The 57671-nt window shown below is 37.8% G+C and carries 53 protein-coding genes and 1 pseudogene (2 of these 54 only partly in view); 27 read left to right on the forward strand and 27 right to left on the reverse strand.

The genetic code is table 11. The features are described 5' to 3' along the window. Together Q360_RS0117850 and Q360_RS0117855 are read left to right on the forward strand one after the other, a co-directional pair. Positions 1 to 670, forward strand: partial view of an AsmA-like C-terminal region-containing protein gene (locus tag Q360_RS0117850; RefSeq protein ID WP_027078288.1) — the 3' portion only. The gene continues 2069 nt to the left of window position 1, outside the view; the window shows 670 of its 2739 coding nt (coding positions 2070-2739); its start codon lies off the left edge, out of view; it ends in the stop codon at positions 668 to 670. 149 nt (positions 671 to 819) lie between these two features. After that, positions 820 to 1197 (forward strand): hypothetical protein, encoded by a 378-nt coding sequence (locus tag Q360_RS0117855; RefSeq protein WP_027078289.1) that lies wholly within the window; start codon positions 820 to 822, stop codon positions 1195 to 1197. Here Q360_RS0117855 and Q360_RS0117860 read toward each other — a convergent pair. After that, positions 1190 to 1984, reverse strand: a complete 795-nt coding sequence (locus tag Q360_RS0117860; protein WP_027078290.1) for a DUF2797 domain-containing protein — start codon at positions 1982 to 1984, stop codon at positions 1190 to 1192. The two genes, Q360_RS0117855 and Q360_RS0117860, sit on opposite strands and share 8 nt — an antisense overlap. A 76-nt stretch (positions 1985 to 2060) precedes the next feature. On the opposite strand from Q360_RS0117860, the gene Q360_RS0117865 reads away from it, so the two are divergent. Together Q360_RS0117865 and Q360_RS0117870 are read left to right on the forward strand one after the other, a co-directional pair. Further along, positions 2061 to 3575 carry a GH3 auxin-responsive promoter family protein gene (locus tag Q360_RS0117865; RefSeq protein ID WP_027078291.1) on the forward strand — a complete coding sequence of 505 codons (1515 nt, stop codon included), beginning with the start codon at positions 2061 to 2063 and terminating at the stop codon, positions 3573 to 3575. A gap of 321 nt (positions 3576 to 3896) precedes the next feature. Next, positions 3897 to 4454 (forward strand): dienelactone hydrolase family protein, encoded by a 558-nt coding sequence (locus tag Q360_RS0117870; protein ID WP_036196281.1) that lies wholly within the window; start codon positions 3897 to 3899, stop codon positions 4452 to 4454. A gap of 157 nt (positions 4455 to 4611) precedes the next feature. Here the strand turns inward: Q360_RS0117870 and clpX are convergent, their stop codons facing one another. From clpX to Q360_RS0117900, 6 genes are all read right to left on the reverse strand, one after another. Then, the gene (gene clpX / locus Q360_RS0117875) at positions 4612 to 5847 is read right to left on the reverse strand and encodes an ATP-dependent Clp protease ATP-binding subunit ClpX (protein ID WP_027078293.1); all 1236 of its coding nucleotides are present in this window, start codon (positions 5845 to 5847) and stop codon (positions 4612 to 4614) included. An 88-nt stretch (positions 5848 to 5935) separates the two neighbouring features. After that, a complete protein-coding gene (gene clpP, locus Q360_RS0117880) occupies positions 5936 to 6616 on the reverse strand; it encodes an ATP-dependent Clp endopeptidase proteolytic subunit ClpP (RefSeq protein ID WP_027078294.1) in 681 nt (226 codons plus the stop codon). Positions 6617 to 6782: 166 nt separating this feature from the next. Next, positions 6783 to 8105, reverse strand: a complete 1323-nt coding sequence (gene tig, locus Q360_RS0117885; protein ID WP_027078295.1) for a trigger factor — start codon at positions 8103 to 8105, stop codon at positions 6783 to 6785. A gap of 97 nt (positions 8106 to 8202) precedes the next feature. Then, complete coding sequence (locus Q360_RS0117890; RefSeq protein WP_027078296.1) at positions 8203 to 8553, reverse strand: phage holin family protein; 351 nt, start codon at positions 8551 to 8553, stop codon at positions 8203 to 8205. A gap of 127 nt (positions 8554 to 8680) precedes the next feature. Then, on the reverse strand, positions 8681 to 9451 hold the full coding sequence (locus tag Q360_RS0117895) for an alpha/beta fold hydrolase (protein ID WP_027078297.1): 771 nt from the start codon (positions 9449 to 9451) through the stop codon (positions 8681 to 8683). Next, positions 9448 to 10161: a pyridoxine 5'-phosphate synthase gene (locus Q360_RS0117900; protein WP_027078298.1), complete on the reverse strand. Its 714-nt coding sequence runs from the start codon at positions 10159 to 10161 to the stop codon at positions 9448 to 9450. Before Q360_RS0117900 ends, Q360_RS0117895 begins: the two co-directional genes overlap by 4 nt. 91 nt (positions 10162 to 10252) lie before the next feature. Between Q360_RS0117900 and Q360_RS0117905 the strand changes: the two genes are divergently transcribed. From Q360_RS0117905 to Q360_RS0117935, 7 genes are all read left to right on the forward strand, one after another. Further along, positions 10253 to 10909 carry a CBS domain-containing protein gene (locus Q360_RS0117905; protein WP_027078299.1) on the forward strand — a complete coding sequence of 219 codons (657 nt, stop codon included), beginning with the start codon at positions 10253 to 10255 and terminating at the stop codon, positions 10907 to 10909. A gap of 1 nt (position 10910) precedes the next feature. After that, positions 10911 to 11792, forward strand: a complete 882-nt coding sequence (locus Q360_RS0117910; protein ID WP_027078300.1) for an NAD kinase — start codon at positions 10911 to 10913, stop codon at positions 11790 to 11792. A 116-nt stretch (positions 11793 to 11908) separates the two neighbouring features. Next, positions 11909 to 12595 carry a type IX secretion system protein PorG gene (gene porG, locus Q360_RS0117915; RefSeq protein WP_027078301.1) on the forward strand — a complete coding sequence of 229 codons (687 nt, stop codon included), beginning with the start codon at positions 11909 to 11911 and terminating at the stop codon, positions 12593 to 12595. An 8-nt stretch (positions 12596 to 12603) separates the two neighbouring features. Beyond that, positions 12604 to 13344: an isoprenyl transferase gene (locus Q360_RS0117920; protein ID WP_027078302.1), complete on the forward strand. Its 741-nt coding sequence runs from the start codon at positions 12604 to 12606 to the stop codon at positions 13342 to 13344. 4 nt (positions 13345 to 13348) lie between these two features. After that, positions 13349 to 15955, forward strand: coding sequence for an outer membrane protein assembly factor BamA (bamA, locus tag Q360_RS0117925; protein WP_036196284.1), 2607 nt, complete (start codon positions 13349 to 13351; stop codon positions 15953 to 15955). A gap of 93 nt (positions 15956 to 16048) precedes the next feature. Continuing rightward, entirely contained in the window at positions 16049 to 16870 is an 822-nt protein-coding gene (locus Q360_RS0117930; RefSeq protein WP_027078304.1) for an OmpH family outer membrane protein, read from the forward strand. A gap of 72 nt (positions 16871 to 16942) precedes the next feature. Beyond that, complete coding sequence (locus Q360_RS0117935; RefSeq protein WP_027078305.1) at positions 16943 to 17452, forward strand: OmpH family outer membrane protein; 510 nt, start codon at positions 16943 to 16945, stop codon at positions 17450 to 17452. A 47-nt stretch (positions 17453 to 17499) separates the two neighbouring features. Here Q360_RS0117935 and Q360_RS0117940 read toward each other — a convergent pair whose 3' ends face one another. The 4 genes from Q360_RS0117940 to gcvP all read right to left on the reverse strand — a co-directional run bounded on the left by Q360_RS0117940 (position 17500) and on the right by gcvP (position 23086). Continuing rightward, positions 17500 to 18354, reverse strand: a complete 855-nt coding sequence (locus Q360_RS0117940; protein ID WP_027078306.1) for a glycosyltransferase family 2 protein — start codon at positions 18352 to 18354, stop codon at positions 17500 to 17502. Between the two features lie 72 nt (positions 18355 to 18426). Further along, complete coding sequence (locus Q360_RS0117945; RefSeq protein WP_027078307.1) at positions 18427 to 18960, reverse strand: methyltransferase; 534 nt, start codon at positions 18958 to 18960, stop codon at positions 18427 to 18429. Between the two features lie 53 nt (positions 18961 to 19013). Continuing rightward, a complete protein-coding gene (locus tag Q360_RS0117950) occupies positions 19014 to 20069 on the reverse strand; it encodes a 3-oxoacyl-ACP synthase III family protein (RefSeq protein ID WP_027078308.1) in 1056 nt (351 codons plus the stop codon). Positions 20070 to 20236: 167 nt separating this feature from the next. Next, positions 20237 to 23086, reverse strand: a complete 2850-nt coding sequence (gene gcvP / locus Q360_RS0117955; protein ID WP_027078309.1) for an aminomethyl-transferring glycine dehydrogenase — start codon at positions 23084 to 23086, stop codon at positions 20237 to 20239. A 128-nt stretch (positions 23087 to 23214) separates the two neighbouring features. Between gcvP and Q360_RS0117960 the strand changes: the two genes are divergently transcribed. Beyond that, positions 23215 to 24036, forward strand: coding sequence for a UbiA prenyltransferase family protein (locus tag Q360_RS0117960; protein WP_027078310.1), 822 nt, complete (start codon positions 23215 to 23217; stop codon positions 24034 to 24036). A 220-nt stretch (positions 24037 to 24256) separates the two neighbouring features. On the opposite strand, the gene Q360_RS0117970 is transcribed toward Q360_RS0117960, so the two are convergent. Next, complete coding sequence (locus Q360_RS0117970) at positions 24257 to 24817, reverse strand: sigma-70 family RNA polymerase sigma factor (protein WP_027078312.1); 561 nt, start codon at positions 24815 to 24817, stop codon at positions 24257 to 24259. Positions 24818 to 24936: 119 nt separating this feature from the next. Here Q360_RS0117970 and Q360_RS0117975 point away from each other — a divergent pair, with 119 nt between their 5' ends. Then, the gene (locus tag Q360_RS0117975; RefSeq protein WP_027078313.1) at positions 24937 to 25296 is read left to right on the forward strand and encodes a rhodanese-like domain-containing protein; all 360 of its coding nucleotides are present in this window, start codon (positions 24937 to 24939) and stop codon (positions 25294 to 25296) included. 1465 nt (positions 25297 to 26761) lie between these two features. On the opposite strand, the gene Q360_RS0117990 is transcribed toward Q360_RS0117975, so the two are convergent. The 3 genes from Q360_RS0117990 to Q360_RS0118000 form a co-directional block, all read right to left on the reverse strand. After that, on the reverse strand, positions 26762 to 28786 hold the full coding sequence (locus tag Q360_RS0117990) for a M3 family metallopeptidase (RefSeq protein ID WP_027078314.1): 2025 nt from the start codon (positions 28784 to 28786) through the stop codon (positions 26762 to 26764). Positions 28787 to 28904: 118 nt separating this feature from the next. Beyond that, positions 28905 to 29396: a 5-(carboxyamino)imidazole ribonucleotide mutase gene (gene purE / locus Q360_RS0117995; RefSeq protein ID WP_027078315.1), complete on the reverse strand. Its 492-nt coding sequence runs from the start codon at positions 29394 to 29396 to the stop codon at positions 28905 to 28907. 2 nt (positions 29397 to 29398) lie between these two features. Beyond that, complete coding sequence (locus Q360_RS0118000) at positions 29399 to 30553, reverse strand: 5-(carboxyamino)imidazole ribonucleotide synthase (protein ID WP_027078316.1); 1155 nt, start codon at positions 30551 to 30553, stop codon at positions 29399 to 29401. 136 nt (positions 30554 to 30689) lie between these two features. Between Q360_RS0118000 and Q360_RS25440 the strand changes: the two genes are divergently transcribed. From Q360_RS25440 to Q360_RS0118030, 6 genes are all read left to right on the forward strand, one after another. Beyond that, a complete protein-coding gene (locus tag Q360_RS25440; RefSeq protein ID WP_084273500.1) occupies positions 30690 to 31796 on the forward strand; it encodes an adenylate kinase in 1107 nt (368 codons plus the stop codon). Between the two features lie 158 nt (positions 31797 to 31954). Then, positions 31955 to 32101: a hypothetical protein gene (locus Q360_RS25945; protein ID WP_156950165.1), complete on the forward strand. Its 147-nt coding sequence runs from the start codon at positions 31955 to 31957 to the stop codon at positions 32099 to 32101. 97 nt (positions 32102 to 32198) lie between these two features. Next, positions 32199 to 33200 carry a GTPase ObgE gene (gene obgE / locus Q360_RS0118015; RefSeq protein ID WP_027078318.1) on the forward strand — a complete coding sequence of 334 codons (1002 nt, stop codon included), beginning with the start codon at positions 32199 to 32201 and terminating at the stop codon, positions 33198 to 33200. Positions 33201 to 33221: 21 nt separating this feature from the next. Then, the gene (locus Q360_RS0118020) at positions 33222 to 33932 is read left to right on the forward strand and encodes an ion transporter (protein WP_027078319.1); all 711 of its coding nucleotides are present in this window, start codon (positions 33222 to 33224) and stop codon (positions 33930 to 33932) included. Positions 33933 to 33963: 31 nt separating this feature from the next. Next, the gene (locus Q360_RS0118025) at positions 33964 to 34470 is read left to right on the forward strand and encodes a DUF4136 domain-containing protein (RefSeq protein ID WP_027078320.1); all 507 of its coding nucleotides are present in this window, start codon (positions 33964 to 33966) and stop codon (positions 34468 to 34470) included. A gap of 420 nt (positions 34471 to 34890) precedes the next feature. After that, on the forward strand, positions 34891 to 36939 hold the full coding sequence (locus Q360_RS0118030; RefSeq protein WP_027078321.1) for a M13 family metallopeptidase: 2049 nt from the start codon (positions 34891 to 34893) through the stop codon (positions 36937 to 36939). A 72-nt stretch (positions 36940 to 37011) separates the two neighbouring features. Here the strand turns inward: Q360_RS0118030 and Q360_RS0118035 are convergent, their stop codons facing one another. The 8 genes and pseudogenes from Q360_RS0118035 to Q360_RS0118070 form a co-directional block, all read right to left on the reverse strand. Continuing rightward, entirely contained in the window at positions 37012 to 37386 is a 375-nt protein-coding gene (locus Q360_RS0118035) for a DoxX family membrane protein (protein ID WP_027078322.1), read from the reverse strand. A gap of 88 nt (positions 37387 to 37474) precedes the next feature. After that, positions 37475 to 37726, reverse strand: a complete 252-nt coding sequence (locus Q360_RS0118040; RefSeq protein ID WP_027078323.1) for a hypothetical protein — start codon at positions 37724 to 37726, stop codon at positions 37475 to 37477. Between the two features lie 18 nt (positions 37727 to 37744). Continuing rightward, positions 37745 to 38365 carry a transglutaminase domain-containing protein gene (locus tag Q360_RS0118045; protein ID WP_027078324.1) on the reverse strand — a complete coding sequence of 207 codons (621 nt, stop codon included), beginning with the start codon at positions 38363 to 38365 and terminating at the stop codon, positions 37745 to 37747. A 119-nt stretch (positions 38366 to 38484) separates the two neighbouring features. Continuing rightward, positions 38485 to 38727: pseudogene (locus Q360_RS0118050) on the reverse strand (carboxypeptidase-like regulatory domain-containing protein); the annotation flags it as partial. Between the two features lie 18 nt (positions 38728 to 38745). Continuing rightward, positions 38746 to 39222 (reverse strand): hypothetical protein, encoded by a 477-nt coding sequence (locus tag Q360_RS0118055; RefSeq protein WP_027078326.1) that lies wholly within the window; start codon positions 39220 to 39222, stop codon positions 38746 to 38748. Positions 39223 to 39477: 255 nt separating this feature from the next. After that, entirely contained in the window at positions 39478 to 45561 is a 6084-nt protein-coding gene (locus Q360_RS0118060; RefSeq protein ID WP_027078327.1) for an alpha-2-macroglobulin family protein, read from the reverse strand. A 225-nt stretch (positions 45562 to 45786) separates the two neighbouring features. Beyond that, the gene (locus tag Q360_RS0118065; RefSeq protein WP_027078328.1) at positions 45787 to 46572 is read right to left on the reverse strand and encodes an SDR family oxidoreductase; all 786 of its coding nucleotides are present in this window, start codon (positions 46570 to 46572) and stop codon (positions 45787 to 45789) included. 31 nt (positions 46573 to 46603) lie between these two features. Then, positions 46604 to 46915 carry a cupin domain-containing protein gene (locus Q360_RS0118070; protein ID WP_394331965.1) on the reverse strand — a complete coding sequence of 104 codons (312 nt, stop codon included), beginning with the start codon at positions 46913 to 46915 and terminating at the stop codon, positions 46604 to 46606. Positions 46916 to 47009: 94 nt separating this feature from the next. Here Q360_RS0118070 and Q360_RS0118075 point away from each other — a divergent pair, with 94 nt between their 5' ends. Next, positions 47010 to 48365, forward strand: a complete 1356-nt coding sequence (locus Q360_RS0118075) for a UDP-N-acetylmuramate--L-alanine ligase (protein ID WP_027078330.1) — start codon at positions 47010 to 47012, stop codon at positions 48363 to 48365. 3 nt (positions 48366 to 48368) lie between these two features. On the opposite strand, the gene Q360_RS0118080 is transcribed toward Q360_RS0118075, so the two are convergent. Next, positions 48369 to 48812: a DUF1569 domain-containing protein gene (locus Q360_RS0118080; protein WP_027078331.1), complete on the reverse strand. Its 444-nt coding sequence runs from the start codon at positions 48810 to 48812 to the stop codon at positions 48369 to 48371. 62 nt (positions 48813 to 48874) lie between these two features. Here Q360_RS0118080 and radC point away from each other — a divergent pair, with 62 nt between their 5' ends. The 6 genes from radC to Q360_RS0118110 all read left to right on the forward strand — a co-directional run bounded on the left by radC (position 48875) and on the right by Q360_RS0118110 (position 54552). Beyond that, positions 48875 to 49573 (forward strand): RadC family protein, encoded by a 699-nt coding sequence (gene radC / locus Q360_RS0118085; RefSeq protein ID WP_027078332.1) that lies wholly within the window; start codon positions 48875 to 48877, stop codon positions 49571 to 49573. Between the two features lie 48 nt (positions 49574 to 49621). Next, positions 49622 to 50869: a polysaccharide deacetylase family protein gene (locus Q360_RS0118090; RefSeq protein WP_245603292.1), complete on the forward strand. Its 1248-nt coding sequence runs from the start codon at positions 49622 to 49624 to the stop codon at positions 50867 to 50869. Then, the gene (locus Q360_RS0118095; RefSeq protein ID WP_027078334.1) at positions 50862 to 51551 is read left to right on the forward strand and encodes a YjjG family noncanonical pyrimidine nucleotidase; all 690 of its coding nucleotides are present in this window, start codon (positions 50862 to 50864) and stop codon (positions 51549 to 51551) included. Before Q360_RS0118090 ends, Q360_RS0118095 begins: the two co-directional genes overlap by 8 nt. A 58-nt stretch (positions 51552 to 51609) precedes the next feature. Further along, positions 51610 to 52155: a hypothetical protein gene (locus Q360_RS0118100; RefSeq protein WP_027078335.1), complete on the forward strand. Its 546-nt coding sequence runs from the start codon at positions 51610 to 51612 to the stop codon at positions 52153 to 52155. Next, positions 52152 to 53582, forward strand: a complete 1431-nt coding sequence (locus Q360_RS0118105; RefSeq protein WP_027078336.1) for a DUF5723 family protein — start codon at positions 52152 to 52154, stop codon at positions 53580 to 53582. Before Q360_RS0118100 ends, Q360_RS0118105 begins: the two co-directional genes overlap by 4 nt. A gap of 76 nt (positions 53583 to 53658) precedes the next feature. Then, a complete protein-coding gene (locus tag Q360_RS0118110) occupies positions 53659 to 54552 on the forward strand; it encodes a hypothetical protein (protein WP_027078337.1) in 894 nt (297 codons plus the stop codon). On the opposite strand, the gene Q360_RS0118115 is transcribed toward Q360_RS0118110, so the two are convergent. Then, complete coding sequence (locus tag Q360_RS0118115; RefSeq protein WP_027078338.1) at positions 54549 to 55826, reverse strand: replication-associated recombination protein A; 1278 nt, start codon at positions 55824 to 55826, stop codon at positions 54549 to 54551. The two genes, Q360_RS0118110 and Q360_RS0118115, sit on opposite strands and share 4 nt — an antisense overlap. A 145-nt stretch (positions 55827 to 55971) precedes the next feature. On the opposite strand from Q360_RS0118115, the gene Q360_RS0118120 reads away from it, so the two are divergent. Continuing rightward, on the forward strand, positions 55972 to 56718 hold the full coding sequence (locus tag Q360_RS0118120; protein WP_027078339.1) for a rhomboid family intramembrane serine protease: 747 nt from the start codon (positions 55972 to 55974) through the stop codon (positions 56716 to 56718). On the opposite strand, the gene rlmB is transcribed toward Q360_RS0118120, so the two are convergent. After that, positions 56715 to 57455, reverse strand: coding sequence for a 23S rRNA (guanosine(2251)-2'-O)-methyltransferase RlmB (gene rlmB / locus Q360_RS0118125; protein ID WP_027078340.1), 741 nt, complete (start codon positions 57453 to 57455; stop codon positions 56715 to 56717). The genes Q360_RS0118120 and rlmB overlap by 4 nt on opposite strands. 66 nt (positions 57456 to 57521) lie before the next feature. Continuing rightward, positions 57522 to 57671: the 3' end of a hypothetical protein gene (locus Q360_RS0118130; RefSeq protein WP_027078341.1), read on the reverse strand. It continues 594 nt past the right edge of the window; 150 of the gene's 744 nt are visible here — the last part of the coding sequence; its start codon lies beyond the right edge, outside the window — the gene reads right to left on this strand; it ends in the stop codon at positions 57522 to 57524.

Here is a 57671-nt window from a genome sequence, read left to right on the forward strand (position 1 = left end):
CGCATTGGACAGTAAATTGAGTTTCATAAATCTAGACGATTTGGATTTGAAAGAGTTAAAAACCAACCTATCGTTCAAGGATGGTTTGGTTGCTGTTAAGCCTTTTACGATAAACTACAAGGACATGGCCATTACTGTAGATGGCAACCATACTTTTGATCAAAAGATGAGCTATAAAGCTTCAATTCAGGTGCCTGCAAAATATCTTGGTAAGGAAATAAACGCCTTGTTAGCAAAAATCGGTGATTCTTCCCTAGAAGGATTAACCATTCCAGTGACGGCAAACATATCAGGGATGTACAACAGTCCACAGGTAAGTACCGATTTATCCTCAGGAGTTAAGAATCTAACCTATCAATTGATTGAAATCGAAAAACAAAAATTGATTGGTAAAGGAAAGGATAAAGCGAAGGATTTGTTAGTTGGTATTTTGTCTGGCAACAAAACTGGAGCTGATTCTGTAGTAGCCGAGGACCCGCTTAAAAAAGGTACAAAAGAGGTGTTAGTTGGTTTTCTTGGTGGCAATAAAAAAACGGATACCACAACAGTAAAGAAAGATACTGAGCCGGCTAAAAAAGAGGATGCCGTAAAAGATGCTGCCAAGGATATCTTGGGCGGTTTGTTTGGTAAAAAGAAAAAGACATCGGTTAAAAAGGATTCTGTCAACTAATTAAAAAACAGTATAATGAAAGGAATTGTTGTAATGTTTTTTCTATCATTTAACTTTACAAGTTCTTATGAGATATGCAGGGTAGGTAGGATAAAACCGAATAAAATAATTAAAAAAAAGATAATCTTATTTTTTTGAAAGGTTACTTTATGACTAATGATGGAAGTCGTCTAGCAAAATTCAAAGTACAAACAGGAAATAGTGGTGTATATGAGCAAAACGAATCTTATCCAGTATATTCATATGGTCCTTTTGGTAGCGCGTGCCAAAAGTATGAAATGGGTTCTTCGCCTATAAGTGATGAGCGTTCCGGTGCTAGGAATATTAGATATTTAATTGCATACAAAGTTAGGAGTGATGGGACTAAAATAGTTACCCCGATTTTTCATAACTATGGTTTGATGGTGGATTTAGCTAAAAATCGCGTTCTAGATATTTCTGAGGAGTACGCATCCTTAAATTCCTTTGAAAATTATGTTGGTAGTCCCGGTACGATGACTTTGAAATGGAAAGTGGTTGCTAACTAATTGTCAGTCCCACATAACACCCTTCATTACTCCGAACATTAAAAACGGTGTTGTCTTCAAAGATGAGATATTGTCCTTTTATGCCTTTTAGGACACCTTGGTAGTTTGGTGTTTTGCTTAAATTAAGGCTTTTTACTTTTTCAGGATATTGCAGTACAGGAAAGTCTAAATGTGTCTCCGTATTGTTTTCTACAAAATATTGGCTAGCCTCTTCTGGTATGTACTGCTTTAATTTGTTACGCCATTCTACAAGACTTTCATCAGCTACAGTATTGGTAAGCATCTTGCGCCAATTGGTTTTGTCGCCCACATAGTTTTTTAGGGCTACCTCTGTAATGCCTGCAAGGTATCTATTGGGTGCTTCAACGATTTCAAGAGCTTCGTGTGCACCTTGGTCTATCCATCGCGTGGGGACTTGGGTCTTTCGTGTAACACCTACTTTTACATTGCTGGAGTTCGCCAAGTATACAATATGTGGTTGTAGTTGTACTCGCTTTTCATAATCAAGATCTCTGTCGGCTTGGTTCAAATGTGCCGTACTTAGTTCTGGTCGCATAATCCAATCACCTGCTGACGGAATTTCAAAAAAACAGGATTTACAAAAGCCTTGTCTAAAAATAGGACGGTCGTTGCCGCAATTTAAACACTGGTGTTTGATGAAGTTTACCGTAAGTTCTTTGTTAAGTATTTGGTTGAGGTTCAGGAAATCAGACTCAAAAACCAAGTAATACTGAATAGGCTTTCCTATTTCGGTCTGCATTTTTTTTAAAACACCTTCGTACTGCATATATGAAATGTTATTGATACTTGAATTTGAAATGATGGGGATATACCCTATTTTAGGCGGATAAAGATACCTAAAAATGCCCATTCCGCTGTTTAATTCTATTGCATCTTGGTTGCTTAAAAAGCGTTATCATCAAATAGAGCTATTTTTAAAATACCCGGAAGAGGTTCAAGAAGAAGTGTTGTTACAACTTTTGGAACTAGCGGATGATACCGAAATCGGACGAAAATATGATTTTGAGAGTATACATAATTACGAAACTTTTAGGAATCGTGTACCTATAGTTTCCTATGAGGAGATGGAACCCATCATAGAAAGAACCCGTAAAGGTGAGCAAAATCTTTTCTGGCCCACATCGGTAAAGTTATTTGCTAAAAGTAGCGGTACTACTAATGCCAAAAGTAAGTTTATACCGGTGAGCACGGAGGCCTTAGAGGATTGCCATTTTAAATCTGGAAAGGATTTGTTGTGTTTGTACTTGAACAATAACGAAAACTCGCAATTATTTACAGGGAAAAGTTTAAGGCTGGGAGGAAGCAAGGAATTGTATGAGAATAATGGTTCCTTTTTTGGCGATCTTTCTGCAATCCTAATAGATAATATGCCACTTTGGGCGGAGTATAGCAGCACGCCAAGTAATAAGGTGTCCTTAATGAGCGAATGGGAAACGAAGCTACAGGCTATAATCAAGGAGAGTGTACAAGAAAATGTAACGAGTTTAGCGGGAGTGCCTTCTTGGATGTTGGTACTGTTGAATAATATGTTAGAGGAGACAGGTAAGGAGCACTTATTTCAGGTCTGGGAGAATTTGGAAGTGTACTTCCATGGTGGGGTAAGTTTTAGTCCGTACAAGGAACAATACAAAAGGCTATTCCCTAGAAAGAATTTTAGATACTACGAAATCTATAATGCTTCGGAAGGGTTTTTTGCCATTCAGGATAGGAACAACGCCGATGATCTTCTGTTGATGCTAGATTATGGTATTTTTTATGAATTTGTTCCGATGGATGAGTATGATACCCCAGACCCAAAAGCGCTTCCGTTATGGGAAGTAGAAATAGGGAAGAACTATGCTATCATTATAACCACCAACTCTGGACTATGGCGTTACAAGATTGGGGATACGGTGCGGTTTACCTCTAAAAGTCCCTATCGTATACGAGTAACTGGGCGTACCAAACATCATATTAATGTATTTGGAGAGGAATTGATTATAGAAAATGCTGAAGAAGCGCTAAAGATTGTTTGTATAAAGGCGGAGGCTGAAATTAAGGATTACACGGCTGGACCTATTTTTATGGCTGGAAAAGAAAAAGGAGCACACGAGTGGGTTATTGAATTTAGAAAACCTCCTAAGGACCTAGCTTATTTTACCGCGTTGTTGGATAAAGCTTTAAAGTCTTTAAATTCAGATTATGAAGCAAAACGATATAATAACACGACTTTAAAAATGCCAACCGTACACGTTGCCCGAGAAAATCTTTTTTATGATTGGCTAAAGGTAAACGATAAGCTGGGTGGACAGCATAAGATACCTAGGCTTTCCAATAGGCGAGATTATATAGAAGAGTTACTCAAGATGAACGGCTAAGCACTACATGGTTCGCGATTTACTGTAATGGGAATAGAGCCCCATATTTATCGTTTTATAGGTTGGCTATTTGCGGTCGCAGCCAAGCTTAGTTTCAAATATCAAATATTTTTCTGTTATTGGTAGTTAGAAAAACGCTATATATCGTTTTATAATGGTCATTCGTTTAGATATAGAGCGGATTTTAAAGCTATATTTCTACTCATTAAGTTTTATACCGATGTTTTTGTCCTACTAAACAAATAAATACTAGTTTTTGCCGTTTATGAAAGACTTTAGACAAATGATACGTAACCGTAAAACTAATATACAACAATCATTATGGCAGAAAAATTAGTAATTGTTTCAGACATGTGGGGTGCGAGAAAGGGACTTTGGATAACTTCTTATCTAGGATACCTACAACAGTATTTTGATATCACATTTTATGATAGTCAGCAATTGGCGAATTTGGATTTGACCGTTAATTCCGAGGAAAATATTCATAATTCATTTGTTCATGGTGGCATCGATACGGCTGTAGCGCATTTGTTAAAGAAAGAGAAAGCACCTTGTCATTACCTTGCATTTAGTACTGGCGGTACTATTGTATGGAATGCAGCAAAAAAAGGTCTTCCAGTAAAATCTTTGTACAATGTCTCTTCTACAAGAATACGAATGGAAAATGATAAGCCAGCTGTGCCTGTAACTTTGTTATATGGTGCAAACGATACCTTTAAGCCTGAAGAGACTTGGGCAGATATGTTGGGATTGGAAATGCAAGTAATGCCAAATTATGGTCATACGTTATATTCAGATGAAAAAGTAATTAAAAAGGTTTGCTTGGATTTATTGCAACAGGTAACCAAGGTAGCACCTACAACCAAAAAGGCTGTCTAAAAGACGGTCATTTTTCTAAACCCTTGTAAATACTTGTTTTACTAAATATAATTTCAAAAAAAAAAGAGTTAAAAACATAATTCATTTATGAATTATGTTTTTAACTCTTTTAGGTTATTTTAAGTATTGTTGCTAAAACGAACTTATTGTATTGTATTTAAGAAACTGCTTTTAGTTTTTTCACTGTTTCATAAGACAGTTTTTGCTCTGCATATGGTTTTGTTACTTTAAACTCCGTTTCATCATTACTTGGCATTTCAAACATTGCATCGGTGAAAATAGCCTCGCACAAAGACCTTAATCCTCTTGCTCCTAGTTTGTATTCTATTGCTCTATCTACAATGTAGTCCAAGGCTTGTTCCGTAATATTAAACGAAATATCGTCCATCGCAAAAAGTTTTTCATACTGCTTTATGATGGCATTTTTCGGTTCCGTTAATATGGCTCGCAACGTTTTCTTGTCCAATGGATTCATGTGAGTCAACACAGGTAGGCGACCAATAATCTCAGGTATCAGTCCAAACTCTTTTAAATCTTTGGGAATAATATATTGCAACATATTATCATCGTCTAATTTGTCGTCTACCTTGGAGGCGTTGTAGCCTACCGCTTGCATATTAAGCCTTTTGGCAATGGCACGTTCTATACCGTCAAATGCACCGCCAGCAATAAATAAGATATTCTCGGTATTAACTTCTATAAATTTTTGATCTGGGTGCTTGCGACCTCCTTTTGGTGGCACGTTTACTACGGTACCTTCTAGTAACTTAAGTAGTCCTTGTTGTACGCCTTCTCCAGAAACGTCCCTAGTTATAGATGGGTTGTCGCTTTTGCGAGCTATTTTATCTATTTCATCAATAAAAACAATTCCGCGCTCTGCTTTTTCTAAATTGTAGTCGGCAGCTTGTAGTAAGCGGGTTAAGATACTCTCAACATCTTCGCCAACGTAACCTGCTTCTGTTAAAACGGTTGCATCAACAATAGCTAATGGCACGTTCAACATTTTTGCAATGGTTTTGGCCATTAGGGTTTTTCCTGTCCCTGTTTGCCCTACCATGATAATATTACTCTTCTGGATTTCTATGTCATCTTCCTTAGAAGAAGGTTGCAATAACCTTTTGTAATGATTATAAACTGCTACTGACAATACTTTTTTGGTACGTTCTTGTCCAATAATAAAGGTATCCAAGAAATCCTTTATTTCCAGTGGCTTTTTTAGTACCAGTTCTGAAGATAAATCGTTGGTCTTTGTCTGTTTTGATTCTTCTGCAACAATACCGTGGGCTTGCTCTATACATCTATCGCAGATGTGAGCATCTAAACCTGCAATCAATAAATTGGTTTCCGGTTTTTTTCTTCCGCAGAATGAACACTCTAAATTTTCTTTTGCCATATAATTATTACTCAGACCCCAAAGCATAACGGAAGTTATCCGGTTTTGGTTTATTACAACTACATCTATTTATAAAACTTGGTCAAAATTATTTCTTTTCCCTTACTAAAATTTCGTCAATCATACCATACGTAAGAGCTGCATCAGCTTTCATCCAATAATCCCTGTCGCTGTCATCATGAACTTTTTTAACAGTTTGTCCTGAATGATTTGCAATTATCTCGTATAATTCATCCTTTAAGGTCAGGATTTCTCTTGCCGTAATTTCAATATCACTAGCTTGGCCTTGCGCACCGCCCATTGGTTGGTGTATCATCACTCTGGAATGTTGCAGTCCGCTACGTTTTCCTTTTTCTCCCGCGCAAAGAAGTACTGCCCCCATAGAGGCTGCCATACCTGTACAGATGGTAGCTACATCTGGATTAATAAACTGCATGGTGTCATAAATACCAAGACCTGCATATACGCTTCCTCCTGGAGAGTTTATATATATCTGAATATCTTTTGTTGCATCGACACTAGCTAAAAATAACAATTGAGCCTGTACTATGTTTGCAACTTGGTCATTAATACCGGTGCCTAGGAATATAATACGATCCATCATTAGCCTTGAATAGACATCCATGGCAATCACGTTCATTTGTCTTTCCTCGATAATATTCGGTGTCATATTAACAGGATACATACTACTCATGATACCATCATAATATGTGCTGCTGATGCCTTGGTGTTTTATGGCGTAATCTTTGAACTCTTTTCCGTAATCCATTTTTTAATTCGATTTATCTGAATAATTACCTCTGTTCGTTTCCATGCTTCAAATTCAACCTCGTATTGGTTAAGCACTGCATTTCCTTGATTCTGTAAGTGGTAAAAAAAGGTGCCAAAAAAATAATTTTCGACCCCGTAAAGGTACTTAATTTATCATTCGAATACTATCCGTAAACCTCTTTGACAAAGTTTTCGTAAGTGATTTCTTTTGCTTTAAGGTTCGCTTTTTCCTTATAAACATTTAATAATTTTTGGCTCATTAATTGCTCCGAAAGTCTTTTGACCTCATCTTGGTTACCCAAAACTCGGGCTGCAATATTATCCAGCTCTTCTTCTTGCGGGTCTAATTGTCCAAATTGTGCCATTTGGGTTTTAATGAAGCCTTTAGCGAATTCCTTCAATTCTTCAAACTCTACTTGAAGTTTGTTTTCACTAATAATTTTCCCTTCTATAAGTTGATAGCGCAACCCCTTCTCGGATTTTTTGTATTCTTCGTTAGCTTCCTCTTCTGAAAGTTCTTTTTCTCCAGTAACTTGAATCCATTTTGTTAAAAATCCGGCAGGAAGCTTAAATTTTATATTTTCAATGAAATACTCGGTTACGTCGTTCAATAATTTTTGATCTGCTTGTTGTTCAAATTGCTTTTCAGAATCTTCACCAATGCGAACTCTAAATTCTTTTTCTGTTTTTATATCCTCTTTACCGAATAATTTATCAAATAGCTCTTGATCCAAAGCTGCAGGTTCACGTTCGTTTATTTCACTGATGGTAAAAACGACCTCTATATTTAACTTTGTAGCTTTTTCGGCTGTAATGCCCAAGGTGCTGGCAAGTAAGTTGTCCTCTTTTAAAAGGCCTTTGGTTTTTAAGGTGACACTATCTCCGACTTTTTTGCCAACAAGGCCTTCAATGGCTTTTTTGCTTTTGAGTTTATCCAATTCTAGCAACGTTTGGTTGTCTATTTCTTCGCTTTCGTTGCGGAATGCACCTGAAACTTCATCGTTTTTACCAACAACATCCTTGTTTGTCAATTTTCCGTATTGCTTCTGTATGCGCTCTACTTGCTCAGAAATCATTTTCTTGTCGGCAACAATCTTATAATGGGTAATGGCTTTTTTGGTCTTTAAAGAAACCTCAAAATCTGGAGCAAGTCCTAGCTCAAATTCAAATGCTAATTCTTCCTTATCCCAATCAAAGTGGTCTTGTTGTTTTGGTAATGGATTTCCAAGTACATCTAACTTTTCCTCGGTAAGGTATTTGTTCAAGTTATCTTGTAATAATTTGTTTACCTCATCTACCAATACGGCTTTGCCATATTGTTTTTTGATAAGTCCCATAGGGACCTGTCCTTTTCTAAAACCAGGAATATTTGCTTGTTTCCTGTAATCTTTAAGTATGGTGTCCACTTTGTCTTGGTAATCTTCTTTTGTGATAGCTACCTTAACAACAGCGTTTAAATCGTCTATCTGCTCTTTTGTAATATTCATTCCTTAGTATCTTTTTCTTAAATAAAATGGGGTGCAAAATTACGCTATTTTAGGATATTTGCCAAGTTTTAAACCTGTTGAATTCCAATTCCTAACTTCATTTTTTCTTATCCTCTTTTAATAAGGAAAATAAAATGGATTGTAAAAAGGAGAGCAGAAGGCTAAAAATTAGAGCCCACCATATACTTCCTACGCTAAAGCCATCTATTAAATTATCTGCTAAAAGTATAATCACAGCATTTATAATCAGAAGGAAAAGCCCCAGAGTTAAAACGGTTACTGGCAATGTTAGAATAACAAGAATGGGTTTCACTAAAAAATTTAAGAGACTTAGTACAATGGCCACGATAATGGCAGTAATGTAAGAATCTACGGATACATTAGGCAGAATGTTGGCTAAAAGAATTACGGCAAATGCGCTTAAGAGTGTTCTTAGGACAAGTTTCATGGGGTTTCGTAGTTTAGGTTCGTCTGGTTTTTTGCGAATAGCAAAATACATTTAAATATAATCAATTTTCACACTAAAGAAAGGTTTTAGGTTGTTGGTAAATGCTTGATTATGTTAGTTTTAAAGTTTAAGATAAAAACGCTAATGATTTTTCCAAAAATTCTTTAGGGTTTTCAGCATGTAACCAATGGCCTGCATTTGAAACAGTATCCAAAGTGCCGTTAGAAAAGTGCTTTTGAATGTCATCGATATCGTTTTCCGTTACATATTCCGATTTGCTGCCCCTCAAAAAGAGCGTTGGACCTGTAAAATTATCGGTACTCCTGATGTTTTCTCCTACTTCTTCCATTTTCTTGCTCAGCACCGGAAGATTAAAACGAAAGGCAAGATTCTTTTCTTTGGTCCAATACAGATTTTTAAGAAGAAACTGTCGAATACCTATGTTGCTAAGCTGTTTTTTTAGCACCACATCTGCTTCCGTCCTGGAGCTAATAATGGCTAGATTTACAGACCGCAAAGCATCGATAATCTCGTGATGATGTGGCGGATAGAATTTTGGAGCGATGTCTGCAACGAGCAATTTCTCTGTCATTTCAGGAAAATTACATGCGAATTGCATGGCTGTTTTGCCTCCCATGGAATGTCCAATAATTGAAGTTTTGGTAATATTTAGAGCATCGAGATATATCTTGAGGTCATTGGCTAAAAAATCATAATTAAAATCTTCACTATGGAAGCTCTTGCCATGGTTTCGCTGGTCGATTAGATGTACGTTGAATCCTTTGTTTGCATAGGCAGCGCCCAGTGTTTTCCAATTGTCTGACATGCCTAGGAAACCATGCAGAATACATATGGGTCTTCCTTTGCCTAGGACTTTAGAATTTAGAATCGGATTCATTTTAACTTGTTTAAATACATGGCTACTACGTTTTCCAGTCCTAGGTAAAGCGATTCGCAAATGAGTGCATGGCCAATAGAGACCTCTAAAAGCTCGGGAATGTTGGCTTTAAAGAACGCTATGTTTTCTAGGCTAAGGTCATGGCCTGCATTTATTCCAATGCCAAGTTCGTTTGCACGAAGGGCTGCTAAAATAAATGGAGCTATTGCTTTTTCTTTGTCTTTTGTATATCCTTCTGCATAGCTTTCTGTATATAACTCTATACGATCGGCTCCAATTGCTTTTGCCCCCTCTATCATAGCAATTATAGGGTCAACAAAAATGGAAGTGCGTATTCCGGCTTTTTTAAAAGTAGTTACAACATCGGTTAAGAAATCCGCATGTTTAACCGTGTCCCATCCAGCGTTCGAAGTAAGGGCGTCGATAGTGTCGGGAACCAGAGTTACTTGAGTCGGTTTTGTCTGTAATACCAGCGTAATAAACTTAGGGTTTGGATTTCCCTCCACATTAAACTCCGTTGTTACGATTTTTGCGAGGTCCCTAGTGTCTTGGTACCTAATATGTCGTTCGTCCGGTCTGGGGTGCACGGTAATTCCTTCCGCACCAAAACGTTCTATATCTTCAGCTACTTTTACCACATTGGGTACATTTCCACCGCGTGAATTGCGTAAAGTGGCTATTTTGTTAACGTTTACACTTAGCTTTGTCATAATGTCGGGTTTCTTTTACGTGTTTGCAAAAATACAAATTAGGCATGCCTTTTGATATTAAATATTACTATTTTGCATTATAATCAAGCTTATGTACATACAAAAACATTTATTAACTAATATTCCAGTGTTTACGGTCAATGATTCCTTTGAGAAGATTCTCGAATTTTTCAAAGGAAGTACCTATTCTCATATCGCTATTACAGAACAGGGAAGGTTTTTGGGAGTTTTTTCTGAAAATGATATTGATACTATAAATCCTACCTCAAAGATGGATGCTTTTAGGTATGATTTGGAAACTTTTTTTGCCCGAAAGGAAACGAATTGGATGGATGTCCTTGAGGCTTTTGCGCGTAACGATGCTAATCTTTTGCCGGTGCTTGGACAAGAAGAAGAGGTATTGGGGTATTACGACCTAACGGATATTGTAACTGTGTTTATAGATATTCCGTTTTTTACTGATCCAGGCAGTATATTGGTTGTAGCCACGGGTATAAACGACTATTCATTTAGCGAAATCGCACAAATCGTGGAGAGTAATAATGCCAGACTGATAGGTGCCTTTATTACGGATGTCCAGAATGATGTCGTTCAGATTACTATAAAAATTAGTACACTAAATTTTAACGAAGTGGTACAGACCTTTAGACGTTATAATTACCATATTCTTTTTGGGACTAGCGATGATCAATTCTTAGAGGGATTAAAGCAACGGTCGGATTATTTAGATAAATACCTAAATGTCTAGTATGAAGGTTGCTATATACGGTCAAACTTATCAGGATAATGCTATTGAATTTTTAGTAGAGTTGTTGGATGAACTTCAGAAAGAATCAGCTACAGTTTTTATAGAAGCCGATTTTTACAGTCTTTATTTGGATTCTGGAGCGGAGGGTGAGTACCCTACGTTTACTGCAAGTAATGGATTGGATGGTTCTTTTGACATGTTTGTGAGTTTTGGAGGTGATGGTACTATACTAAGGGCTACTACTTTCGTGAAAGATTTGGGCATACCTATTATTGGAGTCAATACAGGCCGGTTAGGTTTTTTATCAACCTTTAAAAAAGAGGATGTAAGGAACGTGGTGCGCGAGTTTGTGCGAGGAGACTATACCATAGTAGAACGTAGTCTTGTTCAATTGAATACAAAGGCTTTGGATGCTGAATTTGGAGACCTGAATTTTGCCTTGAACGAGATTACCGTTAGCAGAAAGGATACCACCTCTATGATTACAATAGAAACACATCTTAATAACGAATATTTAACTTCTTACTGGGCAGATGGACTCATTATTTCCACACCAACAGGTTCAACCGGGTATTCTCTTAGTTGCGGTGGGCCGGTAATCGTGCCTACAGCAAAGTCTTTAGTGCTAACGCCAATTGCGCCACATAACTTAAATGCAAGACCTTTGGTTATTACAGATGACACCGTTATTAGATTAAAGGTGTCCGGTAGAGAGGAAAACCATTTGGTTTCGCTAGACTCTAGGATTGCATCTTTGGAGAATGGGCAGGAAATAACCATAAAGAAAGCACCGTTTACCATAAAGATGATAGAATATACTTCTGAAAGCTTTTTGAAAACCCTAAGAAATAAATTGCTTTGGGGCGAGGATAAACGTAACTGACCACTTCCTTTGAACAATAAATACGTCCAAATACTGTTTATCTTTGGAGAACCTGAGCAGGAAAAAACGATATGATTTATGGTAGGATGCTGCTAGATAATAAATAATATAATCGCATGAGACAGATACTTCTTGTATTCTTTCTTTCCACATCTTTTATGATTACTGCCCAGACCTATGAAGTAGGTATTTTTGCGGGAGGCGCCAATACTATTGGTGATGTAGGTAGAACTAACTATATTCTACCCTCTGATATTGCATTTGGGGGTATTTTCAAATGGAATAAGAGCAAACGCTACGCTTGGCGAGGCACCTTGCTATATGGTAAGTTCACGGCAGACGATAATAAATCCAGTACAACGGCACGGCAACAACGAGGTTATGTAGTAGATAATTCCGTTCTAGAAGGCTCTGTAGGTTTGGAGGTGAATTTTGTGGACTATAATCTTCATAAGTTGGGAACCGCTTTTACGCCATATTTATATACTGGAATCACTTATTTTAGGTATGATTACAACTATTTTAATGGAGGGGTTTTACAGGATATCTCTCAAAAAGATGGCGCATTCGCGATACCAATGACCGTAGGTTTTAAGTATCGTATCAATCAGTTTCTTATTTTTGGGGCAGAAGTTGGAGCCAGATATACCTTTACGGATAATTTAGATGCTAGTAATCCAGCAGGTTCTAATTTTGAGGAGTTCCGTTTTGGAAATATTTTTAGCGATGATTGGTACGTTTTTTCAGGGGTTACCTTAACTTATACCTTTGGCAGAAAATTGTGTACCGATTGTTTTGAGTAAAACAATACATGAGCAAAATAGAGGATATTGAAGTAAGCAATCTGCCAAGCCATTTGGCCATTATTATGGATGGTAATGGTAGATGGGCCAAAGAGCAGGGTAAGCACAGGGTTTTTGGACATGAAAATGGGGTGAAAACCGTAAAAAATACCGTTGAGAATTGTGCAAAAGTTGGAATAAAATACTTAACCCTCTACACATTTTCTACAGAAAATTGGAACAGGCCTAAGATAGAAATCGAAACCTTGATGCGTTTGCTGGTTTCTTCACTTAGGAAAGAACTAAAAAATTTTAACAAGAACAACATACGCTTAAATACCATTGGTAATATTTCCGCCCTACCCTCCAAAGCGAATAGGGAGTTGAAAGAGGTCATGGATAAAACTAGGTCAAATACAGGGATGACCCTGACTTTGGCTCTGAGTTATGGTTCTCGTGAGGAGCTTCAATCTGCGGTAAAGGCAATCGCTATCAAAGTTAAAAATAATATAATTTCACCTGAAAATATTGATGAAACCATTATAAATAACCATCTTTACACGCACAATTTGCCTGATGTAGACTTGCTTATCCGTACTAGTGGAGAACACCGGATTAGCAATTTTTTGTTATGGCAAATTGCTTATGCGGAGTTATATTTTATCAATGTATTTTGGCCCGATTTTAGTGAGCATCATTTGGTTGAGGCCATAAAAAATTACCAGAATAGAGAACGAAGATTTGGAAAAACTAGCGAACAACTCACTTAAAGACATGACCAGGTTCATGTCTTTGAACCATTTAATCACCACCTTTTTACTTCTTATTACAGTTCACGCAACCTCACAGGAAGTATCCTATGAGGATGGTAAGAGCTATATTCTGGGAGGAATAGAAGTAACAGGACTACAAAGTTATAACGAGCAAACAGTAAAAACCTATACGGGTTTACGCGTAGGACAGCCTATCATTGTTCCTGGAGAACAGATTAGTGCAGTCATCAATAAATTATGGGGACTGGAGCTTTTTAGTGCTATAGATTTTTTTATCACCAACATAGAGGATGAAAAAGTTTTTTTAGAGCTAAATATCATAGAAAGACCAACGCTCACCAAGGTTAAGTTTACAGGGGTAAAGGAACGTAAGGTAGGGGAGCTCGTAAAGGATACAGACCTGAAAAAAGGAAAGAAAATTACGGAAAGCCTCATATCCAATACTAAAAACTATCTAGCCAACAAATATAAGAAGCAAGGGTATTTGAATACCAAAGTGGCTATTGTTACCAAGGTTGATACGTCTCAAATCAACGCTCGAAGTATGTTGGTGAGCATAGATAAAGGTGATAAGGTGAAAATCAGTGATATTATTTTTGAAGGCAATAAACAATTGTCGGATAAAAAGCTGAGAAAAGCTTTGAAGAGCACCAAACAGAAAAAGTTAGGACGCTTTTGGAAAAAGTCGAAATACATTAAAAAGGACTACGAAGAAGATTTAGGACTTTTAATAGATAAATATGCCGAAAACGGTTTTAGGGATGCAAGGGTAATATCAGATACACTAACGAAAATTGATGAGAATAATATTCAATTGAATATTAGGATTGAAGAAGGTAACAAGTACTATTTTGGTGACATAGATTTTGTTGGGAATACCGTTTACACCGATCGTTCTTTAGCTCAAGTTCTCGGTATAAAGAAAGGTGCTACCTACAATGGTGTATTGCTTCGGGAGCGTATTGCAGATAACTCTAAACCTGACCCAAATGATGTAACAAGTTTATATCAAAATAACGGTTATTTATTTTCCAGCATAAACCCTGTCGAGGTTTCCGCGGCAAATGATACTATTAACTTTGAGATACGTATTATAGAAGGTAAAGAGACTTTTTTAGACCACGTAACGGTTAACGGGAACGACAGAACAAACGATCACGTTATTTTTAGGGAGCTAAGAACTAGGCCAGGTCAGAAGTATGACAAATCTGATATTATAAGAAGTATTCGCGAACTGGGCCAACTTGGGTTTTTTGATGCAGAGCAAATTACACCAGATGTCTTGAATGCGAATCCTAATGCAGGTACAGTAGATTTAGATTGGAGTTTGGTAGAATCCGGTTCCAGTCAGATAGAGTTGCAGGGTGGTTACGGCGGAGGTGGTTTCATTGGAACCCTAGGGCTTTCTTTTAGTAATTTTTCGGTAAAGAATTTATTTAAAGGTGAGGAGTATAAACCAGTGCCCATGGGCGATGGTCAAACTTTTGCACTGCGTTTGCAAGCTAGTAGGACATTTAGGGTGTACAGCTTAAACTTTGTAGAGCCTTGGTTGGGTGGTAAAAAGCCTGTACAATTTAACATGAGCTTTTCTAGGACCCAACAGTTTTTGGCATCTTTTGGGGGTAGGAACGGTATAGAGGTAGATAAAAATCGTCAGTTTTCTATAACAGGAATTACCGTAGGTTTAGCCAAGCGGGTTCAATGGCCAGATGATTACTTCACTATTTCCCATTCCTTGAGTTATCAGTTGTACGATTTTAGAAATTATAATACTGGTTTGTTCAATTTTGGAAACGGTCAGTCTAATTCCATCGCCTATACATTTGGGGTGTCTAGGAATGCGATACTAGGAGGGCGTATTTTTCCAAGAGGCGGTTCCAATTTTGAGGTCACAGCTAAATTTACCCCACCCTATTCCCTTTTGAGTAACAAGGATTTTAGAGCTTTAAAAGAACGAAGTGAGGAACTTGCACCTATAGTGCAAGCCCAAGGCGGAGCGATAACACCAGAAAGTAAGGAGTTGGAGCAAATAGATCAAGAGCGTTTCAGGTTACTGGAATATTATAAAGTAAAGTTTAAAGGGGATTGGTATACTACGCTTATGGGTAAGTTGGTGCTTAGGACGAATGCAGAATTTGGATTCTTGGGTAGTTATAACAGCGGGGTAGGGAATGTGCCTTTTGAACGATTCTTCGTCGGAGGTGACGGTCTTAATAACTTTACCTTAGATGGTAGGGATATTGTGCAATTAAGGGGGTACGAGAACCAATCGTTAACCGCCATTGATGCTTTGACTGGGCAGCAAGAAGGAGCCTTGATTTATAATAAATTTTCTATGGAACTTAGGTATCCACTTACTTTAAAACCATCCGCATCTATATTTGGTCTTGCGTTTTTAGAGGCTGGTAATTCGTTCAACAATTTTCAGGAGTTTAATCCGTTTCAATTAAAACGATCGGCCGGTGTGGGGCTGCGAATTTTTATGCCAGCATTTGGATTATTGGGTATAGACTTTGGTTATGGATTCGATGAGGATCTTAGGCCTCAATCATTAGGCAATGGTCCTAGTGGATGGCAAACGCACTTTATTATCGGTCAGCAATTTTAAATTTTTAGAATTGTGCTATATGCTAAAAGCTTCATTTTAAAAGTTTTAGTAAATTTGGCACGATATTTTCTATTGGATTAAACGATATCAATAATGAAGTCAAAAACAAAAGTTCTTTTATTCCTTGGTTTGCTGGTTACCAGTTTGTATGCGAATGCCCAAAGAGGCGTCCGAATCGGTTATGTAGACATGGAGTACATTTTGGAGAATGTGGAGGAATATAGGGACGCTACCGAGCAGTTGAACACTAAGGCGCAGAAATGGAAGGTTCAGATAGAGCAGAAGCAAAGTGTTGTGGAGCAAATGAAAAAGGACTTGATGGCAGAGAAGGTGTTGCTTACCCCGGAGCTGATTTCTGAAAGGGAGGAAGATATCCAGATCCTTGAAAAAGAGATGATAGAGTACCAGCAAGATAGATTTGGACCGCAGGGGGATTTAATTTTACAAAAACGCAGGCTTATACAGCCAATACAGGACCAAGTGTTTAACGAAGTCCAAAAATTGGGAGCCAATAAAAGGTACGATTTTATTTTTGATAGATCGGCGGATGTTGTAATGTTGTATGCACAAAAAAGGCACGATATTAGCGACCTTGTTTTAAGAGGTATTGCTAGGACGCGAAAGATTAGTAAGCCTGCTAAAAAAGCTAGTAATAGAAACAGTATTGCAGACTTTGAGGATAAAGAATCAGAAGATGAAGAAGTTGTAAATGATGCGTTGCAAGAGCGTTTGGATAAAGCGAAAGAGGCGACCGAGGCAAGAGCCAAAACGGCTGATGAGAAGCGTACTCAGCAACTCAAACTAAGAGAGGAGCGAAAAAAGGCCTACGAGGAACGTAGAAAAAAATTGTTGGAAGAACGAGAAGCAAAGAAAAAAGACAAGGAAAAAGAGACTATAAAAGACACTGAAAATTAGTAACATATCGGAATTAGATTATTAGATTAGGAACCATTAATTAACACTCAAAGAAGAATTAAATTTTAACTCATGAAACACTTAAACAAAGTAGTAGTAGCATTAATGTTGTTTGTAGCAACGACTAGTTTTGTAAATGCTCAAAGTAAAGTTGCGCACATAGATGTGACACAATTATTAGGAGCTATGCCAGAAATGAAAACAGCCGAGGCAGAGCTTATGAAGCTTCAGGAAACATACAATGCCGACATACAGGCATCCATGACGGAATTACGTAATAAAGTTACACAGTATCAAAACGAGGCTCCAAGTAAGACAAAAGAGGAGAACGAGAAGAGAGCAATTGAGCTTCAAGGTTTTGAAAAGAATATTGGTGAAGCACAACAAGCTGCTCAGCAAGAATTCCAGAAAAAACAAGGTGAGTTGTTCGCACCAATTTCCGAAAAAGCTAAAGCTGCTATTGAGAAGGTCGCAACTGCTCAAGGATATGATTATGTTATAGACGCACAGCAAGGTGCTGGATTAATTGTAGCGCGAGGTAAAGATCTTTTAGCCGATGTTAAAAAGGAATTAGGCTTCTAGCAAATGTTTATCTTAAAAAATTGAAAACCGCCTTACTGGCGGTTTTTTTATGTACTTATTTTTCTCCTCATATTGGTCCAACGTAACTTACGTATAAATACCCCTTCGTTCTGAGATACTAAAAATGGTACCTTATTCTTTTTAGCTTCAAAAAAGCCTTTCATATTATCTGTAAATGCGGTCCAGTTCTTTTGCTTTAGTGTCATCTTGATTGATGCAATTAAACAAATCCAAAACCCATAGCGCATAGCGAACATGGCCTGTCCTTGCAGGCCTCGCGCTTTTTTGTTGTAGGCTGTTCCCGTGGGCCTCAGGTGCTTTACTTTTAGCGCATCATCTGTATGTATATTAAATCCGTGGTATTGCGCTAAAAGTTCATCTACCGTGTCCCATCCCATAGCACTTTTAAGTCCGCCTATGGCTTTAAAGCATGATTTGGAGTAGGCTTTGAATGCTCCACGTACATGTTGTTTGTTCATAGGGTGATTTAACTGCCATTCCCAATGTTGATTCTGCTCATAAATAAACCCGCCTGCAATACCTGTTTTCGGATTTATTTTAAACGTCTTGGCAATTTGTTCAAAGTAGTTTAATGGAAGGATGACATCCGCATCTAACTTAACAATAAAATCGTAGGTATCGTCTACCAGTTCAAGTCCGCAATTGAAAGCTTGAATAACCTTGCTTCCTGGCATGTGTTCCGCTGAGGAGCTAATAGGACGTGTGTGAAATATATCGTCTTTAGCTATGTAGCTTGCTATAATTTCACCAGTAGTATCTTCAGAATTATCATTGACCACCACTACTTTTTTTGGTCGTAAGCTTTGGTTTGCTAATGAATCTAAAGTGGTTGTTAGGTATTCAGCTTCGTTGTGCGCGGGTATGATGACATAGTAGTCCATATTAAAAGTACCAAATTGTATATACTGATTTCCAATACTTGGTCATAATAAAATATATTGGAATGTGTGATTTTAGGTTTTTGCTTTTTTGCGTTCAGCATAAACAATGTAGTACCTGGGTGTAAGTAGACGCAATATCGGGCGGATACCTAACTTGTTTACTGGGTGTGTCCATTTTAATCGGTCCTTTATCACCCAACCGGCTTTTTCAAGAAGCCAATCAAACTGCCAGTCCTCAAACTCGTGGTAATGACGGTCCCAAGGGTCTGTTTTGCTGCGATATGCAGTGGAAAACCAAAGCCGTAATGGAATACTTGTCACTAATTTTTCGGCTCTTATTTCTGAAAGTACATTTAATGGGGCTAATAGATGCTCAAAAATTTCAAAAGCCGTCACTACATTGCCTTTAAAATCGGTAGTAGTGGTAAGTTCGCTATCCAAATCTTCACCGTTTGTATTCGTAACGTTGTAGCCACGTTCTATCATTATTTCGGAAAGCGGATTGGAAACCCCTAAGTCCAAAATAGCCTCGTCTTTTGGGATATGTTTTTCCAGAAATCCCATCGTTTGTTTAAAACGTTTGTTCGGAAAAGTCTTTTCGTACATTTTTTAGTTTTCAGGTGTCAGGGTTTTATCATGCCCAACCTTGAACTTGAAGCTTAAACCCTATAAACAATGGCGTTGATGTTCATTCCAGCACCAACACTGGCAAAGATAATAACATCTCCTTTGGTAAGTTGGTGATTTGGCATTTTTCCTTTCAGTAGCATATCCAATAAGGTAGGAATTGTAGCAACCGAACTATTGCCTAATTTGCCGATGCTCATGGGCATAATACCCTTGGGTACAGGTATGCCATAACTTTTGTAAAACCGTTTTACAATGGCTTCATCCATTTTTTCATTGGCTTGATGAATGACTATTTTTTTAACTTCGCTTATGGGTATTCCACTTTCGTCCAAACAATCTCTCATAGCGCTAGGTACATGGCTTACGGCAAATTCATAGATTTTTCGGCCGTGCATTTTAATGTACTTGGTTTCCGAAGCCGCAGGATTATATGATTTCCCATAGAAAAGAAAATAGGCTTCTTCGTATGTGTATGTTGCACTGGTATGCGCTAGAATGCCACCTTTATTTTCGTTTTGCTCGATTACGGTTGCGCCAGCACCGTCGGAGTAAATCATAGAATCACGATCAAAAGGGTCAACGATTCGAGATAGGGTTTCTGCACCTATGACCAAACACTTTCTGGCCATCCCACTTTTAATAAACGCATTAGCCTGTATCACGCCTTCTATCCATCCAGGACAGCCAAAAAGCATGTCGTAGGCAACGCATTTTGGATTTTTTATGCGCAATAAATGCTTTACTCTGGAGGCCAAGCTTGGTAGCATATCGCTTTGAGATTGACCGTGTGCTATATCCCCAAAATTATGAGCAAATATGATGTAGTCTAGTTCCTCCTTGTCTATGTTGGCATCGGCAATTGCTTTTTCGGAGGCTATAAAGGCAATGTCTGAGGTGTTTAGATTCTGTTCGGCATAGCGTCTTTCGGAAATACCGGTAATTACTTTAAATTTTTCAATGATAACTGGGTTGTTATATTGGAACGGTGTGCCGTCCGTATTTAAGAATTCATGTTCTTCAAAATCTTTATTTGCTACGATTGTGCCGGGTACATAGCATCCCGTTCCCGTAATTCCAATACGCATTTGACTATTGTTTGGTTAGTACCACACAAGATAACCCAAAAGCTTAATGTTGTTATGCGTGCATAACAAAAAATTACGATGTTCAATATCATTATTTTGTCAATGTATGTACTAAAAAGGGCCTCCAAATACGTTGGAAGCCCTTTTTTATACTGTTTTAGCCAAGTCTAAGCTTCAGCATAAGCCTCTATGGGTGCACAGGTGCAGATTAAATTACGATCTCCATACGCATCATCTACCCTTCTTATCGAAGGCCAAAACTTATTGTCTTTAACATATGATAACGGAAATGCTGCTTTTTCTCTGCTATAAGGGAAGTCCCAAATATCGTTGGTAACCATATCCATAGTGTGCGGAGCATTTTTTAAGACGTTGTTCGGCTCATTTGCAATGGATTCATTGATTTCTTTACGAATAGAAAGCATGGCATCGCAAAAACGGTCTAGTTCTGCTAAACTTTCACTTTCTGTAGGTTCTATCATTACTGTTCCTGCCACGGGGAAGGATACCGTTGGTGCATGAAAGCCATAGTCCATTAAACGTTTTGCAATGTCGGTTACTTCAATACCGTTTTCCTTAAAAGGTCTACAGTCGATAATCATCTCGTGTGCGGCCCTTCCTTTTTCGCCAGTGTATAGTACCTCAAAACTACCATGTAAACGATGTTTGATGTAGTTTGCGTTTAATATTGCAATTTCTGTGGAACGCGTTAATCCATACTCTCCAAGCATTTTTATATATCCGTAAGAAATCAAACAGGCCAAAGAACTTCCCCATGGGGCGCCCGAAATAGCTGTAATTCCTTTCTCGCCTCCAGTTTCTATTACCGGATTACTCGGTAAGAAGGGTACCAATTGTGATGCAACACATATCGGACCTACACCAGGACCTCCACCTCCGTGTGGAATGGCAAAAGTTTTGTGTAAGTTTAAGTGACAGACATCTGCGCCAATATTACCAGGATGTGTTAACCCTACTTGAGCGTTCATGTTAGCACCATCCATATAGACTTGCCCTCCATGATCATGAATCAACTGTGTAATATGTTTTATTGAAGACTCAAAAACCCCATGGGTAGATGGATAGGTAACCATTAAGGCTGCTAGGTTTTCTGAATGTTGCTTTACTTTTTCCTCTAGGTCGGCTACATCTATATTTCCTTTTTCATCAGTCTTGGTTACTACGACCTTCATGCCTGCCATAACTGCTGAAGCCGGATTAGTTCCATGCGCTGAAGCTGGAATAATACAGATGTTTCTATGCGTATCTTCGCGAGATTCGTGGTAGGCGCGTATTACCATAAGTCCAGCATATTCTCCTTGCGCTCCAGAATTGGGTTGTAGGGAAGTATCTGCGAACCCGGTAATCGTGGTAAGGTCTTTTGCTAATTCTTTTAGCATTATTTGGTAGCCTTCCGCTTGATCAATAGGTGCGAAAGGATGGATGTTGCCCCAGTTGCTTTGGCTTAAGGGCAGCATTTCACTGGCTGCGTTTAACTTCATTGTGCAACTACCCAGAGCAATCATACTATGGTTTAATGCGAGGTCTTTGCGTTCTAATTTTTTGATGTAGCGCATCAGTTCTGTTTCGGAATGATAGGAATTGAACACCTTATTCTCCATGTAGGGAGCGGTACGTTGTACACTTTTCATAATTGCCGATGCGGTAACCAGCTCGCTTATTATAATACTTTCTTTGCCTAGTGCCTGGGCAAAAACAGAAACAATTGCGTTTAGGTCCTTGATACTTGTAGCTTCGTTTACCGCGATGGAAATGGTTTGTGTATCAATATATAAAAAATTAATTTCATGTTGTTCCGCTATAGGTCTCACTTTGGAAGCATCGATTTTAACGGTAATAGTATCGAAATAAGAGGAATTGATTTGGTATATCCCCAATTTCTCTAGGGCATCGGCAAGAGTAGTTGCGGATGCATGGACTTTATCAGCAATATATTTCAAGCCTTTAGGTCCATGGTATACGGCATACATTCCTGCCATAACGGCCAACAATACCTGCGCTGTACAAATATTGGATGTAGCTTTATCTCTTTTGATGTGTTGCTCACGTGTTTGAAGCGCCATACGCATTGCCGGCTTACCATCAGTATCCTTGGTTACGCCAATGATTCGCCCGGGGATATTTCTTTTATACGCTTCCTTAGTAGCAAAGAATGCTGCGTGAGGCCCACCATAACCTAACGGAATACCAAAACGTTGTGTCGTGCCCACAACAACATCTACACCAAATTCGCCTGGAGGTGTTAATAGTACTAAACTTAATATATCTGCAGAAACCGCTACTTTAATACCGTTCTCTTTCGCATGGGTTACAAAAGTCGCGTAGTTGTTTATTTGTCCATGTTTTCCTGGATATTGCAATAAAGCACCATAAAAATCTGTCTCAAACTGAAATTCTTCGTGGTTACCAATAACAAGCTCAATACCTAGTGGGGTAGAACGGGTTTGTAGCAGGGATAAAGTCTGGGGCAATACCTCTTCTGATACGAAAAATTTCAACACTCCGTTTTTCTTTTGCTCGCGCGAACGTACATCATATAACATGGTCATGGCCTCTGCCGCGGCAGTACTCTCGTCTAATAGGGAGGCATTGGCGAGTTCCATTCCCGTAAGGTCTGTAATTACTGTTTGGAAGTTTAAAAGCGCCTCCAACCTGCCTTGCGCTATTTCTGCTTGGTAGGGCGTGTAAGCAGTATACCAACCCGGATTTTCTAAAATATTTCTTTTGATGACTGAGGGTGTTAAACTCTCGTGATACCCCAAGCCAATATAGGATTTGAAAACTTTATTCTTTTTGGATAGCTCTTCTATATGGCTCAAAAACTCGTGTTCGCTCATAGGCGCTTCTAGTGCCAAAGGTGATTTTAACCTAATTTCCTCAGGAATGGTCTCAAAAATGAGTTGCTCTAAATTCTCCACGGATATGGCTTTCAGCATATGTTGTAGGTCTTCTTCACGTATACCTATATGGCGGGATGCAAACACGTCTGTCTTCATAATTTTCTTAGAATTAGTGTTGCAAAATTAAGAATTATTTGCGTGCTGAACACCTATTTTTCTAAGGCTTAGGCCGAAAGTTCTTAACTAGAATCCAAGGTTATAAACAGTTTGGCTACTTTTGTTTAATGAAGATTTTAAAAGGTGTTTTTGATTTTTATCTAGATGCCAGTATACACGTAGCTTTTGCTGTATTAGCCTTAATGAGGGTTACTACCCTTTCTTTAAACATTCCACCGGATTTGCACCTTTCTTGGTTTCTTTTTTTCGGAACCATTATATGCTATAATTTTGTTAAATACGGTGTAGAAGCTAAAAAGTACGTTTTGGTGGCCAACCGCTATCATAAAAACATCCAGTTCTTTAGTTTTATTTCTGCGGCTTTTATGCTGTATCATGCTTATTTTTTAAGTCATGAAGTCTGGATTGCTATCGCAGTGTTAGCTTTGGTTTCGGGACTGTATACGCTACCTGTTTTGCCACGTTCAAAGAATCTAAGGAGTTGGGGCGGATTTAAAATTTTTATCGTTGCACTTGTGTGGACGGGAGCTACGGTGTTACTTCCTGTTTTAAGTCAAGATTATGAATTATCTTGGAATGTTCAAATCGTCTCTTTGCAACGATTTATATTCGTTCTGGTGTTATTGATACCTTTTGAAATACGGGATTTACAGTATGATGACCCAGAATTAAAAACACTTCCACAGCGCTTTGGAGTATCCAATACAAAAGTATTTGGTTTCTTTTTGGTGCTGCTGTTTTTCTTTATTACGTTTTTTAAGGATGAAATAAGTGTTACGGATTTGGTGTCCAAAGGTGTTTTGTTTCTGGTTCTATGCAGTCTGCTGAAGGCTACAAAGAGGAATCAGGCTGCCTATTTTTCTTCTTTTTGGGTGGAAGCCATACCTGTAGGATGGTATTTGATACTGCTTGTGGTTGGGTTGTTTTAAACTTAGGTTTTAAGCTTTTCTTTCATTTTAAGTTTTTCTTGATTTGAAAGGCTTTGTAGTTTTGCTTTTTCACAAAGTGAGGTAAGGGTGTTATTCTTTTCGGTGGCCTTAGAACAGGTTTTACATATAAAGAGATGGAAACGTAGCTTTACTATTTCTAAAAAAGTAGCTTCCCTATACTGGGCTTTATTGCAAATTATGGCTGCTTTGTCACAAGAATTCATAGTTGAAACCAGTTTTGGTTAAGACATCCCATCAGCGCGGTTCTTGCTCTGTGTACCATGACCCAAAGGTTAGACGGATTGATGTCTAGTTCATTACAAATATCTTCCGTGCTAATGCCTTCAATTGTTTTCATAGTAAAAACTTGTGACTGCTTTTTTGGTAATTTGGAGATACATTCCTGAATGGCCAGTCCCAATTCCTCATTTTCCATTACACTATTTTCCAGTGTGCTATATGGATCAGCTACTTGTTCTTCCATCCAGTCGCCTTCGGCATCACTTGCGGAACTGTAGTTCATGCGAACTTCTGCTTTCCCTTTTTTGGAATTCGTTTTTCGATAATGATCAATGACCTTTCTTTTCAGGATGGCTATTAACCAAGTGCGTTCTGCGGCATCTCCCTTATAGTTTTTAGCAGATTTTAGTCCGGCTAAAAAGGTTTCAGAAACCAAATCTTTGGCAACTTCGGAATCACTCACTCTACCCACGGCAAAGTTGAAAAGATAATCTGCATAGCTATCTACCCAGAGGTCAGGTTGTAGTTGGTGTTGTATCATTGGTGTTTTGTCCTTTTCAAAAATAACGGAAATACTGGTAACATCCTTGATTATTTTCATTGTATTGCAGGTATCCCGTGATGGTTATTATTTGTTATTTTTGTAAAAACCTTCAGTATATGAAACAGCTTCAGATAATTGTATTTTTTCTACTATTAGTTAATTTTGGTTGTGGTCAAGCCAAATCAAAACATATAAATGAGTTTTTAGAAAACCACCCGAAAGATGTTGTTTTGGTAGATGTGAGAACACCTGAAGAATTTAAGCAAGGACACTTGCACAATGCACAAAATATTAGTTTGTTCGATGTTGATTTTGAAAATAAATTTTCAGTGATAAATAAGGACGAAACTATTTATGTGTATTGTAAGGCGGGCGGTAGAAGTGCCAAAGCCCAAGAAAAATTACTATCCCTGGGCTATAAAAAAGTAATCAACTTAGAAGGTGGCTACGATGTTGTATTGGCTGAAAAGAATTGATTTAAGCGCAATCCTCTCCTAAGACTTTGGTCACCATCGGAAAACCAAATTGAAATCCTACATTCAAAAGTTTCATGAGAAACACATTTCTACTTTTATATTGAGTTCGGTTTCAGTTCGTATGACTACAGCGCTTATTTCTAAAATTTATTTAGGGCAGGTAGTCCAAATCCGAAGCTTGCCGCTTCCCATACCTTTTGCATAAGTTGTGCGTTAGTAGTAGGTTTTTTGATGCTAATATTTTTTGAACTTTTTAGTGAAGGTTCTTTTATGATATTTTTAATAAAACGGACAAAATATCAACATGTATCCAACTGAATTTTTACTGCTCTTTTTCATGCTTTCCTCCCACACCTGATTTTGCATCGTCCGATATTACACATTCTCTTAATTTTAAACTGAACACGATAGGTGCCGAAAAAATGAAGGAATGGAGTCAGGAAAATGGTCCGATTAATGCGTCACTGGTTCTCGAAGATAGAATTTTACAGACGGTCACTATGAATATTTTATTGGTAGATGGTTTTGAAAAAAGCAGGTAAAGGCGTTACGCAAAAAATTAAATAAAGCCAAGATAGAGAAAGGATGACAGCACTATTTAGTTGTAAATAAAAACTTTGCCATAGTTAAGGACAATGCCGACAATAAGAATACCTATTCTATAGTACGTATTCAGATGTTGATGCTTTTGTGGAAAGAGAGAAGACGGTACCAGATGCTAAGTACCCATTTGTTTATAATTCCTTGTTAATAGTCGGTAGTTTTTATGGTTACGAGTATGACGGTACTTCAGAATCGCTTTGTATGCTGTAAGGAAGTAGGGTTGGCGTAAAATCTATTTTAATGGAAATTAGTGAAGAGCAAAGTATACTTGCCTTATTTGAGGCGGAAGATATAGCAAATGCTTTTAAGAAAAATCGCTTGGTAGTGGAGTTAACCTACCGTGATAAAATTGACATTTGAGATATCGAATTCATTAATACCGGATAGGTTCAACGAAATATCGCCCTCTGAAATTTCAGCGCCATCAAATACTGCAACTGTAAAATTTAGAGTAAGGTCAGTTTCATAATCCAGTTTCAACCCAACACCAATACCTAGTTCTCCTGTTGTTTCGTTATTCAGGATGTTTTGGGTAGATTCTAGGGTGTAGCTAAGCTCGCCGTTATTGCTATCGGATGCTTGTACGCCTCCAATTACGGTTCCTGTTGGATCGTGTTTAGTGATTCGGAATTGTTAGCTCGTAATGCTTGGGGCATTATTTGTCATTTCTTCGTTTACCTCTTTAGAATCGGTACTGCAGGTAACAGCCAAAAAAGCGAATAGGGGTAATGCTATTTTTTATCTAGTTATTGTATATTGCTCTAGCGACTCTAAAACAAAGGTTTAGTTGACTAAAATAGACCACAAACCGATACCCTAAATCTTGTGGTTGTGAACTACTAAAAATAGGTTGTGAATGCGCCTATTTTTCTAAAAGCCCCGCTCTTTCAAGTAGTGCCTCCACCTTAGGTTCCGCTCCGCGAAATCTTTTATACAGGACCATAGGGTTTTCAGTACCCCCTTTGGATAGCACATGTTCCTTGAATTTCGTAGCGACTTCTTTATTAAAAATTCCTTTTTCTTTAAAATAGGCAAAGGCATCCGCATCTAATACTTCTGCCCATTTGTAACTATAGTAGCCAGAGGAATAACCGCCTTGAAAAATATGAGCGAAAGCCGTACTCATGCAGGTTTCTGGTGTGTCTGGATACAAATTAGATCCAGCAAAGGCTTTTGTTTCGTATGCTTTAACATCGTTAATACTTGTGGGGTCCGTACCATGCCAAGACATATCTAAAAGTCCGAAACTGAGTTGCCTTAATGTTTGCATACCTTCTTGAAAGGTGGCAGATTTCTTTATTTTTTGGATTAATTCCATAGGAATCACTTCTCCTGTTTCGTAATGCTTTGCAAACAATTCTAAAGCTTCTTTTTCGTAGCACCAGTTTTCCATAACCTGACTCGGTAGTTCCACAAAATCCCAATAGACTGATGTTCCGGATAGACTAGGGTAGGTCGTGTTTGCTAACATACCATGTAAGCCGTGTCCGAATTCGTGGAACAAAGTGGTGACCTCATTAAAGGTTAAAAGTGATGGCTTTGTAGCTGTAGAAGGCGTGAAATTACAAACGTTAGATATATGCGGACGTACATTTTCGCCATCTTTTTTCCATTGCGATTTAAACGAAGTCATCCAAGCGCCACCACGTTTTCCTGCACGAGGATGGAAATCGGCATAAAAGATAGAAATGAAATTCTTTTCTAAATCATATACACGGTATGTTTTAACTTCCTCATGGTATTTGTCGATATCGGAAACTTCTTCAAACTGCAAGCCAAAAAGCTTTTTGGCTACTTCGAAAACACCGTCAATAACATTTTCTAATTTAAAAAAGGGTTTCAGTTGTTCATCATCCAAATTGAATAATTCCTGCTTTAGTTTTTCAGAATAATAACTGCTGTCCCATTTCTGAAGCTGATCAATACCATCTAAATCTTTTGCAAATTTTTCTAATTGTTTGAATTCCCGTTCCGCTGCGGGTTTTGCCTTTTCCAGAAGTTCGTTTAGGAACGAATAGACTTTCTCAGGAGTTTCTGCCATGCGTTCTTCCAAAACAAAATGTGCATGGGTTTTATACCCTAATAGGTTGGCTCGTTCGTGGCGTAATTTCGCAATTTTTAGCACGCTTTCTTGGTTGTCTAGTTTATCTCCTTTAAAGGATTTACTACCGAAAGCCATAGATAGTTCTTTCCGTAACGCCCTATTCTGCGCATATTTCATAAAAGGAATATAGCTGGGGTAATCCAAGGTCAATAACCAACCCGTTTCTTTACCTTTCGATTTTGCTAACTGCGTAGCAGCTTCCTTAGCGCCTTCAGGTAAGCCGTATAAGTCATTTTCATTAGTGATGTGCTTTTCATATCTGTTCGTTTCTGCTAGAATATTTTCCCCAAATTGTAATTTCAGTTTTGAAGCTTCCGCATCTATTTCCCGTAGGCGCTTCTTTTTGTCTTTGGATAAATTTGCTCCGTTGCGACTAAAGCTTTTGTAATGTTTTTCAAGTAGGGTATTTTGTTCCACAGATAGCTGTAACCTATCCTTTTGCTCGTAAACGGATTTTATCCTTTTGAATAATTCCTCATTCAATGTAACATCATTGCCAAATTCTGAAAGTAGGGGAGAAACTTCCTGTGCTATTTTTTGAATTTCTTCATTGGTTTCCGCCGAGTTTAAATTAAAAAATACGCTTGAAATCCGATCTAATTGTTGACCAGAAAACTCTATGGTTTCAATGGTGTTCTCAAAACTGGGCGCTGCTATGTTAACAGTAATGGCGTCAATTTCTTGTCTTGCAGCTTCAATAGTTTGTAAAAAGGCAGGTTTAAAATGCTCATTTTTGATTTTTGAAAAGGGTGCCGTATCAAAAGGTGTAAGTAGTGGATTCATAAAGGGATAATTAGTTTATTTTAAGGAATTTGTTTCAAGTTTATAGTCTTTCGAGTCAATTTCAAATAAAATAGCTGCAGTGGCTTAAAATTATTCTACTATTTCTGCTAACTGAAAACTATTGTTTGCCGTTAACTGATTTCGCTCCATCAATTACCTTTTGTTTCAAGCCTTCCTTGTAAAGAATAATTTTATCTAGAACACATTTGTCAGCGCTTCCGATAATTTGTGCTGCAAGAATACCTGCATTTTTTGCACCGTTTAAGGCAACGGTCGCAACAGGAACTCCACCAGGCATTTGAAGAATGGAGAGTATAGAATCCCATCCATCTATAGAATTACTGCTTTTTACAGGAACACCGATTACGGGCAAAGGCGACATAGAGGCTACCATACCTGGTAAATGTGCAGCACCACCTGCACCTGCGATAATAACAGAATAGCCATTGGTGTGTGCATTCTTACTAAAATCAAAAAGTTTTTCTGGTGTGCGGTGTGCAGAAACAATGTCCACATCCACTTCAATATCAAAACCTTTTAAGATATCAATGGCATCTTGCATTACGGGTAGGTCGCTAGTGCTTCCCATTACTACGGCTACTTTGCTCATAATTATTTACTGATTACTTTTATCGTTTCTTTTACTTGTTGTGCAACCCTTCTTGCAGTATCAACATCTTCATTCACAATGGTTACGTGTCCCATTTTACGAAAAGGCCGTGTTTGTTTTTTTCCATAGATGTGAGGCGTAACTCCATCCATAGCCATTATTTTTTCTATGTTTTCATAAACAACTTCTCCGGTATAGCCTTCGGCCCCAACTAAGTTTACCATGATGCCTGCGACTTTGCTTGCCGTATTTCCAAGGGGTAAATCTAGTATGGCACGAATATGCTGCTCAAATTGGTTGGTGTAACTAGCTTCTATACTGTAATGTCCACTATTGTGTGGTCTTGGTGCTACTTCATTGACCAATATTTGGTCATCCTTTGTTTGGAACATCTCTACGGCCAAAATACCTATATGGTCAATTTTTTCAGAAACCTGTAACGCTATTTTCTGTGCTTTTTTAGCGACAGCGTCATCAATTCTAGCTGGGCAAATCACATACTCCACTTGATTGGCTTCTGGGTGAAATTCCATTTCCACTGCAGGGTAGGTTACTACGTGTCCACTTGGGTTTCTGACTACGATTACAGCCAATTCATTTTTAAACGGAATCATTTTTTCGGCGATACATTCTCCAGGAGGTAAACCTTTTAGATCTGCCATGGTACGCACTACTTTTACACCCTGACCGTCATAACCAAATTGAGCTGCTTTCCATACAAATGGAAACTCTAATCCGCCATTCTTGATACTATCTTCAATTTCGCTCGCGTAGGCGAATCTCGCAAATTCTGCCGTAGGAATGCCGTTATCGGTGTAAAAATGCTTTTGTCTTGCCTTGTTTTGTATGATGCGTAGCGCTTTGGATTGTGGGTAAACTTTTACGCCTTCGTTTTCTAGCCGTTCTAAGGCATCAAGGTTTATGTTTTCGATTTCGATGGTCAGGACATCTACTAATTTACCAAAGTTGTATACTGTATCAAAATCCATTAAGCTTCCCAAAATAAATTCATCACAGGCTATCTTACATGGGGCTTCGTTTGAGGTCTCCAAAACTTTAGTGTGAATGTCAAATTTACGCGTCTCATAGAGCATCATTTTGCCCAATTGTCCGCCTCCTAAAATACCCAACTTAAAATCCGACGAAAAATAGTCCATAAGGTAATTGAGTTTTTAGATTAGAAATATGCTTTGTTTCCCACAAAAATACGGTTAAATCTCAGAATCCGTTTCGCTACTGTCTAAAAACACGGGTCAAAATGCTATATTTGCCAACTTAAATACAGGCTTAAAATTGATACAGTTACACGATAAATTTTTCAAACCTTTCATTAGTGAAAAGGAAATACAGCAAGCAGTAAAGCGCATTGCCGATGCTGTTGCTTTGGATTACAAAGACCAAACACCCATTTTTGTAGGTGTGCTTAACGGCTCTTTTATGTTTGTAGCTGATTTTTTAAAAGCCTACCAGTATCCGTGCGAAGTATCGTTTGTGAAATTAAGTTCTTACCATGGGTTAACCTCCACTGGTATTGTGGAAACACTTTTAGATTTGCCGGATAATATAGGAGGTCGTAGCGTAATTATCCTCGAGGATATAATAGACACAGGTCGCACATTAAAGGAACTGGTGCATTTATTTTCGAATACCAATGTAAAGGAATTTAAGATAGCTAGCCTTTTCTATAAATCAGAAGTCTATAATGGAGAATATGCCATAGATTATTTTGGACTTAAAATACCAGACCGATTTATCGTCGGTTACGGTTTAGATTATAACGAACTGGGCAGAAATTTAAAGGAAGTATACCAATTAAACCAAAAGCATATGATTAACCTTGTATTATTCGGAAAACCCGGTGCCGGAAAAGGTACACAAGCGGAATTTTTGAAAGAAAAATATAATTTGAAACATATTTCTACAGGAGATTTATTTCGTTACAATATGAAGAATAATACGGAATTGGGACAACTAGCCAAGTCGTATATAAATAAAGGTGATTTGGTACCTGATGAGGTCACAATTAAAATGTTACAAGATGATGTAGAGAAGAATCCTGATGCAAGCGGATTCATTTTTGATGGCTTCCCCAGAACAACGGCTCAAGCCAAGGCTTTAGATACGTTTCTTACAACAAAGGGAATGAAAATAGACGCGACCATTGCATTAGAAGCCAATGATGAAATTCTGATTCAACGTCTTTTAGAAAGAGGAAAGGTAAGTGGTAGAGCAGATGATCAGGATGAGGATAAGATTCGTAATCGTTTTGATGAGTACAATCAGAAGACTGCACCATTGAAGGATTTTTATGAGGAACAGGGCAAGTTTCACAGTGTAAATGGAATAGGAGCTATCGATGAAATTACGATGCGATTGGGAAAGGTAATAGAAGAACTATAATCATTTTGTGAAATCTGTATTTAGAACGTATGATTTCTGTTCAAGCAACAATTACGCTTGCCTACATCATAAAATAGAAGATTGCAAATAGTTGTGTTATGATTTACACGCTATTGATTTATTCAGATTTAGAATTGAAAGCGTAAAACCTTGAAAAAATGCGAGAAGAAGTAATAGGCCCAAAAGTTGCTTTAAGAGGATGTTTGACCGTGGGTGGTTTTGTATTGCTTGTCTTCATTTTGGTGTCTATTGGCTATTTGATTTACGTATTTTATCTAGACGATTCCCTACCTCAAAACTACTAATGCGCTTATTCGAGGATAGATACCTATTTACCCTTGTGTTTTCTGTATTTTTGCACCAATTATTACGGCATTCTGCCAACAAACTAAAGCGAACTTCATGACCGAAGGTAATTTTGTAGACTATGTAAAGGTGTTTTTAAACTCTGGAAAAGGAGGTAAAGGTTCGGTGCATTTACACAGGGAAAAATTCATAACCAAAGGAGGCCCTGATGGTGGCGATGGAGGTCGTGGGGGACATATTATTCTAAGAGGTAATCAAAATCTTTGGACCCTAATTAATTTTAAGTTTAAAAAGCACTTTAAGTCTGGCCACGGAGGCCACGGGAGTAAGAATAGAAGTTCTGGTGCAGATGGCGAAGATGTTTATCTAGATGTTCCATTAGGTACCATTGTTAAAGATGGGGAAACCCAAGAGATTGTAGTGGAAATAACGGAGCATGGAGAAGAGAAAATACTTCTTGAAGGTGGTATGGGTGGTCGTGGTAACTGGCACTTTAGGTCATCTACCAATCAGACGCCAAGATATGCCCAACCCGGCGTAGACGGTCTGGAAAAGGATTTTATTTTTGAACTTAAAGTATTGGCAGATGTGGGTCTTGTAGGTTTTCCAAATGCAGGTAAATCTACCTTGCTTTCCGTAATAACTTCCGCAAAGCCGAAAATTGCAGATTATGAATTTACGACGCTAAAACCCAATCTTGGTATTGTAGAATACAGGGATTTTAAGAGCTTTGTGATGGCAGATATTCCTGGTATCATAGAAGGTGCAGCAGAAGGAAGAGGGTTAGGGCATTATTTTTTAAGACACATAGAACGTAACTCCACCTTGTTGTTTTTAATTCCTGCAGATAGTAAGGACATTAGCAAAGAATATGAGATTCTCTTAGACGAGCTAAGAAGGTATAATCCTGAACTGTTGGATAAGGAACGACTCATAGCCATTTCTAAAAGCGATATGCTAGATGATGAGTTAATGGATGAGATGCGCACAGAGCTAGAGGTCGAGTTAGATAACGTGCCTTTTATGTTTATTTCTTCTGTAGCTCAGATGGGTATATTAGAGCTGAAAGATAGACTTTGGAATATGCTTAGCACCTAAGTGTTGAAATAACATGATACTATGAGGCAGTATTTGAAAAGTATTGTTGAGCTGAACGATAACCCCAAGAGCCGAATCTTCGCTTATGTGATTCAAGGCTTAATTTTGGTGTCTATTATTTCATTTTCTTATGAGACCGTCCCGGATTTAGAACCAAATACAAGAAAACTACTTCGGATAATTGAAATCTTTTGTGTTGTGGTTTTTACGCTCGAGTATATCTTACGCATTTATTGCTCGAATAACAAAAGAAAATTTATTTTCAGTTTTTTCGGGATTATAGATTTCTTAGCAATACTTCCTTTTTATTTGGCCTTGGGCGTAGATTTAAGATCCTTACGTGCCTTACGATTTTTGCGTTTGTTTCGTATTTTTAAGCTCATGCGGTATAACCGTGCCTTAGCCCACTTTTCTAGGGCCATTAATAGGGCGAAGGAGGAGATTTTATTATTCCTGTTCGTTACGCTAATACTTATTTATTTTTCTGCCGTAGGTATTTATTACTTTGAAAATACAGCGCAACCCAATCATTTTTCTTCTATTTTTGATAGTCTTTGGTGGGCTATTATTACCTTGACTACAGTAGGATACGGAGATGTGTATCCCATCACCGTAGGGGGTAAAGTATTTACATTTTTCATATTGATGATTGGTCTTGGAATTGTCGCTATCCCTACCGGAATCATATCCTCTGCGCTTACAAAATCGGTAGACAGTAAAGAGGAAGATTGATTTTTATGTAACTTGGGTTTAAATCTTTAGTATGAAATACATTGGCTTTATATTTTTAATACTGATTATTGCCTCCTGTGGAGCGACTAGGGTACATTATGATTATGATGAAGCTGTTGATTTTTCGGCCTATTCTACCTTTGGCTATTATTCGGATATGGACACAGGTCTTAGCCAGTTAGACGAAAAAAGGCTTATGAATGCTATGGACGCTACCTTACAATCTAAGGGGTTTTTGTTTTCTGAGGAACCGGATATGTTCGTAAACGTACAAAGCGCTATTCTCAGAGGTCAATCGGGTAACTCCGTTGGCGTAGGTCTTGGCGGTGGTGGTGGTGGAATAGCTGTTGGCCTTCCTGTAGGAGGTCCAAAACTGTTGCGGGAACTAACTATAGACTTTGTAGATGTCAAAAGAGATGTATTGCTATGGCAAGCTCTAAGCGAAAGCCCATTTAAGGAGGGTGATACCCCAATGGTAAAGCAGCAGAAAATGAAGGAGTTGATTACAAAAATATTTGAGAAATATCCACCCAAGTAACGAAAATAATATTTCTTCTTATTTTGAGTGTAGCTGCATCCTTAAGTCCATCTAGTTTGTTTTTAATGCTAGCAATAACAGTTTAATTCCAGTTTTTAAATTCACCTAAAGCATTCTATTTTACGGATACTACAATGAAATTCGTTATTATTAATGTTTTATAATTAACTATGAGTTATTTGCCGTTCGCCAACCACTCTCTGCTCGCCGTCATATTTCACCTTGCCACCCAAGAGTTCTCTTGTAGTTTTACACCATAATCAAAAAGCAGGATTTTTATTTTGAACTTGATTCGTTTATAAAATTATAAAACATACATTTAGAGTGGAATTAGTTTGTAGTGTTTAAACGTCTAAAGTTTTGTACTAAAAAGAGAAAAATCGTCATATCTTAAAATTGATAATTAACTTAAATTAAAAAATGAAAGCAATTTATTTTTTAGCAACTAGTTTAGTTGTTTTGGCATCTTGTAAAGAACAACCCAAAGCTACGCCAGAAATAGAGAAAATACCGGGTATCGTGTTGGCAAACATGGATACTACCATCAGTCCTAAAGCAGACTTTTACAATTATGTGAATGGTAATTGGATGAAGATCACAGAAATACCAGATGATAGAACCAGCTGGGGAGGCTTCAGCGTATTGCGTAAGACTACTGATGATGATGTGTTGAAAATATTAGCAATTGCAAAAGAAAGTGGTAATTATGCGCCAGATACAGATCAGGCTAAAGCCCTAGCTATATTTGATACGAAATTGGATAGTGCAGCAAGAAATATGGCCGGTATAACGCCGATAAAACCTGTTTTAGCAGCCATTTCTGCTGTTAAAAACTTAAATGACTTACAAACAATTTTAGCTAAAAATCCGGCAGTTTCATCTCCATTTTTAAATATTGGAGCTGGTGCAGATTTAAATAATAGCAGCATGAATGTTGTATATATGGGGGCTAATGGATTGGGGCTGCCAGACCGTGATTTTTACTTAGATCAGGATGAAAAGTCTATAGAAATACGAGAAGAGTATAAAAAACATATTTCTAAAATGTTGCAAAAATTGGGTGATACTGAAGAGGAAGCGCTTAAAGCTGCCAATCGTATCTTGGTAATGGAAACTCAGCTTGCTGAGCCTAAATTGAATAAGGTAGAACGTAGAGATGCTAGAAATTATAACAACCCAAGATCTATTGCACAAGTGGACGCAATAATGTCTACTATGGATATGGAAAAATTTATTTCTGATTTGGGTATCACTAAAAAGTTTGATACACTTTTAGTAACACAATTAAGATTTACAGAGGCTTTAGATACTTTTTTGAAAGAAACTTCGATTGAAGATGTAAAGACTTTAGTGAGATGGGATACCTTTAATAGCGCGGCGCGTAAACTATCTACAGATATTGAAACCGCTAATTGGGAGTTTTACAGTAAATACCTTCGAGGAGCAAAAGAACAGCGTCCGGCAAATGAACGTGCATTAGGAACCGTAAATGGCGCTGTTGGTGAAGCTTTAGGGCAATTATATGTAGATGCTAAATTTCCACCCGAAGCAAAGGCAAAGGCAGAAAAAATGATAGCCAATATTATTGAGGCTTATAAGGAACGAATTGCTAAGTTAGACTGGATGGGAGAGGACACCAAAAAGAAGGCCATCGAAAAGCTAGATAAGTTCACGGTTAAAATTGCCTATCCAGATAAATGGGAAGATTATTCTTCAATGAATGTTTCTAGTGATAAAACGTATTTTGAAAATATGACCGCTGTAGGCAAGTGGGATCAATTAAAGAATTATTCAGAAATAGGTGAGCCTGTAGATAAAACTGAATGGGGTATGTCACCTCAAACAGTAAACGCGTATTTCAATGCGCAAAATAATGAGATTGTTTTCCCTGCTGCTATTTTACAACCTCCTTTTTATAATTATACTGCAGATGAGGCAGTAAATTATGGAGGCATAGGAGCTGTTATTGGACATGAAATTTCTCATGCTTTTGATGACAGTGGCGCACGTTTTGATGCAGAGGGAAATCTTAATAATTGGTGGACAGAAGATGATTTAAAAGCATTTACAGAAAGAGGTGATGCTTTAGCCCTGCAGTATGATAGCGTTTCTGTACTAACCGATGTATATGTAAACGGAAAATTTACACTAGGTGAAAATATTGGTGACCTAGGGGGAGTCTTAGGTGCCTATGACGGTCTTCAAAAATATTATGAAGAAAACGGGCGACCAGAAAATATAGACGGGTTTACTCCAGAACAAAGGTTTTTTATGTCATGGGCTACAGCTTTTAGGGTTAAAAGTAGAGATGAAGCCCTGAGAACGCAAATTAAAACAGATCCTCATTCTCCAGGTATGGTAAGAGCTACACAACCCTTATTAAATGTTCAAGCATTCTATGATGCTTTTGGTATTGTAGAAGGGGATAAAATGTATTTAGTCCCGGAAAAAAGAGTGCAAATCTGGTAGTAAATTCAGTTTTTGATTAAGGAGCTTGTTTAAAATATTTTTTTGAACAAGCTCTTTTTTATTACTTATAACTTAACTAATAAGTAAGCGGCTGTATTTGTCCTTGTATTCAAAAAGCACAGCAATATTTAGCAGTAAAAGAATAACTGCGCCAGCAATAGCACCTGGTATAAAAGCTGCATGAGCTATGAAAGCGTTAATAGATACGCTCATTAATAGTAAGGCCATAAGAGCCCCGTATTTGTTAAAAATCATAGCAATGCTAGTTGCGATTTCTACAGTGCCTACTGCGTACATTACTTTAGCATTTTCCAAAGTAACCATGCAATTTTCGAATACTTCAGGTGAATCTCCAAAAGGAATAAAATCAAAAAACTTATTGAAGCTGAAAACAATAACATAAAGTCCAAGGAGAATCCTTAGAACCATAAAACCTTTTGAATTCATAATAGTTGGTTTTGTTGGTAATGGATTGAAAGTAACTAAAAATCAAACATTTAGTTTAAAATTGGAGCAGAAATGAAATAGAGGTTATTTACTTTCGTTTTACGCGAACAACATAAGTGGCAATAATTGTATCAGCTACAGTTATATGAGCATCATATCTGCCAGGGGTATTAAAAGTGTGTTCTAGAACATATGTGTTTTGTTGTTGAGTTACTTTTGGTGCTACTTTGTTATGAACACTACCTCTGTTTAGAATAATACTTAGATTCTTATTTTCAAGTTTATTCTGAACATGTAGTTGAAAAGGAATAGCTTTATTTTTTAATATACGTATGTGCATTTTCTGTGGTGATTGTGGTCATACAGAAAAAGAAAAGGCTTCTTTGTAAATCACCGGCCCCAGAAGAAATTGTTCAAAAGAAGGTGGAGTATCCATCAGCGTCCATTTAGTTTCTAAGGGGTAATGGTTCTTGGCGAAAAGTTCTGGTTCTGCCAAAAAATAACCATCAAAAAAGGCGGCCTGAAATTTCGGACCTTTCTCAGTTATTAAAATGCGTTCTGCAGACCAGGTAGCGTCACATAGATACCATTTGTTGTCCAATTCAACTGCGTTCCAAGAATGATTGGGAATGCTATTTTTAGTTAAGATTAGGGTAGCTGTTCTTCCATAGCCGTCTAAAATTTTACAATTAATATCAGCTAAGTTGGCCAATTCTCGAATTAAATAAGCGTAGCCGGTACAGGCGGTTTTCTTGTGTTTGAGAAGGTTTTCAAATACTTTAGGTGTAAAGCTGTTGTTCCAATCGCGCAAAGCTTCTTGATTATCAGCATATTTTTTACGCTTTTTATGCGTCTTCAAATAGGAGGCATAATCATTTTCAATAGTTGTACTGACCCAGGTGTAAATAGCTCTGAATTTCTCTACATCTGTAGATAGATGTGTGGTTAGTTTATAGGTCAGTACAGGTAAATTCTCCAAGCTTTCGTTGGCGTATACCTTAGCAATACTGTCTGATTTTTTAAAGTTGATACCCTTAAAATCAGAACGCTGTCCGAAAGAAAAACAGCTGATGTAAAGAAATAGGGTTGTAGTCCATTTCAGTATTTGAATAGGGATATGAATTTTTGAAAAATATTGAGTTTAGATTCATAAACACCATCTACCACAACTGTGCCCATTAGGAAAATATCTGAAGCATCAAAAGTGATAGTAATAGCTATGATGTCAGATTTACTTGCGACTACTGTATACTCTTTGGTCTCATACCCGATATAACTAAAAACCAAGGTGTCGTCAATTTCTAATTTTTTTGGAAATTCAAATTTACCATCAAAGTCAGTTACTACACCGCTGGCAGACTACTTTAAAACTACGTTTACACCAGCTAAGGGCAGGTTGTCCCCGTCCAAAATAGTTCCTTTTATAATGTAGGTTTCTTGATATGGGGTAGCAACTGCTATTCTTCTCATAACCATACTCACTCCCGTACTTAAAAGCGCATTTGGTTCAGGAACTATTTGCGCACTAGCTTCTGGAGTTGTACATAGTGCTAATAGTGAAAACCTAAAAAGCGCTATTCCTTTTGATACAAAGTTTGTGTTCATATTTTTTAATACTTTTGGTTCGTATACACTACGTTGTGAATTCTTAAAACGCCCACAGGTAGTACCCTTTGGTTTACTAAAATAGAAAATTATTTCCGTTTGGGACATAGTGGTGAAATCGATAACCTCTTTTTCACAGGAACCACAATAGCCGCCTTCTGTCGTTTTACTAAACGTATCGAATTTTTGTAAGCAAGGTTCTTTCACGGAAATTTGAATTGCATTTTTCATAATTATGTTGGTTTTATATTATACCTCTAAACTAGGATAGAAGCGTTTAGTATGAAACCACCAATGAGGGTGCTAAGGGTTTGAGTGAGGGAATGGCGTCTAAAGTGGAAACGCAAGGTTCAGGTTTAAGTTCACAAACAAAAACCAAATCAACTACAAAGTTAAAACGAGTTTCATTGCTTTGTTAATTCGTATTTTTAAATTCTAATCAATAAAGTAGTTAGTTTTTAAACCTACAACCATAGAAAGCTAACGCTATCCCCCAACGTTAACCCGAACCCCTGCTGAATGACTATTAAACTCTGGAGCATACATGCTCTGTATGGTCGTAATCCCGTTGCTGAAACCCCCTGCGTTGTTTACACGTACATCATACTCGAATACAAAAACGCCCTTTGGTAGGTAATCAAAAAAGAAGTTAGTACTCGCATCTTTGGTAGCTTCGTAATAGCCTAAGCCATCTTGCCATTTGTATTCGGAGATGACGTTTATGGGTTCAAAACCAGCGGCACGCATATCTTTCATGTGCACAAATTCCATTGGGCGATCGGCTCGTAGTTCAATACGGACGCGAATCAAGTCTCCCACCTTTAAGTCTGTCTTACTAGTGATTTCCGAAATCTCTTCACCTGTATCCGTATTCTTTTTAAGGAATAATTTCTTCTTTAATTTTAAAGGCGTTTCCGCCGTTGTAATCTTATCCAAATCCTCAAAGTATTGCCAATACAACGCTCCCCAAGCAATGCCCTCTCCTTTCTTGGAAATTTGTACTTCAGCCATTTTTGGGTTTACTTCGGTACCATTCCATGCCGTTTTGTAATATCCTGTTCCAGCCTCTACTTTTACATTTTCCAGTTTGGAAGGTGTTATTTTTTCTTCTCCGACCAAAACATCAACAGCATCGGTAATGGATAACCACTCACTACCTTGTAGGAGCAATGCGTAAACAGCTTCGGTAGTTGCTTTTGTAGTCTTCCACTGGTTGGTCTGCTTGTTTTTTAATAACCAGGTTTTAAGATTATCAATGGTTTTAATATCCTTTGGGTAGATTTCTGAAAAGGCTTCAATCAATAAAGCCTGTGTTTCAATTGGAGCCTGATACCAATGCCATGAGCTTGTGTTTTTCTTCCAATACATACCTAATTTTTCAGAAGTAATACTATTCTCTTCCAATGCCCTCAGTATCTTTTCTGAAGTTTGAGAATCATCGCTTCGGTGCATAATCAAGGCCAACATCCCTTGGGAATACAATCCTTTGTTTTTCCAGTACTTCTCCGTTTGTACTTTATAATAATCTTGGATGTCATTCGCTTTTTTAGAAGTTTTGAATTCCTTAAAAAAGCTACGCATATATAAGTAATGAATTTGTGTTTGGCTCAAATGATCGTCGTTGATATTTGAGGCGTACTTTTTCATGTTGTTGTACTCTTTGATAAATTCCTTATCTAGATATTGGATAGCGTTGTGAATAATGGGTTGGGTCTCGACTGCGTTTGATGTGACATTTAGTTGGGTTAAATGCCCCAAGCCTGCAATAATATGTTGTGTTACAAAACGACTATCTGGACCACCATTGAACCAAGCCCATGCACCCGAACCTTTTTGGTTTTGTTTTAATTTGTTCAAAGCAATGGCTTGCTCGCTTTTCATTTTGTTCAAATTAAACAGCAGGGCGATACGTTTTTTCTGTTCGGTTTCTGATTGTGCATCTCGTAACCATGGCGTTTCTTGAATCAAAAGCGATTTCAATTCTTGGTTCTTTTCCAAGGTACTCACCAGCGCATCTGAATTCGCCCATTGTTTGAATACGTCTTCAATTCTTGGATTGCTATTGGCAATATAACTTGCTAGGGTATTCGCATAATACTTAGAAAAAGTTTGCTCGTTGCACTCATACGGATATTCCATTAAATAGGGGAGTGCCTGAACGGCATACCAAGCTGGATTCGAAGTTATCTCCAGGGTCAACTTGTGGTGCTTTAAAGTAGTTGACTTGGTTGCTTTCAACTTATCTAAAGTGAAGGTTTTGGTTTGGTTGCTTCTTACCCACATTGGTAACGTTTCTGTAACCAAAATCCTATTGGTAAGCACGGGTAATACATTTTGTTCTCCATCACTAACATCTCCAGCCTTTGCCGTAACTGTATATTGAATAGCTTGAATTTCAGCAGGAATTTTTAGGCGCCATGATACTTGGGTGTTGCCTACGGAATCTACTTTGAAATTAGTTTCAGCTTTATTCACGCCGACCTCGGCAAGGTCTCCTATGGAGGATATTAGTAATTTTTTTGAAATAGTTAAACCAGAAACCGCATCTACCAATTCTATTTTAGCAATGCCTGAAAGTGCCTTCTCCGTTAGGTTGGCGATTTTGGTGCTGATAACGATTTCATCGCCTTCTCTTAAAAAACGAGGAGCATTCGGAATAATCATCAACTCTTTTTGAGTAACGGTTCGTAGGGTTCGGTTCGAACTCCCCAAACTCTTGGTATGCACCAATAATTGTAAATTCCATTTGGTAAGGGCTTCTGGAGTTGTAAAACTGAAGGATACATTGCCTTCCTGATCGGTTTGTAATTGTGGGAAGAAGAAAGCTGTTTCCTGAAGGTTTTTACGGATTTGAACTTCTTCAGTAGCGTTCTTAGTATTTTCTTTTGCTTCGTTTCCGAAAGCACTATTAGCCTCGCTGATGGCCAAACCATCAACTCTTCCTTCTAGAACTTCTGAAAGTTCCATATCTTCCATACTCACCTCTGCTTCTGCACCCGGAGCAGCCTTCTTCATCATCCTTTGGGAGACTCCACTTGCGTAACCACGAATTCTAACCTTATTACCAAAATAAAGCCCAAACCAATTGAACGAATCAAAACTCGGATTGCTATAACCATAAGATTCGTTATCCTGATATGTACTGAAAGAACTATTCATAAAACAACGGTAGGCATTTGTTCGTCTATTCGAATAATAAGTAGGCTTTGCCAAAGGACTGAAGCTCCAGTAATGTCCTCTGAACGTATCCAATGAGGCATCATACATGCTTGCTAATAATTCAGCAGCTACTTTATCACCTTTAGGGCCTTTAATTTTAAAAGACCACCTTTCATCAGTACCAGGTTGTAATTTGTCCCTAAAGGTAACCGTCTCTATTTGTAAATCGGTACTTGGGTAGGGTACTTTAATGTTCAAAGCACCGGAATGAAAATAGTTATAAACAGAATAACTATATGAAATCGCGAACCCACCTAAATCTTCCTTGGTCACAGGAATTATGAAGCTGTCAGAATTTTTATTTAAGCTTATGATTTTGGTATCGATTACCTTTCTATCTTTTTCAATAGTTACGGTAACATTAATGTCTTCGGCATTGGAAAAGACTGTTACTTTGACTTTTTCTCCTGCTAAATAGGTTTTCTTGTCTGTTTTAATTTGAAATAATTGATTATCCGCTAGTTTTTTGTCATTATGGCTGAATACTGTGGTTTCCAAGACATCTTTGACCTCCTTACCAAATTTGTCCTCGGTCACCAATTCAAGAATATATTTACCGGACATCCATTTCTTGAGGTTTCCTAAAGAGAGTTCCTTGGATGTGCTGGTGTCAAAATTCGATTGCCAAACAAGTGCTCCTTTTTTCCAAGTAGCCGCGTCGTGTTCGTTAGTGAAAGCGTCGTGTGGGAATAACATCTTGAATTCTTGTTTCGAAAGGCCTTCGTAATCCGGAGCCGCCCATGTTCGCGGTCTTATAACAGCTTTAGGAGCTTTTAATTTGTATATTTTAACGGTTCCTTTTGCGGGTACGAATTGTCCGTTAAGGTTGTTTGTTGAAATCGTTAATTTTTGGTGTTTTTCATCTTTGTCTAGTGGGTTCGCCAACATCATACTTGCTGTTAACGTATGATAGCCGACCGTTACAAACGTGGAAGTACTGTGCGTTTCTCCGTTTATATCGGTAACATCTGCGGTTACCTCGTAATTGAAAGTGGGTAAGTTCTTTTTAACCGTGCTATTATCAGGAATTGCTTTGAAAGCTATGGAATACCTGCCCGAACCATCTGTTTTGGTTTCGCCATGTGCGATTTCTTGAGGTGTTGTATTTCCATAGGCGTATCTCCAGTAATACCATCTTGGGTAATACACGGAGCGTTTTACGCGATAGGTGACCTTAGCATCTGTAATGTTGCTTCCTACGTAAGCGGTAGCGGTTCCGTTTACAGTTACGCTATCGTTTACTTTATAACTTTCCGTAATTGGTTTAAAAGAGGTTTCGAATTTTGGCCGTTTGTATTCCTCCACAGAAAAGCTGGCATAGCCGCTTAAATTAAAGACTGCAGAATGTACTTGCATCGAAAATTGACCCGTGAGCCCGTTGTTGGGCAATATAAATTGCCCAGAAAAAGAACCATAATCATTGGTTGTGAAATCAGCTGTGTTTACCACTTGACCATTCACATCTTTCAGTTCAACCGAAACTTTCGTGTTCTCTAAAAGAGAAGAATTTTTTTTAGACCGTTTTAGAGCAATCCCCTTAAAATATAAAGGTTGCCCCGGTCTGTATATGCTCCGGTCCGTAAATAGAAAACAGGAATAAGGAACTGCTGGAGTTGTTTGGTCATACCCGCGATACATGTAATAATCACGGAAAAAAGCAATGTCTTTTTCATGATTAATTGTAATACTGAGGTCGCTCCACTCTTTTTCAGCTCTTTTGATAGAAACGGTTCCTGTTTTATTGGAAACGAAGGTTTTGCTTAATCGTTTGCCATCATAATTCAGGCGATAGCGAAAAGTCAGTTTAGCACCAACAATAGGTTTACCGTTATTTCTATCCACTACTTGAAAATCCTGATGGGTTTCGGTCTGGGTTTCTACTAAAGCTAGGTTGGTCGCTTGGACTTGAGCGTAGGTAAAGGTTTTGTCTGTTTTGTCCTTTGGTTTAGCTAAGATTATATAGTAGCCATTTTCTAACGGGGGCATGACTATTTCGGTACCATGCGATTGGTAATCACTCTCATTTTTCAAGGATGCCTCCCATGATTTTGCAACCGATAATTTTTGGATAAATACGAGTTGCTTTTCTTTATCATATTCCTCTTCAAAAGCGCTCCATTGTTTTTGTGTGATGGAGCGTGCACTGAGCTGCAGACTGTCATAATTTTTATAATTGACTAATAACCTAGCCGTTTTATTTATGGGAATATGACGCTCCATAGTTAATTGTAAGCTCTTTGCAAGAATTTGGGATTTTAATGCTTTACATTTTTCTGCACCTCTAGTATCCGGATTTTCTTTCAATACTTTTTCGCATAATTCAAGTGCTTCTTTTTTCTTCCATCGGTATTCTTCATTGGTTTTAGGCTGATATGAATTTCCTTGTTGGCTCAGCAGCACCGTTATCTCATAGTTGTATAAACTTGACGCTGCCTTTCCTTTTCTAGTGGATGCCGCATTCTGCAGTGCTTCTAAATATTGCTGGTCTTTATTTTCGAAAACAGCGTTTTGATAAACAAATTGTAGTCGTTGTAAATCCACTTCCGCAAAGGCGTATGGTTGTTCCGACGATAAATGCAGCGTTAATAGTTTTTGATAAATACTCAGTGCTTTGGCTTGTAAGGAGGTGTCGTCCGCAGTAGATATACGCAATTGGGTAAATGCATATCCATCACATAAAAATTCTGGATCATCAATTTCGAATTTATCAGCAGGTCTTGTACTATTGTTCTCGCTTGTGGCGTAAAATGTAAGTGCATTTTGTGCTAATAGGTCGAATAGGGTAGGGCGGTATTCTTCGGAACCTTCTTGTTTATTTAGGATGGTATCAAACTTGGCCACAGGAGTTTGTTTTAATTCCACCTCGTTTTGGAGCGAAGCATCCAAATGAAGGCTTATTTCTTTAAAGAGCGTAGTCAAATCCCAAGTTCTAAAATCAACGGAATCTACTTTGGTGTTCGTTTTGGACCGGTTATAAAACTGGTATCTGTTTTGTTTAAAAAATTGCCAATACAAATTCGCTAAATAACCTTCTAGCACATTTTTGATCGGAAATTCCGCGAATGCGATTTCTTTTTTAAAATCTTTTATGATGTTCAGTTGGGCATCTTCCTCCAAAGTCATGGCATACTTTGATGCGAAGAGCAGTGCCTTTATGATTTGAGGTGAATTCTTTTCTTTTTTGGCCTTTTTAGAAATGAAGGATACCACTTTTAAAGTAGACTTCGTTAGTGCATCCCTTTCGAGTTTTTCGACCTGCTGCCAAAGTACTTCAAAGGATTCATTATTTTTTTGAGATTGTGCTATTTGAGAAAATAGGAGTATAGTTATAAGGATTACAATATGTTTCATTGCACAAAATATTAGGCTATACGCTTTATAAAGAATGGTTTAGCGCCAAGTAGCGTAGGTGATTTCAAAGTTACATACAAAGATGTAGCCAAAAGCACCACTAAACAATGAAAAGTGAGGGAAAGGGCGGTTTGGTCTAGGGAAAGCTCCTTTGAAGCACCTTAGTCCTCAAAGGGAGCATTCCTATTGGAATGAAGCCACCTCCCCTAAGACAAGTCGGGGTGCTTATAAAGATTTAAGTAATCCCCCATCAATCGGAATTTGGGTGCCAGTAATATAAGCAGCCTTATCCGAAGCTAAAAAAGTAACTAAATATCCGTATTCTTCTGGGTCTCCAATTCGTTTTACAGGAACCTTAGATTGCATATCAGCTAACACTTCATCTTCTGAAACTCCTAATTGTTCTGCTTTTTTTGCATTCAGCTGCGCGATACGTTCCGTGTCAAAGTAACCTGTTAGAATATTGTTTACTGTAATTTGTTTGTCTCCCACATCCGTAGCCAGTGACTTCGCCCAAGTAACCAAGCTTGCCCGAATCGAATTTGATAAGGCGAGGTAAGACAAAGGTTCTTTTACGGATACAGAAGCAACATTAATGATACGTCCCCATCGGTTCTGCATCATATGCCGTAAGGCCAATTCTGTCGTAAAAACTACCGTTTTAAAAAGTAAATCAAAAGCTACTTGATAGTCGTTTACTTGTTTTTCAAGTGTATTTCCGGCAGCTGGACCTTGGGTGTTGTTTACTAAAATATCAACAGAATTAGATTCAAAATAAGCTGATATGATTTTTTTATACCCTTTGTAATCGGAAAAATCTACCACCAAATATCGATGGGATTGACGTTCCGAGATTGATAAGCTCTGTAAAGTAGTTTTTAGCTTTTGTTCATTTCTCGCCATAAGCGTAACACTCGCGCCACTTTCCGCCAGTTGAATAGCAATTGCTTTACCAATACCGCCACTAGCACCGCCAACAAGTGCTTTTTTTCCTATTAAAGAGATTTTCATACAATTATGTTTTACTAACGACGTCTAACGTTTATTTATATTCCTCCCGAACCGGACTAAACACATCCATTAATTTACAAGGGGTCAGTGCTTTTCCACTATGTGGAATATTTGCGGCAATAGGTACAATAGCTCCTGGAAGGTAGATTTTTGTTTCTCCATCCAGAGTAAATTCGAATTTCCCTTCCATAACATGCATAATCTGTTCGTGTATATGATTATGCTCCGGTACGGCCGCATCTTTTTCAACATCCCAAAAAACAAGGGACATCGTTTTTGTATGTATAAGTTTACCATGGTATCCTGGTATGATTTCTCTAGATGCTATTTTATCAAGGTTTATGCTCACAACACTAAGTTTTTAACGAAGATAAAAATAAACCAGTGGTTTTTGATACTGAATGCAATCCCTATCTTTGAAAACTAATTCAGATGTAATGCAAATTCATTTTATAGCCATTGGTGGCAGTGCCATGCACAATTTGGCCCTGGCACTTAAACATAAGGGATACCAGATAACAGGAAGCGATGATGTCATTTTCGAACCTTCAAAATCTAGATTGGAGTCAAAAGGTCTTTTGCCTGAAAGTTTCGGTTGGTTTCCAGAAAAGATACATAGTAATTTGGAAGCCATTGTTTTAGGTATGCATGCGAAAGTGGATAATCCAGAACTGTTGAAGGCGCAAGACTTAGGAGTTAAAATTTATTCGTATCCAGAATTTCTCTATGAACAATCCAAAAATAAAACTAGGGTAGTCATTGGGGGAAGTCATGGAAAAACAACCATCACTTCCATGATTTTGCATGTGCTTAATTTTCATAACCGAGAGGTAGATTATATGGTAGGAGCCCAATTAGACGGTTTTGACCGTATGGTACATTTGACCGAGGAGAACGATTTTATAGTGTTGGAAGGTGATGAGTATCTTTCCTCTCCGATAGACCGTAGGCCAAAGTTTCATTTGTACAAACCGAATATTGCCTTGTTGAGCGGTATAGCTTGGGACCACATTAATGTATTCCCCACTTTTGAAAATTATGTTGAGCAATTTAAAATCTTTGTAGATAGTATTGTAAATGGAGGTAGCATCACGTACAATTTGGAAGATGCTGAAGTGGTAATGGTGGTTGAAGGTTCTGAAAACACCATCCGAAAACTGGGATATACGACTCCGGAATATGAGGTTGATAATGGGAAAACACTCTTAGAAACTCCTGAAGGTCCAATGCCTATTGAAGTTTTCGGGAAGCATAATTTGAATAATCTAGCAGGTGCCAAGTGGATATGCCAGAATATGGGTGTAGACGAAGATGATTTTTTTGAGGCTATTGCCACTTTTAAGGGAGCATCTAAACGGCTCGAAAAAATTGCAGAAGGAAAAACCAGTGTAGCCTATAAAGATTTTGCACACTCCCCAAGTAAGGTGGCTGCGACAACAAAAGCAGTAAAGGAACAATACCCAGATAGAAGACTAATAGCTTGTTTGGAACTCCACACCTACAGTAGTTTTAATCCTGAATTTTTAAAAGAATATAAAGGTGCTTTGGATGCTGCTGATGAAGCCGTTATCTTTTTTCTTCCAGAATCAGTAGCAATAAAAAAGCTAGAGGAGGTTACTCCCGAACAAATTTCAAATGCTTTTAAAAGAGATGATTTGCGGATTTTTACTGATGCTAGCTCTTTTCATAGCTATGTAAACGAGGAAAGTTATGAAAATTCAACGCTATTATTAATGAGCTCGGGTAATTACGGAGGATTAGATTTAAGCCTACTTAAGAAGTTAATGGTCTAGTCCTTAAACACCAAATTGGGTTAGATGATGGTCTAAGTGCTTATATTGTAATTGTCCCCACTGCTCTTTGGTAAAGGTTCCAAATACAGGGTGTGGATACCAAATATCTCTAGCATATAGCATATTAAATTCGTCTGCCAATTCTTTTAATATCGTTATCTCCTCATTAAAATCCTTAGCTTCCTTAGCTTTAAGCTGCGGTGCCGTAGGTAGGTTTTTGCGCCATGGTTTGTCGTTGTAGAGTAATTTTTTAAAGAACGTTGTAATAAACCAATTTCCTTTTGAGGTGTTTTCCTTGTTCCGAATGGCTAATTTTAAAGGGTATTGGCAATGCCAAGCCATTTGTCCAACTGTCATTTTGCCCCATTTCCGTTGAGAGTTTTCACTTAGTTGTCCTAATCTGCTCTTTATTTCAACGTGACCCTCATTGGTTAGCAGCGATTTCATTCTTTGTTTTTTAATTGCTGTGGAAATTTACAATAAAATAATTAGTTCGCTATCTTTAGCCAATGCAAGAGAAGTCTACATCATTTTCCATAAAACATTGGTCTGATGATGATAAACCAAGGGAGAAATTAGTAAACAAGGGAAGGGCTGTACTATCCGATGCGGAGCTGGTTGCTATATTGATTGGTTCAGGGAGTAGGTCTGAAAGTGCAGTGGAACTATCCAAGCGTATCCTAGCTTCGGCAGAGAATAATTTGAACGAGTTGGGGAGGTTGTCCATAAGTCAATTGATGGCCTTTAAAGGTATTGGTGAAGCAAAAGCGGTAACCATAGCTGCAGCATTGGAAATGGGTAGACGAAGGAGGGGAGAAGAAGCCTTACAGGTGACAAGAATAGGAAGTAGTAAAGATGCTTTTGAGGTACTACAACCCATAATAGGAGAATTGGAACACGAGGAATTCTGGGTCATGTACCTTAATAATTCCAATAAAATATTGCAGAAATCACAGCTAAGTAAAGGGGGTATAACGGGTACCTTGGTAGATGTACGGATACTAATGAAACAGTCTTTGGAACTGGGTGCCGTGGGGCTTATTTTAGCACACAATCACCCAAGTGGCACTTTAAAACCAAGTAGCGCCGATAAACAGATTACCAAAAAAATAAAGAGAGCTTCTGAGTCTTTAGATATTAAAGTTTTGGACCATCTCATAGTAACGCAGAAAGACTATTTTAGTTTCGCAGACAATCAACTACTCTAAATGTTATTGATATATACCCATAAGATTACACCTAGGTTTACCTATACCATGAAACAGGTTTTTACCAAAATCTTAGGTATAGATATTGGTTTTACGACCAAGGTAGAGGATTTTATAAAACATACCGATGAAAAAATAACCTACACCAAACAGCCGTTGCAGAACGAATTCTTTATTCGTAGCAACGAACTTCTCTTTGAGCAAGGAATCAATGATATTCAAATACAAATTAATGATTGGGAAGGAACCCCTTGCTTTTTTCCTACGGGAGAACGCAGCGCAGTTCCTTTCGATATTTTTGCGGCTAGTTTTTATCTGCTAAGTAGATATGAGGAGTATTTACCGCATGTTAAGGATATGCACGGCAGGTTTTCACCAAAGGATAGTATTGCTTACCAGAACGATTTTTTACACCGCCCTGTAGTAGATATTTGGGCATTAAAGCTGTTGGAGTTGTTAAAGGAAAAGTTTCCAGATTTAGAATGTAAAAAGAGAATGTATTCGTATGTTTCTGTATTGGATGTAACCACATCTCACTCCTATGCCCATAGAGGTTTGTTTCGAGGATTTGCAGGTTTTATTCTGGATTTGGGTACCTTTAAATTAAAGCGTGTTTGGGAGCGCATTATGGTCGGAATTAATAGAAGAAAGGATCCTTATGATAATTTTGCTCAACTTATTCAGTGGCACCAAAACTATGGTATTGAGAGTATTTTCTTTTTTCAGTTTGCGGATTATTCTAAATATGATAAAAATGTATCTACAAATAGCAATCGTTTTAAGTCCCTCATAAAATACATAGCTGATTATTCAAAAGTTGCACTTGGTGCGTCTTACAGTTCCTTTAGAGATATAGAGCTGCTTAAAAAGGAAAAGAACAATCTAGAAAGCGTTATTAATAGGCCAGTAAATTATTCTAGAATGCGCTATAATAGGGTCGATGTTCCTGAATCGTATAGGAATCTAATTACTGCCGAGTTTACTAATGATTTTACCATGGGGTATACCCATGCCATAGGTTTTAGAGCTGGTACGTGTACATCGTTTCAGTTTTATGATATTCCTCTAGAAGTGCAACAGCCTATAAAAATTCATCCATACGCCCTGCATGATTACTCCTTTTTGGCATGTAAAAGCGAAGTGCAGATAAGTGAAAAGATAAAAGGAATTTACTCCGAAATCAAAAATGTAGAAGGTTCCTTTGTAACCGTTTTTTCAAATGAACTATTGGGAGGCGATGAAAAATTTGACTGGAAAATAATATACAAGAACTTAATAACTACTTACAATGTTTAAAGATGTAGTAACCGATGTTTTTTTTGACCTTGATCATACTTTGTGGGATTTTGAAAAAAACTCAGCCCTCACGTTTGAGATGATTTTGCCAACCCATGATATAACTGTTCCATTGGAGTCATTTCTTGAGGTGTATGTGCCTGCTAACTTAGTGTTTTGGAAAATGTACAGGGAAGAAAAAATCACAAAAGAGGATCTTCGCTACCAGCGACTAAAATCGGTTTTTGACACCTTGGAATATGCTGTCTCGGATGATTGTATTAATAGTCTGGCAAATGAGTATATCAACCAATTGTCTTCTCATACCTATTTGTTTCCGAATGCGTTGGAGGTGCTTGATTATTTAAAACCAAACTATAAACTACATATCATTACCAATGGTTTTCAAGAAATTCAAGAGAAGAAACTACGTAATTCTGGCATCTATCCTTATTTTGAGCAGGTGATAGATTCCGAAATGGCAGGCGTAAAGAAGCCCGATCCGTTTATTTTCAACTTAGCATTGGAAAAGGCCAAAGTTCGTCCAGAATCTGCGCTAATGATAGGAGATAGCTTGGAAGCCGATATTTTGGGTGCAAAGGGCGTAGGTATTCATACACTACATTTTAACGCACACGGGGAAGCCGAGCACCAACATAGTCCTATGATTAGCGAACTATGGGAAATAAAAACATATTTATAGAGTTAATACTAATAGCAAGTAGCCATAAAAGTTGGTTGTGTTGCGATAGTCTAATTTTATGAATCGTTTACAACATAGTCTCTTATTTTCAATATTGATGCTCTCTATTTTCGCTTGTTCGGAAAAACAGGATTTTTCACAATATGATGATTTAAGCATTACACCTTCGTTGGAGACCAGCATTTTCTTTGTTAAAGTGCAAGAGCTACTGATCAATAGTGCAACGGATATCAGTTTTTTTACTCAGGACTTTAATTTTGACGCTTTTGAGGAGGTATTTTTCGCTGATAGGGTTTTAGAGGGCGTAATTTCCTATGAATTAGAGAATACGACGAGTAAGCCTATTCAAATAGAGTTGCAATTTTTGGATGAAAACGATGTGCTTCTAGATTCGGAGGTCTTTACGATGGATGCTGCACCTACGGCCTTATTAACTCGTGAGGTAGCCTATGGTAATACAGGAAAAAGCCTTGATATCCTGAGGAGTACTTCTAACGTAAGGCTCAACGCATCTAATTTTGGGGATAATGTCAGTAGTTCTGAGATTCCAGGAGCCTCAGTTCAATTGCGCTCTAGTGCTCAGTTTATGTTACGCTTAAAATGAGGATTCGCCACTATGTTTTTCTTCTTTCACTGCTGTTCTACGCAAGTTTGGCAGCTCAGAACAAACAGGTTCTTTATGATTTTAATGATATTCCACAAGCCTTGATGGTAAATCCGGGGATGGAAACTGACTTTCAATGGTATGCCGGTCTTCCATTACTTTCTGGTATTTCTGGATATGCTGGCACAAATGGCATTGCGATAAATGATATTTTTGCGGACGACGGGCTAGATATAAATGACAAGGTCCGAGATCTCATGGTCAATGGGCTAACTACCAGAGATGAGTTTAGCCAAGCCTTGCAGATAGATTTGTTCAGTGGTGGTTTTCGAAGTCCGTATTCCGATATTTTTTATTCTTTTGGTGCTTATCTAGAAATGGATAATATTCTGTACTGGCCAAAAGATTATGCGATTCTCGCGTTTGATGGTAATGCCAATCAATTGGATAGCCGGTTTAATTTGGGTGATTTAAAAACTAGGGGATCTACGGTTGCGGTCTATCATTTTGGAATTAACAAAAAGATAAACAAGAAGCTTACTGCTGGCGTTAGGGCAAAGTTATATTCGGGGATTACAGATTATAATGCTACGAATAACAACGGATATTTGGTAAATACCGAAGGTCAGAACAATACTATAGCTACAACGCTGAACGCGGATATGCAATTGCGCACTTCGGGTTTTGGAGCTTTAAGTACTGCGGAGAATCAAGGGACACTAGCAAGCGCCTTCGTAAAACGAGCTATTTTTGGAGGAGATTTAGGACTCGGAATGGACTTAGGATTTACCTATCACTTAAACGAGCGTACCGCTATTACCGGTAGCGTATTGGATTTAGGGTTTATGTATCACAGTGGTAACGTTTATAAATATAATTTAAAGGGAAATGCCACTATAGAGGGAATTCAGATTAATGTGTTACAAGAACTTGCAGACCTAAATAGGGATTTTTGGCAAGATTTAGTAGATGATGTAGAAGAGTTCATTCCTTTTGAGACAACGAATAGTGCATACGTAACGTTCAGGCAAACGAGGGTAAATGCTTCTATTCGACATGGTTTTGGCACCCCAATAGGGTCAGTAGAAGCTTGTGATTGTGGTATAGGAGGTTCGAATAACCGAGCTGTGAAATATAGAAATGGGATAGGTGGCCAGTTGTTTGCAATTAATAGACCAAGAGGTCCACAGGTTGCATTAACTGGGTTTTATTTAAGGAGGTTTGGTGAATTTATGACTATAAAGGGCACCTATACGATAGATAAATTCAGCAAAACTAATGTGGGCGTGGGTTTAAACCTTCAGGCAGGTCCTGTAAATTTTTACTTTATGGGAGATAATCTCTTGTCCTATCAAAACATTGCCGCCAGTAATTATGCATCTTTTCAGTTAGGATTAAATATCATATCTTGGGGCAAGAAAAAGTAGGTAAAAATTAATTTTGATTTATTGTTTTTTGGCACGCTTTTTTCTTCTCTCTTTATCAATACTAAAATATACTATTTTGAAAAATATACTATTCATTGTTTTTGTCCTTGTTGGATATACGGGTATCGGCCAAGTGGGGCTAAACGAATACAAATACATCATAATCCCCAAAACATTAGGGGAATTTAAAGAGGAGAATCAATACTTGACTAGTACCTTGCTCAAATACCAATTTGTAAAAAAAGGTTTTACAGCAGTCTATGATGATGCATTACCTGAAGATTTATACATGAACAGGTGCTTGGGACTTACTGCCCTATTAAAGGATAAGCCCTCTATGTTTAGTACAAAAACTACCATTGTTTTAGAGAATTGTAAGGGACAACAGGTGTTTAGATCAAGGGAAGGAACTAACAAAATAAAGGAGTACGAAGAGGCATATAAGGACGGGATAACGGTCGCAATGTCGTCTTTTGATGGTTTGAATTATAGTTATAAGCAAAAGGTAGTTGAAAACAAACCAATAACGTTACGTTTTAAGAATGACATAAAATCATTAGGTGGCGATAATAAAGAGCAAAAAGAGACAGCTGATTTAACTGGTATTGGGGTAGGAAATAGGAGTGAAGTAGTAAAACAAAAAAGCAGTCTGGAGAACCAAAGCTATAAAAGTATGGAGCCAGTGGCATCTGATATGAAACAGGCCACTCCTAATCCGGATATTAAAACCAAGACAAGTGCTGGAACGGGCAAAGAAATGTTGAATGCGAAGGCGATTCCTAATGGATATCAATTGATTGATAGTGAGCTAAAAGTAATTATGAAGCTATTGAACAGCTCTACAGAAAACGTATTTATAGGTCAGGCCGAAGGCAAAAGCGGTATGGTTTTTCAAAAAAATGGAATCTGGATTTTTGAGTACTACTCAGGTGCTAATCTGACTCAAGAAGAATTAAATATAAAATTTTAAAAATCGTATTTGTCCTTCCATCTTTTCTTTAGAAATTCACTTAAGGTTTTTTCTCTGGGGTTTTTTCCTGGTTTATAGAAGGTACTTCCGGTAAGTTCATCAGGAAGGAATTCGGAGGCCACAAAATTGTTTTGAAAATCGTGCGCATATTTGTAATCTTCTCCATAGCCCAGGTCTTTCATTAGTTTTGTTGGTGCATTTCTGAGGGCAAGGGGTACAGGAAGGTTTCCTGTTTGTTTTACTACTTGTTGCGCTTTCCCAATGGCCATATAACTCGCATTGCTTTTTGGCGAGGTTGCTAAATATACCGCACACTGGCTAAGGATTATTCTAGATTCTGGGTAGCCGATTGTAGTAACCGCCTGGAAAGTCGTATTAGCCATGACCAGGGCTGTAGGATTTGCCAATCCTATATCCTCAGACGCGGCAATTAACATCCGACGGGCTATAAATTTCACATCTTCACCGCCTTCGATCATACGGGCTAGCCAATATACGGCACCATTTGGATCGCTACCGCGAAGAGATTTTATAAAGGCCGATACAATATCATAATGCTGTTCACCGGTTTTGTCATAAAGGACGGTGTTCTTTTGTATTTTTTGAAGAACAAGTTCGTCCGTGATTTCTACAGTATCAGAATCTTCTGAATTGATGATAAGTTCAAAAATATTAAGTAATTTTCTACCATCTCCACCGGATAGACGGAGCAAGGCTTCTGTTTCTGTTAGTTTTATGTTCTTGGTATGTAAGTGCTTGTCCTTAATTATGGCCCGCTTTAATAATTGAATTAAATCATCCTTACCAAAAGCGTTTAAAATATACACTTGACAACGTGATAATAATGCGGGTATTACTTCAAAACTCGGGTTTTCGGTAGTAGCACCGATAAGGGTAACCCAACCTTTTTCAACCGCACCCAATAAGCTGTCTTGCTGTGATTTGCTAAAGCGATGAATCTCATCAATAAACAGGATGGGGTTTTTAGTAGTAAATAGACCCCCAGCTTGCTTAGCTTTGTCTATTACTTCCCTAATATCCTTTACGCCACTATTAATAGCGCTAAGTATATAAAATGGACGTTTACTCTCTTCGGCAATAATAGTGGCCAAGGTTGTTTTTCCGGTTCCAGGTGGTCCCCATAAAATTAAAGAGGGAATAATTCCTTTTTTAATCTGATGTGTCAATGCTCCTTTTTCACCAACAAGATGGTGCTGACTTACATAATCTTCCAAGGTTTTTGGTCGTACTCGTTCGGCTAAAGGTTCGTTCATGGTATAAAAATAGTTAAAGTTATTCACCTGAAATTCTTCACAGGCGCAATAAGAGCATATATTTTCTGTTTAACATATGGATGACAATATTTCCGTTTTTCCTTTTTGGCCAAAATATTGCCATCTTGTATAAAAGTTTAATTAAATGTCTGCTGGTGCCTATTTTAAGTTTTCTAACTCCATAGTACTCGTTCCATTAATGGCGGTGTTGGCTATTTGGAGTGTGTATTGGATAGAGTTGGCACAACAGCTTAACTTTAATAGTTATGGGATTTATCCGCAGACTTTTTCAGGATTAAAGGGTGTTATTTTTAGTCCTTTTGTTCATGGTTCTTTAAAGCATTTATATAATAATACAATCCCCTTGGCAATACTTCTGGCAGCACTATTCTATTTCTATAATAAAATTGCTTGGAAGGTGGTCTTTTTGGGTATTTTGCTTTCTGGTTTTTTAACTTGGTGTATTGGTCGGCCCTCTTATCATATAGGGGCAAGCGGATTAATATATGTGTTGGCTAGTTTCACCTTCTTTAAAGGGGTCTTTGTAAAACATTATCGCCTAATTGCCTTGTCACTGGTAGTCGTTTTTATCTACGGAAGTTTATTGTGGTATATTTTTCCGGTTAAGGATGGGATTTCTTGGGAAGGCCATTTAGGAGGGTTTATAACTGGTCTTTTTTTGGCCTTAGTCCTGCGAGCTAGGATACCTATGCCAAATAAGTACGATTGGGAAAGAGAGGATTATGATGAAGATTCGGACACATTTCTACAGCAGTTTGATGCCGATGGTAACTTTGTAGAAGAGCAGATTGAAGAATTAGATATAGAAGCTAATACTGTACAGGTACACTATACGTACAAAACGGATAGTGAAAGAAAGGATAAGTCTTAGCTTCCTAAACGTTGTCTAACTGCTTCATAGAGGAAAACTGCACAGGCAACTGAAACGTTTAAAGACGCTATTTCTCCTTGTAATGGAATTTTAGCGGTAAAGTCAGATGCTTTTATAATCGAAGGTGTAATACCGCGATCTTCGGAACCCATTACAATTGCTATTGGTTCTGTGAAGGATACATCATAAACCGATTGATTTGTTTTTTCCGTAGCAGAAACTATTTTGATTCCGGAGGCTTGAAGGTAAAAAACGGCATCTTTTAAATGGTCTACTTTAGCAATAGGCACTTTAAATGCAGCACCTGCAGAGGTTTTTATGGTATCTGCCGTTACCGGGGCAGCTCCTTTTTTTTGTATTATAATACCATCTACACCTGTACATTCCGCAGTTCGTATAATAGCACCGAAGTTCCGTACATCAGATAGTTGGTCTAATAGCAGGAACAGGGCCGGTTTGTCTTTTTTAGCGGTGGTTTCTACTAAATTTTCTAATGAAATAAAAGAAATAGGGGAGATGTTGGCAACTGCTCCCTGATGGTTATTTTTCGTAAGCCTATTTAGCTTTTCTATAGGAACGTAGGCGGGCGTAATATCGTTTTGACGCAGTAGGCGCTCTAAATCTTTTATTAAATCCCCTTTTAACCCTTTTTGCATAAAGACTTTGTCTATTTCTTCATTAGAATTTACAGCTTCCATAATTGCGCGTATTCCGTAAATTTGGGTAGTTTTTTCCATGGGGTAAAAGTAAATAAAAAACCCGCTAGGATTACTAGCGGGTTTTTTTTATGTTATTATATTATGTTAACTTTTGGAATTGAGATAAGATATTAGTTTTTTAACATCTACTAATTCCTTAATTTTAATATCTTCCTGTTTTAAATAAGTCGCTGCACTTATTTGTACTTCTTCCGGCAATAACTTTAAAAACTTTTTAGTTTTGAATTCTATTTC

The sequence above is a fragment of the Maribacter antarcticus DSM 21422 genome, assembly GCF_000621125.1.
GTDB classification, from domain to species: domain Bacteria; phylum Bacteroidota; class Bacteroidia; order Flavobacteriales; family Flavobacteriaceae; genus Maribacter; species Maribacter antarcticus.

Excerpts from the sequence above, each read along its gene's own strand:
- Q360_RS0117855 (WP_027078289.1), top strand. The coding sequence starts at position 820 with ATGACTAATGATGGAAGTCGTCTAGCAAAATTCAAAGTACAAACAGGA.
- Q360_RS0117860 (WP_027078290.1), bottom strand. The coding sequence starts at position 1,984 with ATGCAGTACGAAGGTGTTTTAAAAAAAATGCAGACCGAAATAGGAAAG.
- Q360_RS0117865 (WP_027078291.1), top strand. The coding sequence starts at position 2,061 with ATGCCCATTCCGCTGTTTAATTCTATTGCATCTTGGTTGCTTAAAAAG.
- Q360_RS0117870 (WP_036196281.1), top strand. The coding sequence starts at position 3,897 with ATGGCAGAAAAATTAGTAATTGTTTCAGACATGTGGGGTGCGAGAAAG.
- clpX (WP_027078293.1), bottom strand. The coding sequence starts at position 5,847 with ATGGCAAAAGAAAATTTAGAGTGTTCATTCTGCGGAAGAAAAAAACCG.
- clpP (WP_027078294.1), bottom strand. The coding sequence starts at position 6,616 with ATGGATTACGGAAAAGAGTTCAAAGATTACGCCATAAAACACCAAGGC.
- tig (WP_027078295.1), bottom strand. The coding sequence starts at position 8,105 with ATGAATATTACAAAAGAGCAGATAGACGATTTAAACGCTGTTGTTAAG.
- Q360_RS0117890 (WP_027078296.1), bottom strand. The coding sequence starts at position 8,553 with ATGAAACTTGTCCTAAGAACACTCTTAAGCGCATTTGCCGTAATTCTT.
- Q360_RS0117895 (WP_027078297.1), bottom strand. The coding sequence starts at position 9,451 with ATGAATCCGATTCTAAATTCTAAAGTCCTAGGCAAAGGAAGACCCATA.
- Q360_RS0117900 (WP_027078298.1), bottom strand. The coding sequence starts at position 10,161 with ATGACAAAGCTAAGTGTAAACGTTAACAAAATAGCCACTTTACGCAAT.
- Q360_RS0117905 (WP_027078299.1), top strand. The coding sequence starts at position 10,253 with ATGTACATACAAAAACATTTATTAACTAATATTCCAGTGTTTACGGTC.
- Q360_RS0117910 (WP_027078300.1), top strand. The coding sequence starts at position 10,911 with ATGAAGGTTGCTATATACGGTCAAACTTATCAGGATAATGCTATTGAA.
- porG (WP_027078301.1), top strand. The coding sequence starts at position 11,909 with ATGAGACAGATACTTCTTGTATTCTTTCTTTCCACATCTTTTATGATT.
- Q360_RS0117920 (WP_027078302.1), top strand. The coding sequence starts at position 12,604 with ATGAGCAAAATAGAGGATATTGAAGTAAGCAATCTGCCAAGCCATTTG.
- bamA (WP_036196284.1), top strand. The coding sequence starts at position 13,349 with ATGACCAGGTTCATGTCTTTGAACCATTTAATCACCACCTTTTTACTT.
- Q360_RS0117930 (WP_027078304.1), top strand. The coding sequence starts at position 16,049 with ATGAAGTCAAAAACAAAAGTTCTTTTATTCCTTGGTTTGCTGGTTACC.
- Q360_RS0117935 (WP_027078305.1), top strand. The coding sequence starts at position 16,943 with ATGAAACACTTAAACAAAGTAGTAGTAGCATTAATGTTGTTTGTAGCA.
- Q360_RS0117940 (WP_027078306.1), bottom strand. The coding sequence starts at position 18,354 with ATGGACTACTATGTCATCATACCCGCGCACAACGAAGCTGAATACCTA.
- Q360_RS0117945 (WP_027078307.1), bottom strand. The coding sequence starts at position 18,960 with ATGTACGAAAAGACTTTTCCGAACAAACGTTTTAAACAAACGATGGGA.
- Q360_RS0117950 (WP_027078308.1), bottom strand. The coding sequence starts at position 20,069 with ATGCGTATTGGAATTACGGGAACGGGATGCTATGTACCCGGCACAATC.
- gcvP (WP_027078309.1), bottom strand. The coding sequence starts at position 23,086 with ATGAAGACAGACGTGTTTGCATCCCGCCATATAGGTATACGTGAAGAA.
- Q360_RS0117960 (WP_027078310.1), top strand. The coding sequence starts at position 23,215 with ATGAAGATTTTAAAAGGTGTTTTTGATTTTTATCTAGATGCCAGTATA.
- Q360_RS0117970 (WP_027078312.1), bottom strand. The coding sequence starts at position 24,817 with ATGATACAACACCAACTACAACCTGACCTCTGGGTAGATAGCTATGCA.
- Q360_RS0117975 (WP_027078313.1), top strand. The coding sequence starts at position 24,937 with ATGAAACAGCTTCAGATAATTGTATTTTTTCTACTATTAGTTAATTTT.
- Q360_RS0117990 (WP_027078314.1), bottom strand. The coding sequence starts at position 28,786 with ATGAATCCACTACTTACACCTTTTGATACGGCACCCTTTTCAAAAATC.
- purE (WP_027078315.1), bottom strand. The coding sequence starts at position 29,396 with ATGAGCAAAGTAGCCGTAGTAATGGGAAGCACTAGCGACCTACCCGTA.
- Q360_RS0118000 (WP_027078316.1), bottom strand. The coding sequence starts at position 30,553 with ATGGACTATTTTTCGTCGGATTTTAAGTTGGGTATTTTAGGAGGCGGA.
- Q360_RS25945 (WP_156950165.1), top strand. The coding sequence starts at position 31,955 with ATGCGAGAAGAAGTAATAGGCCCAAAAGTTGCTTTAAGAGGATGTTTG.
- obgE (WP_027078318.1), top strand. The coding sequence starts at position 32,199 with ATGACCGAAGGTAATTTTGTAGACTATGTAAAGGTGTTTTTAAACTCT.
- Q360_RS0118020 (WP_027078319.1), top strand. The coding sequence starts at position 33,222 with ATGAGGCAGTATTTGAAAAGTATTGTTGAGCTGAACGATAACCCCAAG.
- Q360_RS0118025 (WP_027078320.1), top strand. The coding sequence starts at position 33,964 with ATGAAATACATTGGCTTTATATTTTTAATACTGATTATTGCCTCCTGT.
- Q360_RS0118030 (WP_027078321.1), top strand. The coding sequence starts at position 34,891 with ATGAAAGCAATTTATTTTTTAGCAACTAGTTTAGTTGTTTTGGCATCT.
- Q360_RS0118035 (WP_027078322.1), bottom strand. The coding sequence starts at position 37,386 with ATGAATTCAAAAGGTTTTATGGTTCTAAGGATTCTCCTTGGACTTTAT.
- Q360_RS0118040 (WP_027078323.1), bottom strand. The coding sequence starts at position 37,726 with ATGCACATACGTATATTAAAAAATAAAGCTATTCCTTTTCAACTACAT.
- Q360_RS0118055 (WP_027078326.1), bottom strand. The coding sequence starts at position 39,222 with ATGAAAAATGCAATTCAAATTTCCGTGAAAGAACCTTGCTTACAAAAA.
- Q360_RS0118060 (WP_027078327.1), bottom strand. The coding sequence starts at position 45,561 with ATGAAACATATTGTAATCCTTATAACTATACTCCTATTTTCTCAAATA.
- Q360_RS0118065 (WP_027078328.1), bottom strand. The coding sequence starts at position 46,572 with ATGAAAATCTCTTTAATAGGAAAAAAAGCACTTGTTGGCGGTGCTAGT.
- Q360_RS0118075 (WP_027078330.1), top strand. The coding sequence starts at position 47,010 with ATGCAAATTCATTTTATAGCCATTGGTGGCAGTGCCATGCACAATTTG.
- Q360_RS0118080 (WP_027078331.1), bottom strand. The coding sequence starts at position 48,812 with ATGAAATCGCTGCTAACCAATGAGGGTCACGTTGAAATAAAGAGCAGA.
- radC (WP_027078332.1), top strand. The coding sequence starts at position 48,875 with ATGCAAGAGAAGTCTACATCATTTTCCATAAAACATTGGTCTGATGAT.
- Q360_RS0118090 (WP_245603292.1), top strand. The coding sequence starts at position 49,622 with ATGAAACAGGTTTTTACCAAAATCTTAGGTATAGATATTGGTTTTACG.
- Q360_RS0118095 (WP_027078334.1), top strand. The coding sequence starts at position 50,862 with ATGTTTAAAGATGTAGTAACCGATGTTTTTTTTGACCTTGATCATACT.
- Q360_RS0118100 (WP_027078335.1), top strand. The coding sequence starts at position 51,610 with ATGAATCGTTTACAACATAGTCTCTTATTTTCAATATTGATGCTCTCT.
- Q360_RS0118105 (WP_027078336.1), top strand. The coding sequence starts at position 52,152 with ATGAGGATTCGCCACTATGTTTTTCTTCTTTCACTGCTGTTCTACGCA.
- Q360_RS0118115 (WP_027078338.1), bottom strand. The coding sequence starts at position 55,826 with ATGAACGAACCTTTAGCCGAACGAGTACGACCAAAAACCTTGGAAGAT.
- Q360_RS0118120 (WP_027078339.1), top strand. The coding sequence starts at position 55,972 with ATGTCTGCTGGTGCCTATTTTAAGTTTTCTAACTCCATAGTACTCGTT.
- rlmB (WP_027078340.1), bottom strand. The coding sequence starts at position 57,455 with ATGGAAAAAACTACCCAAATTTACGGAATACGCGCAATTATGGAAGCT.